General features: G+C 53.5%; 58 protein-coding genes. 47 read left to right on the top strand and 11 right to left on the bottom strand.

The features are described from left to right. The first annotated feature begins 550 nt into the window (after nt 1-550). The 8 genes from DK872_RS25655 (at nt 551) to DK872_RS25690 (ending at nt 4,723) form a co-directional block, all read left to right on the top strand. The gene (locus DK872_RS25655) at nt 551-868 is read left to right on the top strand and encodes a hypothetical protein (protein ID WP_161519039.1); all 318 of its coding nucleotides are present in this window, start codon (nt 551-553) and stop codon (nt 866-868) included. Nucleotides 869-948: 80 nt separating this feature from the next. Then, complete coding sequence (locus tag DK872_RS25660; RefSeq protein ID WP_161518991.1) at nt 949-1,434, top strand: hypothetical protein; 486 nt, start codon at nt 949-951, stop codon at nt 1,432-1,434. 78 nt (nt 1,435-1,512) lie between these two features. Continuing rightward, the gene (locus DK872_RS25665) at nt 1,513-1,980 is read left to right on the top strand and encodes a hypothetical protein (protein ID WP_161518992.1); all 468 of its coding nucleotides are present in this window, start codon (nt 1,513-1,515) and stop codon (nt 1,978-1,980) included. A gap of 82 nt (nt 1,981-2,062) precedes the next feature. After that, nucleotides 2,063-2,257 (top strand): hypothetical protein, encoded by a 195-nt coding sequence (locus DK872_RS25670; protein ID WP_161518993.1) that lies wholly within the window; start codon nt 2,063-2,065, stop codon nt 2,255-2,257. 45 nt (nt 2,258-2,302) lie between these two features. After that, a complete protein-coding gene (locus DK872_RS25675; protein ID WP_161518994.1) occupies nt 2,303-2,545 on the top strand; it encodes a hypothetical protein in 243 nt (80 codons plus the stop codon). Continuing rightward, nucleotides 2,542-2,868: a hypothetical protein gene (locus tag DK872_RS25680; RefSeq protein ID WP_161518995.1), complete on the top strand. Its 327-nt coding sequence runs from the start codon at nt 2,542-2,544 to the stop codon at nt 2,866-2,868. The genes DK872_RS25675 and DK872_RS25680 overlap by 4 nt, the downstream gene beginning before the upstream one ends. 717 nt (nt 2,869-3,585) lie before the next feature. Continuing rightward, complete coding sequence (locus tag DK872_RS25685) at nt 3,586-3,882, top strand: hypothetical protein (protein ID WP_161518996.1); 297 nt, start codon at nt 3,586-3,588, stop codon at nt 3,880-3,882. A gap of 22 nt (nt 3,883-3,904) precedes the next feature. Further along, nucleotides 3,905-4,723, top strand: a complete 819-nt coding sequence (locus DK872_RS25690; RefSeq protein ID WP_370520925.1) for a DUF932 domain-containing protein — start codon at nt 3,905-3,907, stop codon at nt 4,721-4,723. 32 nt (nt 4,724-4,755) lie between these two features. On the opposite strand, the gene DK872_RS25695 is transcribed toward DK872_RS25690, so the two are convergent. Continuing rightward, a complete protein-coding gene (locus DK872_RS25695; protein ID WP_237656258.1) occupies nt 4,756-5,283 on the bottom strand; it encodes a lytic transglycosylase domain-containing protein in 528 nt (175 codons plus the stop codon). A 609-nt stretch (nt 5,284-5,892) separates the two neighbouring features. On the opposite strand from DK872_RS25695, the gene DK872_RS25700 reads away from it, so the two are divergent. Continuing rightward, entirely contained in the window at nt 5,893-6,288 is a 396-nt protein-coding gene (locus DK872_RS25700) for a relaxosome protein TraM (protein ID WP_161518998.1), read from the top strand. 39 nt (nt 6,289-6,327) lie between these two features. Here the strand turns inward: DK872_RS25700 and DK872_RS25705 are convergent, their stop codons facing one another. Beyond that, complete coding sequence (locus DK872_RS25705) at nt 6,328-6,963, bottom strand: Arc family DNA-binding protein (protein WP_161518999.1); 636 nt, start codon at nt 6,961-6,963, stop codon at nt 6,328-6,330. A gap of 197 nt (nt 6,964-7,160) precedes the next feature. Here DK872_RS25705 and DK872_RS25710 point away from each other — a divergent pair, with 197 nt between their 5' ends. The 30 genes from DK872_RS25710 (at nt 7,161) to DK872_RS25855 (ending at nt 32,165) form a co-directional block, all read left to right on the top strand. Beyond that, on the top strand, nt 7,161-7,514 hold the full coding sequence (locus DK872_RS25710) for a type IV conjugative transfer system pilin TraA (RefSeq protein WP_161519000.1): 354 nt from the start codon (nt 7,161-7,163) through the stop codon (nt 7,512-7,514). Nucleotides 7,515-7,516: 2 nt separating this feature from the next. Beyond that, entirely contained in the window at nt 7,517-7,819 is a 303-nt protein-coding gene (traL, locus tag DK872_RS25715) for a type IV conjugative transfer system protein TraL (protein WP_161519041.1), read from the top strand. 4 nt (nt 7,820-7,823) lie between these two features. Further along, nucleotides 7,824-8,402 carry a TraE/TraK family type IV conjugative transfer system protein gene (locus DK872_RS25720; RefSeq protein WP_161519001.1) on the top strand — a complete coding sequence of 193 codons (579 nt, stop codon included), beginning with the start codon at nt 7,824-7,826 and terminating at the stop codon, nt 8,400-8,402. A gap of 13 nt (nt 8,403-8,415) precedes the next feature. After that, nucleotides 8,416-9,156, top strand: coding sequence for a type-F conjugative transfer system secretin TraK (gene traK, locus DK872_RS25725; protein ID WP_161519002.1), 741 nt, complete (start codon nt 8,416-8,418; stop codon nt 9,154-9,156). After that, entirely contained in the window at nt 9,153-10,571 is a 1,419-nt protein-coding gene (gene traB, locus DK872_RS25730; protein ID WP_161519003.1) for an F-type conjugal transfer pilus assembly protein TraB, read from the top strand. The genes traK and traB overlap by 4 nt, the downstream gene beginning before the upstream one ends. A gap of 11 nt (nt 10,572-10,582) precedes the next feature. Beyond that, nucleotides 10,583-11,053: a hypothetical protein gene (locus tag DK872_RS25735; protein ID WP_161519004.1), complete on the top strand. Its 471-nt coding sequence runs from the start codon at nt 10,583-10,585 to the stop codon at nt 11,051-11,053. After that, nucleotides 11,043-11,507, top strand: a complete 465-nt coding sequence (locus DK872_RS25740) for a hypothetical protein (RefSeq protein ID WP_161519005.1) — start codon at nt 11,043-11,045, stop codon at nt 11,505-11,507. Before DK872_RS25735 ends, DK872_RS25740 begins: the two co-directional genes overlap by 11 nt. Beyond that, entirely contained in the window at nt 11,504-12,241 is a 738-nt protein-coding gene (locus DK872_RS25745; protein ID WP_161519006.1) for a hypothetical protein, read from the top strand. The genes DK872_RS25740 and DK872_RS25745 overlap by 4 nt, the downstream gene beginning before the upstream one ends. Then, nucleotides 12,238-12,987 carry a hypothetical protein gene (locus DK872_RS25750; RefSeq protein ID WP_161519007.1) on the top strand — a complete coding sequence of 250 codons (750 nt, stop codon included), beginning with the start codon at nt 12,238-12,240 and terminating at the stop codon, nt 12,985-12,987. The genes DK872_RS25745 and DK872_RS25750 overlap by 4 nt, the downstream gene beginning before the upstream one ends. Before the next feature lie 129 nt (nt 12,988-13,116). After that, entirely contained in the window at nt 13,117-13,704 is a 588-nt protein-coding gene (traV, locus tag DK872_RS25755) for a type IV conjugative transfer system lipoprotein TraV (protein WP_161519008.1), read from the top strand. Further along, nucleotides 13,701-13,940, top strand: coding sequence for a hypothetical protein (locus tag DK872_RS25760; protein ID WP_237656259.1), 240 nt, complete (start codon nt 13,701-13,703; stop codon nt 13,938-13,940). Before traV ends, DK872_RS25760 begins: the two co-directional genes overlap by 4 nt. Beyond that, nucleotides 13,940-16,579 (top strand): type IV secretion system protein TraC, encoded by a 2,640-nt coding sequence (gene traC / locus DK872_RS25765; protein WP_161519009.1) that lies wholly within the window; start codon nt 13,940-13,942, stop codon nt 16,577-16,579. The genes DK872_RS25760 and traC overlap by 1 nt, the downstream gene beginning before the upstream one ends. Then, on the top strand, nt 16,561-16,992 hold the full coding sequence (trbI, locus tag DK872_RS25770; protein ID WP_161519010.1) for a type-F conjugative transfer system protein TrbI: 432 nt from the start codon (nt 16,561-16,563) through the stop codon (nt 16,990-16,992). Before traC ends, trbI begins: the two co-directional genes overlap by 19 nt. Then, nucleotides 16,989-17,624: a type-F conjugative transfer system protein TraW gene (gene traW / locus DK872_RS25775; RefSeq protein WP_161519011.1), complete on the top strand. Its 636-nt coding sequence runs from the start codon at nt 16,989-16,991 to the stop codon at nt 17,622-17,624. The genes trbI and traW overlap by 4 nt, the downstream gene beginning before the upstream one ends. After that, the gene (locus DK872_RS25780; RefSeq protein ID WP_161519012.1) at nt 17,621-17,992 is read left to right on the top strand and encodes a hypothetical protein; all 372 of its coding nucleotides are present in this window, start codon (nt 17,621-17,623) and stop codon (nt 17,990-17,992) included. The genes traW and DK872_RS25780 overlap by 4 nt, the downstream gene beginning before the upstream one ends. A 666-nt stretch (nt 17,993-18,658) precedes the next feature. Beyond that, the gene (locus DK872_RS25785) at nt 18,659-18,916 is read left to right on the top strand and encodes a hypothetical protein (RefSeq protein WP_237656260.1); all 258 of its coding nucleotides are present in this window, start codon (nt 18,659-18,661) and stop codon (nt 18,914-18,916) included. Continuing rightward, a complete protein-coding gene (locus DK872_RS25790) occupies nt 18,913-19,968 on the top strand; it encodes a hypothetical protein (protein ID WP_161519013.1) in 1,056 nt (351 codons plus the stop codon). Before DK872_RS25785 ends, DK872_RS25790 begins: the two co-directional genes overlap by 4 nt. A gap of 26 nt (nt 19,969-19,994) precedes the next feature. After that, entirely contained in the window at nt 19,995-20,198 is a 204-nt protein-coding gene (locus DK872_RS25795; protein WP_149289443.1) for a hypothetical protein, read from the top strand. A 65-nt stretch (nt 20,199-20,263) separates the two neighbouring features. Then, nucleotides 20,264-20,611, top strand: a complete 348-nt coding sequence (locus DK872_RS25800) for a hypothetical protein (RefSeq protein WP_161519014.1) — start codon at nt 20,264-20,266, stop codon at nt 20,609-20,611. Then, a complete protein-coding gene (gene traU / locus DK872_RS25805; RefSeq protein WP_161519015.1) occupies nt 20,596-21,597 on the top strand; it encodes a conjugal transfer pilus assembly protein TraU in 1,002 nt (333 codons plus the stop codon). The genes DK872_RS25800 and traU overlap by 16 nt, the downstream gene beginning before the upstream one ends. 9 nt (nt 21,598-21,606) lie before the next feature. Beyond that, nucleotides 21,607-22,215, top strand: coding sequence for a type-F conjugative transfer system pilin assembly protein TrbC (gene trbC, locus DK872_RS25810; RefSeq protein ID WP_161519016.1), 609 nt, complete (start codon nt 21,607-21,609; stop codon nt 22,213-22,215). Further along, nucleotides 22,212-24,056 (top strand): type-F conjugative transfer system mating-pair stabilization protein TraN, encoded by a 1,845-nt coding sequence (gene traN, locus DK872_RS25815; protein ID WP_161519017.1) that lies wholly within the window; start codon nt 22,212-22,214, stop codon nt 24,054-24,056. The genes trbC and traN overlap by 4 nt, the downstream gene beginning before the upstream one ends. After that, nucleotides 24,053-24,841 carry a type-F conjugative transfer system pilin assembly protein TraF gene (traF, locus tag DK872_RS25820; protein ID WP_161519018.1) on the top strand — a complete coding sequence of 263 codons (789 nt, stop codon included), beginning with the start codon at nt 24,053-24,055 and terminating at the stop codon, nt 24,839-24,841. The genes traN and traF overlap by 4 nt, the downstream gene beginning before the upstream one ends. 94 nt (nt 24,842-24,935) lie before the next feature. Beyond that, complete coding sequence (locus DK872_RS25825) at nt 24,936-25,163, top strand: hypothetical protein (protein ID WP_149289450.1); 228 nt, start codon at nt 24,936-24,938, stop codon at nt 25,161-25,163. Next, nucleotides 25,153-25,755: an F-type conjugal transfer protein TrbB gene (gene trbB, locus DK872_RS25830; RefSeq protein ID WP_161519019.1), complete on the top strand. Its 603-nt coding sequence runs from the start codon at nt 25,153-25,155 to the stop codon at nt 25,753-25,755. Before DK872_RS25825 ends, trbB begins: the two co-directional genes overlap by 11 nt. A 126-nt stretch (nt 25,756-25,881) precedes the next feature. Next, entirely contained in the window at nt 25,882-27,246 is a 1,365-nt protein-coding gene (gene traH / locus DK872_RS25835; protein ID WP_161519020.1) for a conjugal transfer pilus assembly protein TraH, read from the top strand. Further along, the gene (traG, locus tag DK872_RS25840) at nt 27,246-30,254 is read left to right on the top strand and encodes a conjugal transfer mating-pair stabilization protein TraG (RefSeq protein ID WP_161519021.1); all 3,009 of its coding nucleotides are present in this window, start codon (nt 27,246-27,248) and stop codon (nt 30,252-30,254) included. The genes traH and traG overlap by 1 nt, the downstream gene beginning before the upstream one ends. 12 nt (nt 30,255-30,266) lie before the next feature. Then, nucleotides 30,267-30,839 carry a hypothetical protein gene (locus tag DK872_RS25845; protein ID WP_161519022.1) on the top strand — a complete coding sequence of 191 codons (573 nt, stop codon included), beginning with the start codon at nt 30,267-30,269 and terminating at the stop codon, nt 30,837-30,839. Nucleotides 30,840-30,956: 117 nt separating this feature from the next. Then, a complete protein-coding gene (gene traT, locus DK872_RS25850; RefSeq protein WP_161519023.1) occupies nt 30,957-31,691 on the top strand; it encodes a complement resistance protein TraT in 735 nt (244 codons plus the stop codon). Nucleotides 31,692-31,829: 138 nt separating this feature from the next. Continuing rightward, the gene (locus DK872_RS25855; protein ID WP_161519024.1) at nt 31,830-32,165 is read left to right on the top strand and encodes a hypothetical protein; all 336 of its coding nucleotides are present in this window, start codon (nt 31,830-31,832) and stop codon (nt 32,163-32,165) included. An 11-nt stretch (nt 32,166-32,176) separates the two neighbouring features. Here the strand turns inward: DK872_RS25855 and DK872_RS25860 are convergent, their stop codons facing one another. Continuing rightward, a complete protein-coding gene (locus tag DK872_RS25860) occupies nt 32,177-32,488 on the bottom strand; it encodes a CcdB family protein (protein ID WP_035889984.1) in 312 nt (103 codons plus the stop codon). Continuing rightward, nucleotides 32,485-32,736: a type II toxin-antitoxin system CcdA family antitoxin gene (locus DK872_RS25865; RefSeq protein WP_035889982.1), complete on the bottom strand. Its 252-nt coding sequence runs from the start codon at nt 32,734-32,736 to the stop codon at nt 32,485-32,487. The genes DK872_RS25860 and DK872_RS25865 overlap by 4 nt, the downstream gene beginning before the upstream one ends. A gap of 214 nt (nt 32,737-32,950) precedes the next feature. Between DK872_RS25865 and DK872_RS25870 the strand changes: the two genes are divergently transcribed. From DK872_RS25870 to DK872_RS25895, 6 genes are all read left to right on the top strand, one after another. After that, complete coding sequence (locus tag DK872_RS25870; protein WP_035889979.1) at nt 32,951-33,286, top strand: hypothetical protein; 336 nt, start codon at nt 32,951-32,953, stop codon at nt 33,284-33,286. Between the two features lie 131 nt (nt 33,287-33,417). After that, nucleotides 33,418-35,991 carry a type IV conjugative transfer system coupling protein TraD gene (traD, locus tag DK872_RS25875; protein WP_161519025.1) on the top strand — a complete coding sequence of 858 codons (2,574 nt, stop codon included), beginning with the start codon at nt 33,418-33,420 and terminating at the stop codon, nt 35,989-35,991. Then, the gene (gene mobF, locus DK872_RS25880; protein ID WP_161519026.1) at nt 35,988-41,783 is read left to right on the top strand and encodes a MobF family relaxase; all 5,796 of its coding nucleotides are present in this window, start codon (nt 35,988-35,990) and stop codon (nt 41,781-41,783) included. Before traD ends, mobF begins: the two co-directional genes overlap by 4 nt. 15 nt (nt 41,784-41,798) lie before the next feature. Beyond that, the gene (locus tag DK872_RS25885) at nt 41,799-42,581 is read left to right on the top strand and encodes a DsbA family protein (RefSeq protein WP_161519027.1); all 783 of its coding nucleotides are present in this window, start codon (nt 41,799-41,801) and stop codon (nt 42,579-42,581) included. 265 nt (nt 42,582-42,846) lie between these two features. After that, on the top strand, nt 42,847-43,257 hold the full coding sequence (locus DK872_RS25890; protein WP_161519028.1) for a hypothetical protein: 411 nt from the start codon (nt 42,847-42,849) through the stop codon (nt 43,255-43,257). Between the two features lie 195 nt (nt 43,258-43,452). Then, entirely contained in the window at nt 43,453-44,493 is a 1,041-nt protein-coding gene (locus DK872_RS25895) for an AraC family transcriptional regulator (RefSeq protein WP_161519029.1), read from the top strand. Here the strand turns inward: DK872_RS25895 and DK872_RS25900 are convergent. Continuing rightward, a complete protein-coding gene (locus tag DK872_RS25900) occupies nt 44,435-45,487 on the bottom strand; it encodes an alpha/beta fold hydrolase (RefSeq protein WP_161519030.1) in 1,053 nt (350 codons plus the stop codon). The two genes, DK872_RS25895 and DK872_RS25900, sit on opposite strands and share 59 nt — an antisense overlap. Before the next feature lie 497 nt (nt 45,488-45,984). On the opposite strand from DK872_RS25900, the gene DK872_RS25905 reads away from it, so the two are divergent. Beyond that, entirely contained in the window at nt 45,985-47,163 is a 1,179-nt protein-coding gene (locus DK872_RS25905; RefSeq protein ID WP_161519031.1) for a dienelactone hydrolase family protein, read from the top strand. 193 nt (nt 47,164-47,356) lie between these two features. On the opposite strand, the gene DK872_RS25910 is transcribed toward DK872_RS25905, so the two are convergent. The 6 genes from DK872_RS25910 to DK872_RS25935 all read right to left on the bottom strand — a co-directional run bounded on the left by DK872_RS25910 (nt 47,357) and on the right by DK872_RS25935 (nt 55,029). Beyond that, nucleotides 47,357-48,313 (bottom strand): aminoimidazole riboside kinase, encoded by a 957-nt coding sequence (locus DK872_RS25910; protein WP_161519032.1) that lies wholly within the window; start codon nt 48,311-48,313, stop codon nt 47,357-47,359. A gap of 120 nt (nt 48,314-48,433) precedes the next feature. Continuing rightward, entirely contained in the window at nt 48,434-49,447 is a 1,014-nt protein-coding gene (locus DK872_RS25915) for an OmpG porin family protein (RefSeq protein WP_161519033.1), read from the bottom strand. Between the two features lie 12 nt (nt 49,448-49,459). Beyond that, a complete protein-coding gene (locus DK872_RS25920; protein ID WP_161519034.1) occupies nt 49,460-50,953 on the bottom strand; it encodes a glycoside hydrolase family 32 protein in 1,494 nt (497 codons plus the stop codon). A 15-nt stretch (nt 50,954-50,968) separates the two neighbouring features. Further along, a complete protein-coding gene (locus tag DK872_RS25925) occupies nt 50,969-52,156 on the bottom strand; it encodes an OmpG porin family protein (RefSeq protein ID WP_370520926.1) in 1,188 nt (395 codons plus the stop codon). Nucleotides 52,157-52,334: 178 nt separating this feature from the next. Continuing rightward, nucleotides 52,335-53,771: a glycoside hydrolase family 32 protein gene (locus DK872_RS25930; RefSeq protein WP_161519044.1), complete on the bottom strand. Its 1,437-nt coding sequence runs from the start codon at nt 53,769-53,771 to the stop codon at nt 52,335-52,337. Nucleotides 53,772-53,790: 19 nt separating this feature from the next. Further along, nucleotides 53,791-55,029 (bottom strand): MFS transporter, encoded by a 1,239-nt coding sequence (locus DK872_RS25935; protein WP_017460048.1) that lies wholly within the window; start codon nt 55,027-55,029, stop codon nt 53,791-53,793. A 265-nt stretch (nt 55,030-55,294) separates the two neighbouring features. Here DK872_RS25935 and DK872_RS25940 point away from each other — a divergent pair, with 265 nt between their 5' ends. Then, on the top strand, nt 55,295-56,290 hold the full coding sequence (locus DK872_RS25940; RefSeq protein ID WP_161519036.1) for a LacI family DNA-binding transcriptional regulator: 996 nt from the start codon (nt 55,295-55,297) through the stop codon (nt 56,288-56,290). Nucleotides 56,291-56,668: the final 378 nt, after the last annotated feature.

Raw genomic sequence — 56,668 nt, forward strand, 5'->3', positions numbered from 1 at the left:
GTGATATTTCACATATTCTGGTTGCCGGTTGTTTTCACGGATAACTGCCGGGGCATGGACCCCTACGGCTCCCCGTCCGTTCCGGCCGGGTCGTCGAGCCTCACTCCGCTAGGCGGCCGCGCAGCGCCCGCCAAGCTCCGCCGAACCCGCAGGCGGTTTCGGGCCTGACGGCTAGAGTCTGATGTCTGAAGGTCAACGGCACGCTTGCTGCGACCGTGCCGGTCGCGCCGCTGTCACCGCCCCGGCGCGACCGGGGCTTTAAGGGCGCAACGCCGTTCCGCCGTTGCGGGTGTGTGCATTCTGTCACTTCGCCGGTGGCCATCACCCTGACGTTCTCACGCGGAGGGCTGGTCGTAGCACCGTCATCCGCCTTCCGGAAGGGTACGCTTCGCCGTTCCTCGCCCGTTCGCACTCGCCGAAAACCCGGCTCGTTTGCGCTGCGGCCTCCGGTGACGCCCGTCCTTCAGTCGTCTGCCGTCGCCACTTTGCCCTTCGCCGCGAGAGAACTCACCAGGGAGATGGATTAACCATCGACGAGGAGAAAAGCAGAATGCACACACGAAACGTCAACGTCAAAACCGCCGCTCAAGAATCTTCCAGGAAGATGGGGGTTAAATACCCGTCACCTTTACTCATCCTGCTCGCTGAAGGTGAGAAACACTCACAGGAGGAAATGGACGTCATGGAGTTCGGCTCCCTGGCTGCGCTTAAAGACTATCGCCGGAGCTTCCCGGAAAAAATGAAGGGGCTTTATCACTACATCGTCAGTGCGGGTGTGGATAAAGACTTTCACCATGTGGAAGTGGTTGCGGCTGACCATTTTAAACAGTTCGTGCGCCAGACAGAGCGCATGGGGATCAGCATTTAACACAGTGCCGCCCGGAAGGGCGGCAGATTTAACACCCCTGTGGCGGTTATCTGCCGCCTCAGTCCAGAGGAAAAATGACCATGACTACATACACCGCAGCCGACGCTGAACAGGCGTTCATCGATAACGATCCACTGGTGTTTGTGAACGCCACCACCTGCAAACAGTTCAGTTACGCCATCGCCATTGGTGGCGTTAATGAGCCTGTTTCTTTCAGCAGTTTTGAAACACTCAGCCAGTTGCAAAAGCGTATCCCGGAACTGGTGCTGATGCCGGAATCCGCCGCTCAGGCACTGCGTCCAACACCGCACCACCTGCCGTGGACGGAAATCACGGCTCAACGGTTCAGCGAACTGGCCGCCAGCGCCTGCCCGTTGCAGATCGGGCACGGTGTCGGCGGGTGTGAAGCGTTTATGACTCCGGCAGCGATCGCCGGGAACGTGGCTCAATATTGCGCGAAGTATGAGGGGCGCTTTTTTGAGTGCCGGGATGATGCCTCGCTGAACACCCGCATGATCCTGGCGGGTATCCGCAGCGCCTTCTTTACCGGCAATAAGGTCGCTTAAGACGGTACAGCGCAGGGCTGAAAAGCCCTGAAAACTTAACCCGGCGGCATTACGCCGCCTTTTGCAGGAGAAATACCGATGTCACTACTTGAAGAAGCACTCCGGCCGACCGAAATGGCTTTCTTTCGGGTATCTCTGTCGCGTATCCAGGATTACGCCGTGTTATCCGGCGGGGAATGGCGCTCAAAATTCGGCGGCAAAACGCTGGCGCAGATGCGCGAGGACATGCCCGATATGGAGCTTATCCCCACCGCCGAGGCGGTGAAGCGACGGAACGAGGGGCACCGGCTGCCCTGGGAGGAAATCACCGGAGAGCGTTACAGCGATCAGCTGGAGATGTTGCCGCCAATGCACTGGCGCACGTGGGGAAGTTGTGAATCCTTCAAGTCACCGGAACGGTATTCCGCAGACGTAACACGCATTTTTGCGCGGTTCCGGGGGCGCTTCTTTGAGTGCCGCGATCTCGTCACCCTGACGCCGCAGGAGATTTATGAAAGCATCCTGAGCGCCTTTTTTGCCGGAGATTCGGTGAATTCCGGGCAGTAAAAAAGCAGGGCTAAGCCCTGCTTAATCACGGATGGCACGGACCAGGTGCCGTCCTTATCAAAACTGATGGAGGATGAATTCCATGATATTTGACCCGCAAACTGTCGCACAGGCGACGGCGTTTGTAAATGCCATCCGGGCAGGAAAGCCCGCCCGTATTCCGGCGATGCCGTTCAGCCGCTGGCAGGAATTTATGACCACGGTTTACAGCGGGATGGGGGCGTCTCAGGACGCAGGTAACAGCCAGAGCGTCTACCCGGCGCTGGGGCTGGCATAACGGAGGCGGGCCGCCCGTCCGGGCGGCCATTTAAATGAGGTCAGTATGAATACAGAACCGATGCGCCGTGGTCCCGATCCCCGCCGGTGGTGCCGCGAGGCAATAGCTTCCTTCCGTCAGCATCTTGCCGCCGGGGTGAATGAAGCACAGTACAACGTTGCCTGTGATGAGCACGCCTGTCATCACTATGGTGAAACGGCCAGCAGCATTTTCCGCCTTCGCCTGGTATGCGGCGGGTTTGTTGCGGGCTTTATGCGGTCAATGCGGCGCAGTGAGGGGCAGGCATGAAAGCACACAAAACCCCGGACACGATACCCGTTATGGCGTTGCAGGAGATCGCCGCGCTGCTGCCTGTGCACGAATTCCCGGTCAGGCTGTCCAGCCGGTCGCAGTGCGCGGCGCTGGCTGCGGAAGCGCTGTGGCTGTTTGCGCAGCGTACCGGGCTTTCGCAGGAGGGTGAAACATTGAATACGCTGCTGGTCGATTTTCTGGCAGATGTGCTGCACCTCTGCTCCCATGTCGGGATCACAGCAAACATGGCAGACGACATGACGCAGCTGATGGCCATCGCAGAGATGCACCATGAATCGGATGCGTATCCGGACGACTGATGCCCGAGCCCTGAACGGCAAATGCCGGAAAGGGCGCTCCCCTCCGGGGAGCCGGGGAGGGCGGGGGCGCCTGCGGCGCGCCCGCTTTTCCCCTCCGCCTTCCCTTCCCCTGCTCCCCGGTTTTGTGACAGTCCCTCATCCTGCCGGGATAACGGCTGTTTCTGCTGTTCAGGGTGTTCCGAAGATTCTGGTTTCCGGTGGTTTTCATGGATAAAAGCCGGAACATGGCCCCCTCCGGCTCCCCGTCCGTTCCGGCCGGGTCGTCGGCCCTGCTCCGCCAGGCGGCCGCATGGCGCCCGCCAGTCTCCGCCGAACCCCTGCGGGTTTCGGGCCTCACGGCCAGGGTCCGATGGCTGAAGGTCAACGGCGCGCTTGCTGCGACCTGCCGGTCGCGCCGCTGTCACCGCCCCGGCGGTGCCGGTGCTTTAAGGGCGCAACGCCGTTCCGCCGTTGCGGGTGTGTGCATTCTGTCACTTCGCCGGTGGCCATCACCCTGACGTTCTCACGCGGAGGGCTGGTCGTAGCACCGTCATCCGCCTTCCGGAAGGGTACGCTTCGCCGTTCCTCGCCCGTTCGCACTCGCCGAAAACCCGGCTCGCTTGCGCTGCGGCCTCCGGTGACGCCCGTCCTTCAGTCGTCTGCCGTCGCCACTTTGCCCTTTGCCGCGAGAGAACTCACCAGGGAGATGGATTAACCATCGACGAGGAGAAAAGCAGAATGCACACACGAAACGTCAACGTCAAAACCGCCGCTCAAGAATCTTCCAGGAAGATAGGGGGAAAAGACATACCCCTGACTGATGCGCAGATCATCGAAACTTTTAACTGGGTTTTCGCAGTAACGGCTGACATGCCTGCCGCGCAATGCCACGACTTCACACCGCCAGCAGACGCGGAAGAGTTCAACGTATTTGAAAAATGCATCCCGGATTACAGCACTGTCTGGATCCGAAATGGCTGGCCAGTAGCTGCTGCACTGCCACTCGATTCTTTATTTCGTGTATTACCTGAATAATTATTTTGAGGAGATGACTATGATTCGTTTATCCACCCGTTATGCCGCACCGACTTTTATGCGTAATACCCGCCCGCTGACCAATGATGAGCTTTTGCGCGTTGTTCCCAGCGCGTTTTCTGTTGAAAAACACGAGTCACGCTCAGAGCGTTACACCTATATTCCGACCATTACACTATTGGATAAATTACGGAATGAGGGGTTCCAGCCATTTTATGCGAGCCAGTCCCGCGTGCGTGACCCTGAACGCCGTGAATATACCAAACACATGATCCGCCTGCGTCGCGGTAATAACATGAGCGGGACAGAAGTTCCGGAAATTGTTTTGCTGAACAGCCACGATGGCAGCAGCAGCTATAAAATGATCCCCGGTATTTTCCGTCAGGTCTGTACTAATGGACTGGTGTGCTGGAAATCCTTCGGGGAAATAAATGTCCCGCACAAAGGGGATATTGTTTCGCAGGTTATCGAAGGCGCTTATGAAGTGCTTGGCGTGTTCGATAAAGTTACAGACAACATGGAACAGATGAAAAGTATCCAGCTGAACAGCCCGGAACGGCAGCTGCTCGGACAGATGGCACTCGATTATAAATATGGTGAAGGTAAAGCGCCGGTGACGGCTGAGAAAATTATCCAGCCGCGCGCATGGTATGACAAGGAAACAGATTTGTGGACATCATTTAATATCGTGCAGGAGAATCTGGTCAAAGGTGGGATCTCCGGGCGAACCGCAAAAGGAAAAAGAACCACCACGCGACCGGTGACCGGCATCGATGGCGACATCAAACTTAATCAGGCACTCTGGAAAATGGCGGAAGAGTTTGCAAAACTTAAAAGCTGAATAAAAAACCCGGTTCGCCGGGTTTTTTATTTTTAATCCTTCACTGGCAAAGGGGAAGTGTCTCTCTTTGCCAGCTCATCTTTTTTCTGTAAAGCAGAACGCTGCTCAAGAATATCCCTCCTTGCCAGCAAAACACGGTAAATGTTCTTTACCGATTGTGCGTAGAAACGCCTCTGGGCGATCAGCTTTTTCGCCGGGCCTGTATTATACATTCCGACGCTGTCCCAGTTTTTCCCGTATGACCTGAAGTTATGTGCTAATACCCATGCGCCCGTATAAACACAAATACACGGATCATTGAGCAAATCCGATCGCGTAATATTAAATTCACGCAGTTTCCCATAATGCGAACTGTTGACCTGCATTCCGCAGACATCTTCAGAGCCGTTTCTGTTGGCTTTATTTATCGCCCCTGGCTGTAAGCGGCTTTCCTTAATCGATATTGACATGAGCAACAGTGGATCAATGCCATAATCATGGCCAGCCTTATCAAAACACATTTGGGGTGCTGCACTGCATGACATTGTCATGCTGAGCAGAAGATACAGCAGTTTATTCATTTTCTGTGCCTTTGCAGTATACGCAACGGTAGTGACCATAGAGCGCTCATTTAAAAAATACCCCCGGCGATCATTTAAATCAAGAACACCTCTTACAAATGCGCAGAGGGCGCTTCTGTGATGCGTTTCATCTCGATCCTGAATAACAATTAGATCCTCTTACGCTTTATTTTTTGCCGCTCTTTACTACACATATAAAACATGACACCCCACGCAAGACTTCGTCTTGCAGTTTTTGCTTTTTAAATCAGTTGGTTATCCTGTAAAAATTGTGCAAAATTTGGAATAAAATCAAAAACATCACACAATCCGACACCATCATGTAGGAGGTTTGTAATACATATATCGGAGGATTAGGATAACTGGTGACACTATTAAGTAGTAGGTTTATCGCAGGAATGTGGATATGCTTAAAAACCATTGCGATATATATCGCACAGTGTCACACTGGTGTTAAACAGAGTGTCGTCAACGACTACCTGTATAAACTTAAAAATGACACAGTATCCAGCCATACATTCGGACTCACACTTTTCTGTGTGCGGCTCAGGCTTAAAAAATCAACACGAGTAGTGTCGCTCACGACACCAACTAACTGTGAGAATAAATATGGGAAGATTAGGTATATACCTGAAAGATAAAATTGAACGGGAAGTACGTGACATTGTTCAGCAGGAAATTCAGAAAGGCGCCACGTCATCAGAGGTTAGCCTGTCTTCAACATGTAATGAGCTAATCCGCCTTGGGCTTCTCGTCTACAAAAATAATGAAAATGATGGCCATAAATTTGACCTCGAAGGTTTCCGTCGGGACCTCATCAAGAAAGTATCTGGCTCAAGAGAAGGTATTATGATTCTGACCGCACTCATTTCTGAGATGTACGTTCAGATGCAAGGTCCGGATGCGAAAATAAGCCTTGAGAATTTGATTAATAACAACATTTCAGCGATTAACACAGCCGAAAACATGGCGGAAACACAACACTTTCTGGTCGAAGAAGAATAACCACTATGGCCGGCAGAAGCACCGGCCATGTCATACCTGTTACTCCGGTTTATTCCACGGAAGCGGGACTTCTTCTGCTTCCGAAATTTTTCCCCTGAGATACCACTCAAAAGCCATACAGAGCACTTTCAGCGCCTGCGCGTCTTCATTCTGCTCAAGAACACGCCCCGTAAAATAACCCAGAGAATTCATCAACCTTGTCAGCATTTCATCGTTAAGACTCCGTTTGTGCACCCGTGCCATAATTCTGATTTCGCTCGCGAGATTCTCCGGGATTCGCATACTGTAGCCCGATGTTTTGCCCGGAATTAACACCCGCTCACCATCACGCCACATCCATGAAAGCTTTGGCTGTTCGGAAACCGCTACCGCCGGAACGCTTTCACCTTCACTCACTCCCAATAAAAAACCCAGCCATTCTTCGAACTTCACAGCCAGAGAAATAATTCTTTCCCCTTCCGCTGTTTTTATTACCGGTACATGTGGCTGATAATTCAGGGACATTAACAGGCGCGCGATAATTTCATCATTAACACTTCGCTCACCTATTCTGGCGCAAACCCGCAACTCCATTAACAGATTGTCCGGCGCGCGCAGTCGCCACTCCACTGTCTCACCCGCAATGAACTTACGCGGTCGCCCACGATGGTCCCACATTTTCTCTTTTACTTTCATTTGGATAGATCCCTGACAACACAGGCGTCATACCTGCATGACCTAGGGTATGTTCTGCCCATGCTCAGATAATTCCTAATATTGTTGAAAAGTGTGATGCGGCTCACAGTTTTTTTTTTTTAGGGTCATGAGACACTAATGCCCGCGTAAACAACCACTTACGCAATCACCTTTTGTTTACATCCGGAGAAACAAGCATGTTCAAGCAGGACAATGCCCTTAATGTCAGACAGGGATGGGCGGTAGCGTCTTTATTTCGCAAAGCCCGCGAATATATTCAGTTTCGGCAGTTTTTAAAAAACGGAGGATTAATTTTAATTTCACTTATGGTCAGTCATTATGCGCTGGCAAGCGGGAGCGATTTACTGGCCCCCCAGGATGCAACCGTAACCGGCACATTCGGTCACGGCTCCTCACTCGAAAAATATTTATATTACGCTGAAATATTTATCGCTGTGTTTTTGTATGTGAAAGCCCGCTCCCCGCTGGTTTTTGTTGGCCTTGTTATGGTTATTATCTTTACCCGCCTGGGTTTCTCTCTGGCAGGTTAATGATGAGCGGGGAAGATGATAAATATTACTTCCCGGAAACGTTAAATCACCAGTCCCGATACTTCGGCCTTCCCCTCGACGAACTTATTGTTATTGCTCCCCTTACGTTATTAGGTGTCGCATTTAATATGTCGACCGCCCTGGGGATAGTTTCGGGTGTGCTCTGGTGGATAGTCAGATATCTGAAAAAAGGGCAGGGGTCGTACTGGTTACTGAATTTCTGTTACTGGCACCTCCCCACCTTAATTTTCAGGGTGACTTTCAGGTTAATTCCTGAATCCAGTTTCCGTCACTGGAGGGCGTGAACGCGTGAAATTAGATATCAAACGTAACCGGGATAAATATCTCCGTTACGCATTCCTCGGGATGGCTGCGTACTGCATTGCAGGCACTCTCGGCAACATACTGAGCGGCTCTCTGGCGTGGCACTTTGCCACCCACCAGAAAACCATCACCACGCCCATGATTTTCAACCAGCCATTCAGTTCTGACGCGTCGTCGGCTGATTCTCCAGCCATGACAATGTTCGCACTCTCTTTTCTGTATATGCGGCTTAACGTCAGTCCGGAAAACATCGATGGCCAGCAAAAATTGCTTCTCGGGTATGTTCCGGCAGAAAGCCGGAATGCACTCAAAAAAGCCCTCGATGTGGAAGCTGACCGGATTAAAAAAGGAGGCATCACCTGGCGATACGACACGCGCGCCCTGCGCATGATTAAACCCGGCGTGATTGACGCCGATGTCGTTCTCCACCCCTCAACCACCAACGGCAACATCACCACTGACCTCAAGGAGCAGGCCAGAACCTACCAGCTCCGGATGAGTTATGAGAACGGCATTATCAGACTGCTTGATATGACCGAACTCGTGCCGGCCACCACTAACTGAATCAGGACTGCCAATGAAATTACGTTTTTCACCGGCAGCTGCTGCTGTGTTACTGGCAACGGGATTTTTCACGGGCGGCCTTCGGGCCGCCATCATTCCCGGCGCCACACCGTTTGAGAATGACGCGTCCTTTACCGTCACCCTCAGTAACACCAACCCCAACAAAATCGTCATTGACGGGGAAATGGTGACCAGCATCAGCGGGCCGCAAGGGGCTTATGACAAGAAACCAACCGATGACGGGGCACTGATTCTGTCTCCCCTGGTTGGACAGAACTTCACTGTGTTTATCGAAACCGCCAGAGGCGCGGCGCTGAGCCTGAACGTTCAGCCGAAACCGGGTCCCGGTCGCACACTGCGCTACACCCCGGTAAGCACCCTCAGAGTCAGTAATGACGACGCAAAGGCCTGGGAAGAAGGCCAGAGCTACGAGAAAACACTCGTCAGCCTGTCGCGAAGCATTGCGCAGGGCGACGTCCCGGAGGGATATCAGGATATCCCGGTCAGCCGCCTGCCGGCTTACGCTCCGCCGGTCAGCGTGCAACTGACCCCGGAGCGCCAGCTGGTCGGCACCCACCTGCGCATCGTCCGTTACCGCATGAGAAACGCCGGCGTGGTCACCACACAGCTGCGTGAGCGCGATTTCTGGCGCAAAGGAGTACGCGCCGTGATGCTGTCGCCGAATCAGCTGTATGCGAACGGGGAAGGGTATGTGTGGGTGGTGTTCTCAACAGACGGGGAACCTCATCCATGAACATCAACGTGAAGACCCGACGCACACAGATTGCCATCCTTGTCGGCGTGCTGATAGCGGCCGGCGTGACAGCTGCTGCCGTCATCACCTTCGGTGGCGAAGGTCCTGGTGGCCAGCATAAACCCAGGCCGAACGCACCCGCACCCAACATGACCGGCGTTATCGGTCCTGCCTTTGACGAGCAGGTCCAGCAGTCCGCCATGACACAGCAGCAGGCAAAAACTTCTGCGCTGGAAGCCAGAGTGGACGGGCTGGCGCAGACGATTAAGCAAAACCAGATTGATTTCTCCACTCAGTTGCAAAAAAAGGACGCTGAGATTCAGCGTCTGACTGACCAACTGACGAAGCAGCCGGGTGCCACCGGCAGCAACGGACAACCCACCGGGCAGCAGACACCACCTGCTTCTCAGGACGGCACACCACTGCCGGGTCCGGTTGCTGCCGGTCAGGCCAGACCCCCTCAGTACACTGTCACTCCGGTGAACGGCGCGCCAGCCGCCATTGGCGCGGCCCGAAATCAGGGGGCCGGGTTTTATCCCGGCGGCAGTGGTAATCGCATGACTGCGGGTATCGATAAAACCACCTTTAACTACGAGAGCCTGAAAAAGAAACCCACTAAGCTGCCCTGGATATCCTCCGGCTCCTTCTCTGACGCCATCATGATTGAAGGTGCCGACGCCAACGCCAGCGTCACCGGTCAGCAGAACAGCCGGCCGGTGATATTCCGCCTGCAGGGCAAGACCACCATGCCGAATAACCGCCAGTACGACACGGATGGTTGCTTTGTAGTCGGGGAAATCTGGGGCGACATCTCCAGTGAGCGCGGCGAAGTAAGGACGCGCAGCATCAGCTGCAACCTGAAAAACGGCAAAGACGTCGACATGGAGTTTGAGGGCCATGTCAGCTACCAGGGTAAGGGCGGCATCAAAGGTACGCCGGTGATGCGTAACGGCAAAATCATCGGCTATGCCGGTGCGGCCGGCCTGTTATCCGGATTTGGCGAGGGCATCAAATCTGCTGCCACGCCTTCAGTAGGGCTTGGAGCCACGGCAAACGTCAGCGCCGGTGATGTCTTCGGGCAGGGTATCGGCGGGGGAGCCAGCAAAGCCGCTGACACGCTGAGCCAGTACTGGATTAAACGGGCTGAGCAGTACCACCCCATCATCGATATCGGTGCCGGTAATAAGGTCACCGTGGTGTTCCAGAAGGGCTTCCAGCTCGAAACCCGGCAGGACAGCGAAGAGGAGAAAGCCAGAGCCGCCGCGCAGAGTGCGAGTGAAACGGCGAAGAATGCCGTGGCCGGGAATAACACGCCGGTCGCCAGCACCTCCTCAACGTCCTCTGTTGGCAACATCGATCCGGATGAAGTGCTGCGTCAGGCAAAAGGACTGCAGCTTGGCGACACCATCAACTGAGGGGGATAGCGGTGAAAAAAGACCGTAACGCTGAAGTTCTGCGGCAAATACGCAGTGATATTAGCCAGTGGCGCGCAGGCGGCTTTCCGCCCGGTAAGCGGTTATTTCTGTTCGTCTGGGGGCTTCCCACTTTTGGCGGATTCTGGCTGGTAATGAATATATCAGCGAAACCGACAGTGTCAGCGCTTATCTTCGCGCTTATCTCCGTCGTTGCCCTGATTTTTGCCAGAGTGGTCACTGCGGCCGCCCCAAAAACATGGGGTGAAACTCTGGACAAACGGCTCTCCACATACCAGCCACAGAACCTGGTGGCCTGGGAGTATCTACAGAAAACCGCCAGGAAAAAAATGACGCTTGAAGTGCATGACCTGGAGCGCTGGTATGAAAGCGAGGCCATTACCGTCTGCCCTCGGGTGAAAAAGCCGCTTCGCTTTCTGGGTAACACCCCGGAGAAAAAAGAGGAGGAAAGTCGTGGACAATGAACAACGCTATAGCCGCTTTACAATTATTTGTTATTGCCATCAGCAGTGGCTGCAGGGGCGGAAACCACCACGACCGGCAACAGATTTACATATGCGGGTATTGGTTATTGCCGGTGCGATAGTGACAGGTTGCGGACTTCGGGAGATTTACCACGGGCATCAGGACGGAATGATACTGGCCGGGGTTTTGCTCGGGCCTGCTGTTCTCATCTTTGCGCTGTCGGAGATGTTTTCCTGTGAAACATGGTCTTCTTTCTGTGAAGGCCAGCTTGAGAGTTACGAACCGGCTGATGCCGGTGCCTTTCATGCACTGCAGGCGGTCGTTATATCTTCCGGCAAGCTGGAGAAAGAAGCACTGGGTCAATGGATTGAACTGGAGCGGGAGGCCCTTGCTGCCACATACCCTGCTTCAATGGTAAGCGAGTCAAAGGATACCTGCGAGGGGCAATCATGAAACCATTGTGCATAACTGTGCTGATGGTGTTGTTTTTCCAGATTCCGGCTCATGCGGAAATAATGACCTCACTGATGGCACTGGAAGCCGGGGTATCCAGCGGAAGTGATGAATCGCGGGCAAAATTCCAGGCGTTGAAGCAAAAAATGGAAAACGATCCGGATGCGTGGCAGGCCTATTTAACCGTCACCCGTTCAGTTCCGGCGGATATCAGTAATAGCCTTCGCGATGAGTACCGGCAGCTGGCAACTGCTCTGGTTCTGAAAGCAGCCAGAGCTAATAATCCGGATGCGTTGACACTGGTTTTTACCCGTTACGATGTGCTGGACTTCTGGTCTGCCAGACCGCAGCTGGTAAATGCATTATTAACGGCTGCGGAAAAAGCGTCCGGAACTGCCGGGGATACCGGGATACTGACCGCAGCAGGGGATGTTCTGCAGAACGGAATACTGGTTGTTCAGAACAGCTTAAGGGCTGCCGCATTCTATGCAAGGGCCTGGCATGCTGGTTCGGATGAGGCCGCCTCCCGGTTGAATGCACTGTTTATGTCAATAAAAGACCCTGCAAGTGCCTATTTGTGGGCGTTGCGGTGCACCGGGAAGTGCCATCTGGATGAAGATCATAAAGCCCGGGAGATGTTAACACCCAGGCAGATTACTTCCATTCAGGTACTGGCGCGCGACTCGCGGATTTTGACAGTAAATGGGCTGGGCGCTCAGGAGGTTATCCGGTGAAAAGCTATTCATGTCATAACGCCATACTGGCGCTGTTGGCCATTCTGGTTTCAGCCATCCTTATGGCGTTTTCCACACCCGCAACGGCGGGAAAATCCTCCGGTTCTTCCGGCTCGTTCTCTTCCTCATCAAAGGGAACAGGGATCCGCAGCGCCCCCTCCCGACTTTCCGGAGGGGCATCTTCCGGTTCAGGCAATGTCCAGTACAAGAGTTTTAAGCCTGTTTCCGGTAGTGCTTCAGCCAGCGCCTCCCCATCAGGCCGGGGAATGTATCAGGGCCGGGGTTCTGTCCTTGATCGCAGCAGTATTAAACCTTCTGACAGACTTCAGACGGTTATACGGGAAAAGGAGAGCAGTGGACCGGGATGGGTTGGCACAGGGCTTCTTGTCTGGCTGTTGAGCCAGCACGACCTGTCAACTTCAGACAGGGAATGGGTACAAAGCCGGATAGATGAAGCCCGCAAGGATGGTGAAGATATTGCACCACCACCCCCTGAATTGTCCGACGTCATCTTCAACTGGGTACTGCCTGAAAAAATCGCTGCAGGTCAGGATGTCATTATCAAAGCCGCAGCGGTTGAAGATAAAAAGCCGTTAATCCCTGACTGCGAAATTAACGGCCAGCACGGGCATACGGAAGACCAGAATACAGTGCTTGAGTGGAAAACTGCTTCAGCTGTCAGCGCGGTCGTACTTTGCACCGCTGATGGCTGGACAGATATGCGGCTTTTAACTGTCGGTGATTAATACCCGGAACTGACTCTTCAGTCATTCCGGGCCAGCTAAGTCGTTACCGCTGTGTATGCCATGCGCAGCATCCTCCTGAGAAAATGTAAATCCAGTCACTTTTAATAATCCCTTAAACCGGAGACATCCATGCATAAATTACTGGGTGCTGCACTGCTGTGCGGCGCGTTAACCGGCTGCGCCGGTATGAACTCAGATTTTGACTGTAACGCCACGGCCACTGATAAATGCCTGACCACTGCTGAAGCCAATAAACTGGCCGCGCAGGGTAAAAGCATTGACGATATCGGTGCCGAAAAAGACGTAAAAAAGCCTGCGGGTGAAACCCTGCCGGCACTGCGTAACACGGCACCGGTTGTAAGTCCTTCCCGCCCCGTTTCTGTCGCAGCAACCGGAATCACCCCAAAAGCCATTGCGCCGCGTCCGATCGTGGCCTCGCCCACGCCGGTTACTCCCATTTCAACCACACGCAGCGCGCTGACCGGTCAGCCCCTGACAACGCCGATTCAGCCACTGCCGTATGTCTCTCCGTCCCGTTCCGTCAGTGATGCCGGGCGCGTGACCGCGCAGCGCATCCCGGATGCCACACAGCGCCTGTGGATTGCGCCGTGGGTGGACACCGATGACAACTTCCATCAGCCGGCAGTAGTGGAGTTTGTGAAAAACAAATCTCACTGGGACGAGGGATTTCGCGTGATCGGGGAGGGCGGCGAATGATGAAAACACAACGTCGCACCGGAGCGAAGCGCGAACCCCTCAACTGGCAGGGCGGCTGCCGCTTCGCCGATGAGGCTCCGGAGGCGGATTTCTCAGGCCTGCTGGAAGACACGCTGGGCCATCTGCGAAGCAACCTGCTGGAAAGACATATCGCCCAGGAAAACATGCACGCACTGCGCCTTGAACTCATCGGTGATATTGCAGCCCGGCTGCAACCCCACGGGAGAATGAAATAATGTCTGAATTTCTCGACAGTCTTGTGAGTCTCCTTCAGAAAGGGGGCGAGAAAGACGGTGCTGCCACAGCCAGAGCTAACCTGCAGCAGGCCTGGGATTATCCTTCCCTGACGGCGGCGCTTCCCTGGCGTTATTACGATGACACCAACGACCTCTTTATCAACAACAGTACGGCCGGTTTTATTCTGGAGGCCGCGCCGCTGCCCGGAGCCAATGAGCAGGTGGTGGCGGCACTGGATGACATGCTGCGCAAAAAACTGCCCCGCAGGACGCCGGTCACCGTGATTATGGTGGCCAGCAAATGTGTCGGCGAACGCATTGCAAGAGGGGTCAGTACCGATATGTGGAAAGGCCCGCTGGCCTCCCACCTTAACAGCATCACCCGCGCATTCTGGGAAAAATCATCCCTTGAGGGAATGGCCAACCGCCGTGAGTACCCGCTCTTTCTTCGCAATTACCGGGTATTCATTGTTTTTGGAAAAAAAGGCCGGTTTACCACCCGGTTAATGGACGAACTCAAGCAGATACGCAACACCATCCGCGTGTCGCTGGAAGCCGCCCGGATTGATTCCATCAACACCTCCGCCAGTGATTTCCTTTCGCTGATGCGTGAGCTGGTTAATTACCGTTCCGCTCAGGTTATGCCCGCCAGTGCCGAGTGGAACAGCGTGGAAGAGCTGAACCGGCAGGTCGTCGATCAGGGGATAGATATTAAGGTCCGGCCTTCACATCTCCGGCTGGAACTGCCGGAAAATGTCACGCAAGTGCCGGTCAGCTTTTCGCAGGAGCAGGTCTCAGACACAAAACAGGTCCGCCTTCCCGCGTCCTCCTGCCGTCTGGTGAACATGCAGCTCACCAAAAGCCCCACCCGTTTTGCGCTCTGGCAGGGAGCCGATAACCTCCAGAATTTACGTTTCCCCGATCTGGGTATCCCCTGCCCCTTTATGCTCACCTGGACGGTGGAGCTGGAAGAGCAAACCAGAAGCCAGGGTGAAGCGATGCGCAAGAACATGGATCTCTCTAAAAAAGCGAATTCCGCTTACGCCCTGCTGTTTCCCGGCGTCAAAAAACAGGCCGAAGAGTGGCGAAAAATGCAGATGGAACTGGGTACCAACGAAGTGGCGTTGTGCCGGTTTTATTTCAATCTGACGCTGTTCACACCGGATAACGATCAGGATTCCCTTGCCTGTGAACTGGCCGCCATCAACGTGTTCCGTAAAAACGAACTGGAGCTCACCACCATCCAGTATCAGCAGATGCGTAACTGGCTGGCCGCAATGCCCTTCATGATGCAGGAAGGTCTCTGGGCCGATCTGAATACGACCGGCGCCACACTGCGCGCGAAAAGCTGGAACGCCACTAACCTGATGCCGGTGGTCGGGGAACGTCACCTTTCCCGACGCGGGATGCCGCTGCCCACCTACCGTAACCAGGTCGCCTTTTTTGACATGTTTGGTGAAGAGAACGGCAGCACGAACTTCAATATTGCCGTAACCGGCACATCCGGGGCAGGGAAATCGTTTTTTACCCAGGGGGTTCTGCGCGATGTGCTGAACGCGGAGGGATTTGCCTGGGTCATCGACATGGGCGACAGCTACAAAAACTACTGCAAACAGGCCGGCGGCGTGTATCTCGACGGTGCAGATCTGCGGTTTAACCCGTTTGCCAACGTGGTGGACAGCAAGGTGTCGGGCGAAAACATTATGCGGCTGCTGACCGTGCTGGCCAGCCCCCAGGAACCGCTCGATGCCGTGTGTGAAGCCATTCTCCTGAAAGCGGTGGTCTGGGCGTTTGATCAGAAAGCCCGGAAAGCCCGCATTGACGATGTCCACACCTATCTTACCAGTGCGGAAGTGAACAGCGCCTTCGAGGACAAACCCACCATCATTTCCCGACTGGCCGAGCTGGCACTGTTGCTGGAGCCTTACTGTACGTGGGGACCTTACGGGGAATACTTCAACGCCGACGAGCCAACGCTGAATGGTGAAACCCGCTTTGCGGTGCTGGAGCTGCTCAGCCTCGAGAACAAACCGAAGCTGCTCAGCGCCATCCTGTTTTCGCTCATTCTGGCGATTCAGGAAAAGATGTACCACAGCCCGCGTAACCTCAAGAAAGTGGCCATCATCGATGAGGCGTGGCGTCTGCTCAGCGGCTCCAACCCGCATGCCGCGAAGTTCATCGAAACCGGGTATCGCACCGTGCGTCGTCACCGTGGCGGCTTTATCACCATCACACAGGGGATTAAGGACTTTACCGCCAGTAAGGAAGCGGAAGCCGCATGGAACAACAGTTCCACAAAAATTACGCTTCTGCAGGACGCTAAAGCCTTCAAACAGTACCTGACGGAATATCCCGATCAGTTCTCTGAGATTGAAAAAGAAGTCATCAAATACTTCCAGCCCGCGCTTGATACCGGCTTCAGTTCGCTGCTGATCACGGCAGGGGAGCGCAGTTCATTCCACCGGCTGTTTGTCGACCCGGTGACGCGGGCCATGTTCAGTTCACGCGGTGAGGACTTTGCTTTCATGCAGGAGGAGCAGAAGAAGGGAGCCAGTTCAGAAGAGGCGGCTTACCGGCTTGCCAGGGTGAAATACGGGCCGGAGCTTGCGGCGCTTGAAGAATGGGTGAAAGCAGCATGAATGAACACAACGAAAAACCCGACAGCGGGGATGTTGTACGGGAGGGGGTGTTCCGGCCCGGCTGGCTGGCCCCGGTCCGCTGGCGGTTAGGGGTCTGTATGCTCGTCTCGCAGATGATCATGACCGGTATCAGCTGGATTGTTATTAAAGCCGACACACCGGAAGTGGTGACCTTCGATATGAAGGGAACGTGGGACATTTTTATGCAGCAGTCTGCACAGCAGAAGCTGGATGAGGCAAAGGCGAAAGCACTCGTTACACGGTTCAACCTGGCCATGAGCGACAGCCTGACGGACTGGCAGAAGAAGCATAACGTCATCATTCTGGTGCAGCCTGCAGTCGTCAGCGCGCAGCAGGACATTACCACAGATATCCGCAACGATATTGCCGTGCGGATGCAGGAGGGCAAATGACGCTTTCCCGCAGACTGCTGGCCGTGATCATCATGACACTGGCCACTGGTGCCGGGGCGAAAGACCTCGGCACCTGGGGGAATGTTTTTGAGCCGGCAGAGCAGGACATGCTGGTCTTTATCCGGAACCGCCTGAAAGCGATGGAGCAGAGTGGTGAACTGGATACGCTCAAAAACGAGGCCATTGAGCGCGTTAAACGCAACGCGGTCCGGCCTCCCCCGGTGGCGGGGCTGACCCCCGCCAGTCAGTACCGCACCTTCAGCTTTGACCCCACCTTCACCGTCAACGAAACCATCACCGATATGAAGGGCAACATCATTGCCCGCAAGGGTGACAAGGTGAATCCGCTCGACCGTGTACCCTACAGCCAGACGCTGTACTTCATCGACGGCGACAACCGCGATGAAGTGGCATGGATGAAAAAACAGCTACCCGGCGCGGGCGATTTTAAGGTCATTCTGGTGAAGGGAAACATCAAGGAAACCAGCGATGCGCTTGATGAGCGCATTTATTTCGATCAGGCCGGTGTGCTGACAACGAAGTTTGGTTTTGAACACACGCCGGTGCGGATCACCCGCGATAACCGGGTACTGAAGGTTGAGGAAATACCAGTTAAGAAGGACGGAAAATGAACTCAAATATTATTTTGGTAACAGGAGTATCGCTGTTGATGATACTGGCGACATGGATTGCAATTTGTGTGTGTAAAAAGCACGACAGGCTATTGGCTGTATACGCGTCACTGGTAACATCAAGTCTTCAATTGATCGTCTTTTTTATATTTCGGAAGACCTTCGTTGCAGAGCCGTTTTTATTTTCCATACCATTAATGTATGCCCAGTCTTTTATTATTTTTCAGGTGAGAACAATCAGGGGGCTGCAAGCGCATTATCCTTTTTTACGCGATAACCACCCGTTGTTCTCTGTTGCCCTTAGTGCGCTTTTATACACTGTTCCCTGGTGGTTTGCTGCTGGGTGGGCTCTGAAGAAACTGGCTTAGTAACCAGCACGCTACTGATACTGAAAGCCAGCAGGATTGTGATAACACAGCCAAATATTCCGGTGATGTAACCCCCTACCCCTTTATACTTTGAGCCGTCAAACATGCTTTCCAGCGTCAATATGCTTCTGTTTATTATGTAGACATTCCAACAGCAAATTAATAATGCAATTAATGATAATAATATGAGGAATATTATATCGAACATGTCAGGGTGAGATGATAATCGCTTTATGGAAACTACAATAATAGTCATTATGGATATTGTGGTTAGTGTGTCACGTAGTATATCCCTGAGTGCATCAAGAAATAGGTTATCACTAAATCGAAATGGGAAGTGCATTTTATCAACGCCTTGTATTAATAGCCTGAAAGATTCCTGCCAGCCATATGTGTATCGTGTTGATATTCAATCTACTACAAAACATTGTTGGAGAGAAAATGACAGCAATAGTTATGGCCTCATTGAGTCAGTGCAAACCTCACTGGGTAAGCGGAGCCGGGCTGAAGGTTGAGGAGACACGCTTCTTATGTGGTCAGGTGTGGTGTCAATTGTTAACAAAGCGCCTGTGTAGACAAGTTATCGCCTCTTTCAGCCAGTAACAGCGTTGCTGTCGCTGTGGGCATTCAATCAATTTATTCGTCAGAAAAATTTTCGGAGAAAATATGGCTACAGAAAAAGCCCGTGTTCCCCTGTCCGCTGGTACCTGCAGAAAGCCTCAGCCCCTCCGGCTCAGCGGTAACCGTCTCAAGGAAATCTATCCTGAGCTGGACAGCTGGGCCAGCCCACTGGTCACCAAAGCTTTTATCGGCTGGCAGCGCGCCACCGGGGTGACCGTTGACAAACCTGACAAGCGCGATGAGCGGTTTCCTGCCTTTCTGCTTAATGTGATGCTCGATAAGCACAAGGAGAGTTGCCAGTGAATGCATTATTGATAGTGCCAGCCTTGTGGCTTCTGATGTTTGGGGTGTTCTCGCAGATTATTATGGAGGCGCCTCTGGTCAGTCGAACCGCACTGGTCATCTATGCCGTGACGATTCTGACCACCATTGTGATTCAGCGGGTTCTGGAACGCAGGAGCCAGCAAAAGGAGGAAGGCAAACACGGCATGTCGGTTGATGAACGACCAGATGCAAACCTGACAGATATCGCTACCGCGACGTATCTGTGGCAGCAGCACGGCATCCGGTGCACACAAGTGTTGCTTGAGACGCTGGAAACGGCGCTTGGCGAGGCCGGATACCGGCTGACACAGGACGTATCCGGTGAGCGGAATATCATAAACCCGAAAAAAATGTATCCGCACCGCAGAGAGATGGTCGCCTCGGCGTTACTTCGCGCCCGTGAACAGTTCTGGGCACCGCATCAGTCTGACGCGGATGTGGAGAATACGGTCAGGCAGGCCCTGAAATCAGGGCTTGGACAAAAGATGCTGGACGATATTCTCATAACCCTGATAAGCCGGAAGTGGAGACTGGAAACAACCAGACCGGACCGGGAGCTGGAGGCTTACCCGCTGCAGCAGGTGGTGGTGAAAATTACCGGCGCCTATGACGCCAGAAAGGATGATCTGATCAAGTGCCTTAAGCATCTGGCCACGACCATCAGTGTGGATATCCCTTCTGCTGACGTCAGCATCCCCGATGAGGATGGGCGATTCTGCACACCGGAGATACGTACCGCAGTTCGCTATTCGGTTACCCGAACGCTGTGCGATTCGCCTCCTGGATTTTTTCCGGAGAGTCTCCAGATTTCGCCACCACTGGCGCTTACCGGGATGATGAAAGCGTTCAATGCAAGTCTGGAAAACCACCTTGTGATGATCCTTCAGTGTCACCGAGGAACCGAACCGGAAATGTTCGCATTTTTGCTGGAAAAGGCCATTCGCAAACTGGAGGAAAGAAAGACATCCGCCGTGGATGAGGATGACGACACCGGTTATGCCTTCGCCTGCCAGGGCAGGTGTTTCGACTGACCGATCACATGATTAAAGGTAGCCCTATGCAAAAAGTACACGGCGGGGCAGAAACAAAAATGATCTCGTCTGTCAGGCACAATGCGGATTCAGACTCCTGGCTGAACGACATTCTGAGAGATAACCCGCTCTACACCACTTCTGTTGTTATCCGTGGCGCACTTCTGGCGCTGCACCGTATGGATAAAGAAACGCGCGCGCAGTTCATCATTGAAGCTGCCGATCGCTGAGTCCTGACCTGTTAACGCCCTCCCGCCAGCCAGCGGCCGTGGCAATCTTCTTTCCGAGGCTAACTATGAAACATCCTGAATCTGTCGGGCCGCTGCCGGTCGTCCGCACGATTGATGGTTACTGGTGCCATCCCGCGCTTGACCATTTTTACGCAGGCCGGGAATACGTCCGGCCTTCTGAATACCATGACTGGCTGGCCAGGCACGGTCTTGAAGAGTCCCTGGTGTACCTTGACGACGACGAGGACTCACCGGCCGCAAGGGAATATGCAGAAAAAGCCTCGTTTACCCGCTGGCAACCCCCTGTTCCTGACGGGAATGGCTGGTTCATCGGGGCCATCTTCGATGGCGAAGACTACGGTCCCACCTGTATCTGGTTCCGGTTGCAGGAGGCACCATGCGTCGAAAGTTGAGGATCCTGTTCTTTCTTATCGGTGTCGCGTTTGCTGGCCTGGCACTGCCGGTCAGTGCGGCATCCAGCAATGCCGGTGACGGCCGCTGGGTCAACCCGATATCCGATGTGTGCTGGAAATGCCTGTTTCCCATGACGCTTGGCAGCATCCAGCTTGCCTCCGGGCCTCAACCGGACACATCAAACCCGTCCATTCCCCTCCAGATATGCTCTTATGGCGTGCTTTACCGGATTGGACTGGCCATCGGGTACTGGGAGCCTACCGCCATGACGGATGTGACGCGGGAGCCGGGCGTGATGGTCAACATGGGCGGGTTCAAAATCGATCTCGGGCGCACCGGTACAGGCACCGCCGGGCAAAGTGACAGACCGGCAGCGGGCGCGTTTTATCATGTGCACTGGTACAAGTACCCCCTGATCTCCTGGCTCAACATCATGACCAGTATCGGCTGCTTTCAGGGGGGCGACATGGATATCGCCTATCTGTCCGAAGTTGACCCCCTCTGGAACGACAGCACGCTCTCGATGCTGATTAACCCGGAGGCCGCACTGTTCGGCAACCTTGTCGCCCAGGCGGCCTGCGCGGCTGATGCCGTATCCAGTTCCGTGGGCTATCCGCTTGCTCCGCTTTTCTGGTGTGCCGGCAGCCAGGGCTCCATGTATCCCTTTACGGGGTATACCAGCGGCGAATTCTCACCCCTGGAGTCCTCCCTGCTGGTCAGTGAGCGTATGGCATTCAAGCTACACCGGGAAGGACTGGTGATGAACACCGTGGGGGCGGATTATGCCGTCTGTTACGAATACCCGTCCCCGATCGTTCCCAAAGAACGGTGGCGCTACCAGATGGTGAACATGTATCCCGAAACATCCAATTGCCACGCTTTCGGTGCCAGCACCCAGACGTGGGGGACACCGCATAACTCCCCTGAATCGAAGAAAAACTTCGGATGGCTGCTGTGGCGAAAGCGTAACTGCGTTTACCTGTGAGGTTCCCCGATGAAAAAACTACTCTTCCGGGCGCTGCTGGCCAGCAGCCTGGTGATTTGCCTGTCCGCCGCCGCGAGTGAACAGGCCGGTGTGTCCGCGAATGATCGGGCCTGGATGAAACAACAGCAGGATGCTTTGCAGGCCTTTAAAGAGAGTCTGAAAGACCCGTCGCTCCCGTTGCCACCCGCGCAGCAGGATCGGGTAACCCGCCTGCAGCAGGGGATTGCAAAAGACCAGCCTGATACAGAGAAGAAAACGTTTCCTGCCATCTACTTTGTCAGCCTGGGACTGCCCCGCGAAGGCCTTCTGCCGATATTGCAGGATGCGCATCGCTACGGCATACCCGCGACGATTCGCGGGCTTCTTAACAACGATTTGCGGCAGACGGCAAACGCCATGTTTCAGCTGACCAAAGAGGATAAAAACATCGGGGTGCAGGTCGACCCGACGTTGTTCAGCGATTACCACATCACCGCAATTCCGGCGCTGGTTGTGAACTGTCCGGGCCATTCCGATGTGATTCGCGGCAGCCTGCCGCTTAAACAGGCGCTGGAAAAAGTGGCGGAGCACGGCGACTGTGCAGCCACTGCGCGCCAGTTGCTGGAGGCATCCCGATGAAGCGATTCATTATTCTTGCGGCGCTGCTGTTTGCCGGCGGCGTGCTCGCCGATGCAAACAGTGATGCGTTTAATGCCGGCGCAGGTTTTGGTAAGGGCAATTCGTCACAGGGCACGTCATCGCTCAGCAATCCCGGCGCAGTGACAGGAAGCATTCCCGGCTATACCAGCAGTCCGCCTGAAAGTGGCTATTACGGCGGTGTCACCGGGGGAGATGGCGGTCTGAGTGACAAAGGACAGCAGGCACTACAGAACAACGATGCCGGACAGACTGTTATTGATTCCGGGACGAAAAACCCGTCACCGGTTATTGATCCGAATGCGCCTTATATCACCATCGGAAAGGGTGCCGAAAGCACGGCTGGCAGCGTACTGGACGGAACCGGTTCGCAGTGCACCTCAACAACGGTATCCAAATCGACGTTTGAAAACTACACCTGCGACCGGGATGTGGCGGTGATCCAGACCTGTGGCCGCACGGCATCCATTACCGGCTCCTATCAGGATAATTACACCTATAAAACCGTCACTATTGATTCCGATAACCTGGATGTCAGTAGCTATCAGGTCAACTGGCCCATGCCTGCGGGCACCGTTTACTCCGCGAGCATGACCTACACCTTCAGAAAAGACCAGGTGCACAGTAATGGCTTACTGTATCTGAATATCACTGCGCTCGGTCAGTTTATGACCATGTATGACAACTCGGGATCTTACAACATTCCCGGAGGTCAGACGTTCACGCAGGGTCAAAATCTGACCATTACCTTTGGCAATCATGATAATAACAAAGACGTCATCCCGGCGGCATGGACGCAGGGAAGGCCTTATCAGATATATCATTTTGTCATCACCCTTGTTTTTCGCACTGGCACCCGAGTGTGGGTTCCGCAGACAACCTGGTCAGAAAGCTGTGGTTTTGACAAAACGAAAGCGCTTTCCAGCGCGGGGAGTGTCTGTAGTGACCCTGGCGGGACGCGGACGGTCACTGTGGATGGTAAGCAGTACAGCCAGACCAACAGCTGCTGGGCGTATACCGATTCGTATGTGACGGCCACCGATTCAAAAGGCAACTGCGCGTCGCTGATGAGTGACCCGGCCTGCACGCTTTCCGGCCATACCTGCACCACAACAGAATCGGGCGTCTGCACTCACGAGTCAGAAACGTACCAGTGCCAGAAAACATATTCCTCCAGTGGTCTGGTCTGCGGGGGGCAGTATTTCTGTAAGACCGGGGACTGCAGTGATACGAACGGTACCGGCGACAGCGGTTTTGATACGGCGGTCGCCAAACTGGCGGGCCTTGCCTCTGCGGGGGACGACATCGTCAAAGACCAGGTCAACGTTAAGGCATTTACGGGCCAGGCCATGAGCTGCCGCAAGGCGTTTGCCGGGTTTTCCAACTGCTGCAAGGATTCCGGGTGGGGTTCCGATGCCGGGCTGGCCTCCTGTAACAGTGACGAGATGGCGCTGGGCAAGGCGAAGGCCAAAAAGGTCACCGTCAGTGTGGGTGACCGCTGTGATCACCAGGTCCTCGGTGTGTGCGTCCAGAAAAGCCAGGTGTACTGCGTCTTCGGCGGCAAACTGGCGCGCATCATTCAGGAGCAGGGGCGTCGCGACCAGCTGGGTGTCAGTTTCGGCAGCGGAGACAGCCCCAACTGCAGCGGTATCACAGTGCCACAGCTGCAGAGTATCAATTTTGACCTGATCAACTTCTCCGACTTCTACTCTGACCTGATAAACAACCAGAAAATACCGGACTCCGGTGTGATGGTTCAGCAAATCAAGGACAAAATCGCCGCCCAGGTACAGCAGCAACAGAGCAGCGGAGGGACAAAATGATCAAACGTCTCCTTCCTCTGCTGATGGTGATTCTGGCACTGCCGGCAACCGGCGAGGAAATTATTTCGCCTGCGACACCGTTCACCGGCTGGTCCTGGTACAACGAACCGAAAACGCCTCCGAAACCGGAACCTGCCCCTTCGCGTGAACAGCCTGAAAAACCGGATATTCCGGACTTCAGCAAAATGTCAGCGGTCGAGCAGGCAAAGGTGCTGCAGGCTTACACAAGGGAGGCGCTTAACCGCGCCATCCTGTACCCGACGCGGCAAAACACGGCGACGTACCTGAAGTGGCAGAAGTTCTGGACTGACCGCAGCTCGATGTTCAGTCAGTCCTTTGCCGCTGCGCAGCTGACGCACCCGGAACTGGATTACAACCTGGAATACCCGCACTACAACAGCATGGCTCCGCTGGTTCAGACCCGCGACCAGCAACAGCGCCAGCAGGCCATTGCAGATCTGGGGCAGCAGTACGGCATGTTTTACTTTTACCGGGGAAGTGATCCGATTGACACGCAGATGGCCGGGGTGGTGGCAGATTTTGCGAAAGCAAACCATCTGTCGCTGATCCCGGTATCGGTTGACGGGCAGGTGGCGCCTTCTCTGCCGGATTCCCGTCCGGACACCGGACAGGTACAGGCGATGCGGATCACGCATTTCCCGGCGCTGTTCCTCGTTGACCCGCGTAACCGTGATTACCAGCCGCTGGTTTACGGGTTCATGACGCAGGATGACCTGGCCAGACGCTTCCTGAACGTATCAACAGGTTTCAAACCTAATTTCTGAGGTTCTCCATGAATAACATCAGTACCGGGCGCACCCTGCGCTCGCTTCGTCGTGCCGTCTGGTTCAGTTTTGTCACCGCGCAGGCAGGGGGGAAATGATGAAACCTCTTTCCCTGTCAGAAATTGTCGTCATCTTCTTTGCCGGCATCCTGTTCAAATGCCTCGGCGATATCACCGGTGTGTACCCCCATCTGTCACAGCTGATGTGCCTGTGGGGGAGCTATCTTCTCATGGCATTCGCGGGTCTGCTTCTCGCCTGTAACCGTTGGTGGTACTGGCGACACCGCCACGACGTTCCCCCGGAGGCGTCAGATGAAAAGTAGCGCCCTTTCCGTTCTTCTGCTCCTTTTCCCCCTGCTGGCCAGTGCCGGCGCGCGGGAAGAAATCGCCGCCATCGATGCTGCCAAGGCTACGCAGTCACAGCCCGCTGCCGGCACAGTGAAACAGTCCGCCACGGCAACACCGGTACTGATGCAGCTGCCGGACGGGCGGCGGGCCGATATGGCGGATTATGCGGTGGTGGTCTTCATGCAGTCCCACTGTCAGTACAGTGCGAAGTTTGACCCCGACCTGAAGCGCTGGGCGGATGAGCATCGTATCCGCGTGTACCCCTACACCCTGGACGGCGGCGGGGATGCATCGTTCCCGGTGCCGCTGATACCGCGTAAAACCGACCCGGCATCGCCGCTGGCGGATGAAATCATGACGTTCTTTGGTAACGGTCTGCCAATAGCCACGCCGACGGCCTTTATGGTGAATGTCCACACCCTGAAAGCGTACCCGCTTACGCAGGGGGTGATGGATATCACCACACTGGAAAACCGCTACGCCAGCCTGATTCAGGCAGATATGGATCAGGTCGACCCCCGTTCACTTCCTCCCATGCCGGCGAACGCACAGGTTACGCCGCAGTAATACAGACGGACTACAGAATGAATACATCCATGTATGCGTTAACGCGTTCCGGGCGCGCGTGCCTTCGTTTGCCGTGGCGTTCCTCGCCTCTGCAATCGGGTACAGACACAACACCGGAGGTGCCCGATGCTTAAACCGTTTCTGACTGCTGCCCTGGTCTTTATGGCCGGGATGGCCTCTCTTCCCGCCCGTGCGGATGTGAACGGGGATCTGAACGGATTCTTTGGCAGCCTCGGTTACAGCGGCAATGTGACTCAGGCTCAGGCCTGGCAGGGACAGGCCGCCGGATACTTCACCGGCGGCTCGGTCTACCTGCGCAATCCGGTCAAGAACGTCCAGCTTATCTCGATGCAGGTGCCGTCACTGAATGCCGGCTGCGGCGGTATTGATGCGTATCTCGGGGCATTTTCCATGATAAACGGCGAGGAAATTCAGCGCTTCGTTAAACAAATCATGAGTAACGCTACCGGATACGCCTTCGATCTTGCCCTGCAGACGATGGTGCCGGAACTGAAGCAGGCGAAAGACTTCCTGCAGAAACTGGCCAGTGATGTGAACTCAGCAAACATGAGTTCCTGTCAGGCCGCGCAGGGCATCATCGGCGGCCTGTGGCCGGTAACGCAGGTGTCCCAGCAGAAAATCTGTCAGGACATTGCCGGCGAAAGCAATCTCTTCTCGGACTGGGCAGCGTCCCGGCAGGGCTGCACCGTGGGTGGCCAGAGCGACAGCGTGACCAGCCGGGCAGGGGACAGCCAGAAAGACCAGGTGCTGAAAAATAAAAACCTGATCTGGGATGCACTCAGTCGTAACCATCTCTTCGACAGTAACCGGGAACTGAAGGAGCTGGTCATGAGTACCGTCGGCTCCATCATCTTCAACAATGCCGGGCAGGTGACCATTCTGACGCCGCTGGTTGATAACCGTGACCTGATAAAGGTGCTGATGCGGGGCGGTTCAGCCAAAGTGTACGGCTGCGATGAGGCAACGCTGTGCCTTGCTCCGGTGGTGAAGGACGTCACCATCGACGAAGGTAACGGACTGGTCACGCTGGTCAAAAACCTGATGCTGTCCATGCAGTCGAAACTGGTGGATGACACCGCGCTGACCGACCAGGAAAAGGGATTCGTAAACACCACCTCCGTGCCAGTGCTCAAGTACCTCACTAACGCCCAGAGCATGGGGCAGAGCGCCACCTACCTGATTCAGGTCAGTGACTTCATTGCTCAGGACCTGATGATTCAGTACCTGCAGGAACTGGTCAAACAGGCTTCGTTGTCGATGGCCGGTAAAAACTGGCCGGAAGAGGCCGCCTCAAAACTGCGCGATAACGTCATCCATGCCCAGGGGCTTCTGGCCGACATGAAGCTTCAGTCTGCCGCAGACCAGAACGCGCTGGACGGCATCGACCGCAATATGCAGTACCTGCAGCAGCAGGTATCCACGATTGTTTCCGGCTCATACCAGAGCAACTATCACTGGGGGAATCCCTGATGCTTGAAGTCTATACCATTTACGGCGGCGGGATGTGGAAATCGGCCTTTGACGCCGTTGTCGGCATCCTCGGTACCAGCACATGGGGGACGCTGCTGCGCATTGTCGGCACCTTCTCCGTGCTGGGCATTGTGGCCTCGTTTGTCAAAAGCAGGAACCCGATGGTGTTTGTGCAGTGGCTGGCGGTGTTTACGCTGATAACCTCAGCCCTCATTGTTCCCAAAAGGTCAGTGCAGATTATCGACATCACGGATCCGGCGACGGTCTGGGTGACCGATAACGTCCCGGTGGGGCTGGCCGGGATTGCCTCCCTGTCGACCAGTATCGGTTTTCATGTGGCACAGCTGTATGACTACATGATGGCGCGCCCGGACTCGGTGACCTACACCAAAACCGGGATGCTGTTTGGCTCCGGGATTGTGGCGGAAAGCAGTGACATGCAGACGCAGAACCCGGAGCTGGCGCAGATGCTGCCGGATTATGTCGAAAACTGCGTGATTGGCGACATTCTGCTGAACCACAAGTACACGGTGAACCAGCTGCTCAACACCACCGACCCACTGGGGCTGATCACCAGTAACCCCAGCCCGTTGCGCGGCATTTTCAAAACGACCAGTGACACGCGTGAATTTCTGACCTGCCAGCAGGCGGCCGCGCAAATCCAGACGCTGGCCGGGCAGGATGCGCAGGTCAGCAGCCCGACGTTTGCCTGGCTGACGCAGAAAATCTTCGGCAACCGCCTGAACGGCGCCACGCTGCTGGCCAACTCAATGGGCGAAAGCTATGGCTTTTTCTATGCCGGTGGAATGAGTGCCGCGCAGATCATGAAAAACAACGTGACCAACAGCGCGATACAGCAGGGCATCCGGGGCTTTGCTGCCCGGTCTTCTGACACGGCCAACCTGTTGAACCTCGCGACCGAGAACGCGGCCACCAAGCAACGTATCAGCTGGGCGGCAGGCAGCACGCTGGCCACCCGGCAACTGCCTTTCCTGCAGTCCCTGATGATGCTGATTCTGGTCTGTTTATTTCCGCTGGTTATCGCGCTTGCGGCGGCCAACCACTCCATCTTTGGCCTGAACACGCTGAAGATTTATATCTGCGGGTTCCTTTACTTCCAGATGTGGCCGGTGATGTTCGCCATCCTGAACTATGCCGCCACGTTCTGGCTGCAGACTAAAACAGGGGGGACACCCCTTGTGCTGTCCAACAAGGATGCGGTGGCGCTGCAGCATTCGGATGTGGCTAATCTGGCCGGTTACTGCGCCATGTCGATTCCTGTGCTGTCCTTTTTCCTGACCAAAGGTGCGGCGGCAATCGGCTCTCAGGTGGCCGGCAGTGTGATGAGTTCGATGGCGTTCGGCTCAGCCGGCGTGGCCTCGACCACAGCCGACGGCAACTGGTCGTTTAACAACATGTCGATGGATAACGTCAACCAGAACAAGATGGACACCAACCTGATGCAGCGGCAGGGCCAGCAGACCTGGCAGGCGGATAATGGCTCGAGTCATACGGTCACGGCGAGCGGCCAGAATGTCATAGATGGCTCCGGCGCGATGTCGAATCTGCCGGTGAATATGCGCCTCAGTCAGCTGGCCAGCAGCGGATTCCAGGAGCAGGCCCGGTTGTCGCAGGTGCAGGCGCAATCCTCTCTGGATGGCTATAACCACAGCGTCACCAGTGGCTGGTCACAGCTGCAACAGCTTTCCAGCCAGACCGGCAGCACAGACAGCCTGAGCAAAGGCACGGACAACAGCCAGACGCTGAATGCCTCACGCGGTGCCAGCATGATGATGTCCGCCGCTGAAAGCTATGCGAAGGCGAATAATATATCAACTCAACAGGCTTACAACGACTTAATGTCAAAATCTCAGGAAGGTAGTTTCAACGCTGGAGGCAAGCTTTATGGCAAGCTTGATACAGGCGATGCTGCCTGGGGTAAAATTGGCAAATGGGCTGTCGGAGCCAGTGGCGGTGTTGAAGCCCATATGGGGGTTGATTATAAAGGAACTGATGGAAGTTCTCACGGAACTCAAAATTCAAGTGCCAATTCGCTGGATACACGGCACGATAAAAATACGCAGGCGGTCCATGACTTTAAACAAGGTATGGATATGGTTACAAGCAGCCGCGTCAGCGATTCCGCCAGCCATTCGGACAGTGCCGGAACCAGCAAAGTTCAGCAATTTGCCGCCACGCTTAACGATGCTCAAAGTCAGTACCATCAGTTTACTACCAGTTCGACCAACAGTGATGAATTCAGCCGTATGGCTACACTGGCACAGAACGAGAGCGCCAGTCTCGATACCAATTACACCCAGGAGTTTGTGGACTGGGCCTCGAACAAATATGGCGATAAGGCGCAGGCCATGCTGACCTCAGCCCCTACTGCGCGTGAAGCTGCGATGGAATTTGTTAACGAACGCCTCAAACCAGAAATTATGGGGGACTATCAGCAGGGGCGCACCGATTTGACCAGTGGCAACGAACATGCTGCATTCAGCGGAAACCATATAGTCCAGTCATCCGATATGACCAGCGAGGCGGTAAGTCAAACCACTTCAGTGTCTTCAGGTAATTCTGCTAATGGAAGGCATACAGTAAACAATGAAACTGCTGCGCCTGCTTCCCATTCACTTGGCGAAACTGCAGGTAATCATCTCAGGGGGAATCGCGTACCCGGGGACGATATGCAGAATGACTTCAGGGAAAACCAGAATCGCCTGAAAGGGCAGAGCTTCAGTGAACAGAGCGATGTGCCAAGGAAGGTTGCAGAAGAAAGATCTGCTAACGAGCAAAATATCAACAAATCTGCTGGGGAAATTGAGCAAAATAGATCCACTGTTCAGACATCCAGTGATATATTAAAAGGAGAACATTCAAACGCTCAGAGCACATTTGCAGCAGGCTATGAAACAGAAAAAGCCAAGCAAAATCTTCTTCCCCAAAGCGCTGAAGAAAAAGATATACAAACCAGACTAGAAGAAATGCGTAAGCGGGCCGGTTAATGGAGAGTTTATATGGTTATTACTCAAAAAGATGTGAATGACGATCTTCATATGTTAGTGCAGAGTATGGAGCGTGAAAACAGGCCATTAGCTAGTGCAAAGAAAGCACTCAAACTAAGTATGTTTTGGCCAATGAGTTGTGTGGTTGGATATGCATTAGCCACGATTTGGACTGTATATCAATTCAAACCGCAGAAAGATAACTTCGATAACTTCACTACATTAACAGGCGAATATGGATTTGCATTCGCAGCTGTTGCAGTTAGTGTTTTTTTCGCTATGGTTATCAGTGCCATATTCTATGGCCCCATGTTAGCGTATCTTTCTCTCGATGAGAACGTCAGGAAAAACTCTTTGATAATTTCTAGAGTGAAAGAATCTGTTTTAAAAATGGGTTTTTTCTTTATTGTCATAAATTTCTTTTTGGCAATTTTTTCTATTTTTAGACCAGAGTTTTTAGCAGCTTCGCCATTTGTATTGATGATATCCTTTATTATTATGCAGTGTGTCCTCAGTGCTGAGCTTACTCGTTATGGAATAGCTTCGGTAATGGGCAAGTTAAGTAAGCTGGTAAAGAAAATTTAATTTAAGACATTCTTTATTCATGCATTTAAGCCATCGCGTAATCGATGGCTTTTTTGTTTGTGCCTTGAATAGTAAAAAATATAGCCCTCCAACTTTTAATCAAATCGGAAAAAGAAAATGAAATGCACTCGTAAAGCAGTCGCAGTCTGCATTGTCACGTCGGTATTTATGTTAACCGGCTGCGGTGCAATGAGCACGGCCGTCAAAAAACGTAATCTCGACGTAAAAACACAGATGAGCGAAACCATCTGGCTGGAGCCGACATCAGACAAAACGGTTTTCGTTCAGGTACGAAATACCTCTGATAAAGATATGTCCGGACTGCAGTCGCAAATTGCTTCGGAATTAACCGCGAAAGGTTACCACGTGACGTCTTCGCCTGATGCCGCGTATTTCTGGGTGCAGGCGAATGTCCTTAAGGCGGACAAGATGGATTTGCGTCAGACTCAGGGCTTCCTCAGCTCCGGCTATGAGGGTGCTGCCACCGCTGCTGCGTTGGGAGCCGGTATCACTGCCTATAATTCCAGTTCTGCAGGAGCGACGCTGGGCGTGGGGCTGGCATCCGGTCTGGTGGGGCTGGCCGCCGACGCAATGGTGGAGGACGTGAACTACACGATGGTGACCGATCTGCAGATTTCCGAGCGCAGTAAAACCACCGTCACGACCGATAATGTCGCCGCACTGAAACAGGGGACTTCCGGCATGAAAGTCCAGACCAGCACAGAGCAGGGCAACCGCGCGAAATACCAGACCCGCGTGGTATCAAACGCGAACAAAGTGAACCTCAAATTCGACGAGGCAAAGCCTGTCCTCGAGGCCCAGCTGGCCAAATCCATCGCCGGCATTATGTAACACCCGATCCCTTTCCGGGCATCCCGCCCTGACTCTCAGACATTACGCCTTTCCGGTTCAGATTTTCCCGGTCGCGCAGCTTCGCTGTCCGGTGCATTGCTGTATCCGGAAGGGCAAGGCAAATCGTGAGGTGAAAGGTTGGCTTTGTATATCCCTTACCGACGTAAAGGTGGCTCAGAAGACCTGTGGTCACTGATTTCTCTGGAAAATGACCTTGCTTATGCGCTGGCTTGTTTCCGTACCTTCGGTATAACCGGAGAAAACGAAACGCTGCCCTTTTTCGCGTTCAGTGCCGGATACATATGTGCCCTTTATGGACTGGATGCTGAGTTGTGGGTGTCGACGGCTTGCGCTGATGTGGCCATGTCTGTGCGGCGTATGGCCACTGAAATTGATGAAAATGAGTGGCTCGCCGGAATCAGTCAGGCGAAATACGAAAGGGCACTGGCAGAGGAGGACAACAGGCAGGATTAACCCTGCGTGATTCAGCTGCCAGTTATCAGAAAATCCACAGCCTTTACCAGAACATCACGCAACTCCGGGCGATAGCTGTGAATGTCCCGCTCATCCAGTTCATGCGCGTAAACAGTCTGGATCAGGTGCGTCATCATGATGTGGTCTGTTCCCTCAATGGATATGACCGGGTTCACCACTGTCATCCCCGGAACGGACGGCCGCGCGCGTATAAAAGGGATGATCACCCGTGTGTTGAGGTCATCAAGTTGCCCGGACTGGGCAATGATGAAATACGGATAGTCCTCGTTGCCGGGGCGGCGGTAAATCGTACCCTGGATCATCTGAAGACCCGCAGGCCATCGCTGCTCTGTGGGATGCCATGCTCATCGGCAATTTTGTTCATTGCAGCAATGGCAGTTTTATTCTCTTCACGCCATCTGGCCTGCCTCTGCAGTCTGACTTCCTCTTCCAGCGCGGCGTTAAGCGTGGCTGACAGATTGATATTCAGCTTCCGGGCTTCTTCAACCAGTGCCGCGTTGAGAGAAATATTTGTGCTTCGTTTTTTTTGCGCGGGCTGTGATACGGGCATAGCACCTCCGGTATGAGCATTAAATATGCGCATAACTTTAGCCTGATATAACGTGCCTGTAAAACATCCATACTGCCGGTTTCTACCCGGCGCGTAAGTGCCATCCTCCCCCGCAGTGGATATTTCGCTTCCTCACCGGACATCGCCTGCGTCGATATCCGGATTGCGGCGAGCGCTGCGGGTTTTAAAACCGAAAATCCTGAAGGACTCTTCAATGAACAGATCTGCAATCAGTACCTGTCTTTCTGCCTGCCTGTTTCTTCTCATCCTGTCAGCCTGGACTACCTGGCTGATGCTGCATTTTGGTTCGGATGTACTGAAATGGCTCATTTCCACTTCGTTTCTTCATACCTTCACGCTGGGACTCAGCACGGTAAACGGCATGGTCTGGGTAAATCAGCTTAACGTGATTTGCTGGCTGCTGGTTTTTGTCACCGGTGGGCTGCTGGCCACACTGTTGACGGGCATGGTCATCCGTTCAGGCATGGATATGCTACAGGCATGCCTGAACGTAAAACGACGCCAGCCCTGGAAGGGCATGAGCCGTTAATCATCCTTGCCCCGTTAACCGTTCCGTTTATTCCGCCACGCCGTTACCGGCGTTTGTCCTCCTGTCCTAAAACACATCAACAGCACACTACCGGGTAGCCCCGGTGGTGTGATAACGGCCGGACACCATCTATGAGCTTTAAAGGAAAAAATCTTACACAGGGCGGTCAGATGACTGCCTATCGCTGGCGCATGTTTATTCAGGTCAACAACTGGATTGGGTTCTGGATACTTGTCCTGTTTGTCATTATCGCGGGCGCTTTATTCCTGTCCTTCACGTCGCAGGAGATGATTGATAACGGCAGCTGGTACTGGTTTGCCCGTCTCAATGAAAGCTTTATCGACCTGATGCCCGCCGGCAAAGGAAAGTTTTACGACATTCATTACTTCTACGCGGCGACTGATACCACCCTGACACTGAAAATGACGCTGCAGCAGATGCTGACTGACCCGTACATGCAGTTTATGGGGGAGCAACTCGCTGGCCATTTACAGTCTTCCGCACTGGTTGCTGGCGGGATAAGTGTCGTCGCGTTTCTTGCGGTGGGATGGTATGTCGCCCGGATTGGTAAGCGGGAAAGTGAGGATGAGTTTATCTCCGGCATGCAGCTGACGGACAAACCCGCCGAAGTGAATAAGCTGCTGCGTAAAAACGGCGAAATGTCTGACCTGCGCGTGGGTGACCTGCATATGGTCAAAAACGCCGAGGTGATGAATTTCCTGATCCACGGCACCATCGGTGTGGGTAAATCCACTCTCATCCGCTGGTTGCTGGATTACATCCGTAAGCGTGGCGATCGCGCCATCATCTACGACTCCGGCTGTACGTTCACGGAAACCCACTACGATCCGAAAACCGATTTCATCCTGAACCCGCATGACGAGCGCTGTGCCAACTGGCAGCTGTGGGATGAGTGCGTGGATGTGGTTGACTATGAGAACTTTGCCGCAAGCCTTATCCCGGTCGAGGGCGAGTCAGATCCCTTCTGGGTGTCCAGTTCCCGGACCATCGCCGCTGACCTGGCCATCCGCATGTCAGCTGACCCTGATCGTAGCATCGAGAAGTTCCTGAAAACGCTGCTGTCGCTCAGTATGCAGAACCTGCGCGAGTATCTGGCCAATACACCCTCAGCAAACCTCGTTGAAGAGAAAATCGAGAAGACGGCCATCTCCATCCGTTCCGTGGTCACCAACTACGCCAAATCCCTGCGCTTTCTGCAGGGGCTCGACGATGGCAGCCGGCCAAAATTCACCATCCGTAACTGGATGACCAGCGAGCAGTACAGCAACAGCTGGCTGTTTATTTCAGCCCAGGCACGTCACCGTAAAAGCGTCCGGTCGCTGATTTCCATGTGGCTCTCGATGGCCACACTCTTTCTGCAGAGTATGGGGGAAAACCCCGATCGCCGTGTGTGGTTCATCATCGATGAAAAACCCGGTCTGCAGCGGATACCTGAGTTTACAGAGACGCTGGCAGAAGGGCGTAAATTCGGTGGCTGTTTTGTCATCGGTATCCAGAACATGCCGCAGCTGATTAACGTCTACGGTCGCGAGCTGGCCAAATCCATTTTTGACCTGCTGAACACCCGCATGTACGGGCGCTCACCGAGTGCGGAAGTCGCGAAGATAGTGGAAGAGGAACTGGGCAAACAGCGGCGCAAAGAGGCGAAAGAACAGAACAGTTACGGGATGGACGCCGTGCGTGACGGCGTGTCGCTGGGCAAGGATAAGGTCCATGAGGCGGTGGTTGACTACGAAGATGTCATGAAGCTGCCGAACCTGAAATTTTACGTCCGGTTGCCCGGTGAATACCCGGTGGTGGTCCTGCCGCTGAAGTACCGTCGATTAAGGAAACTGAATCAGGGGCTGATAGAGCGGAATATCCGGGATGCGCTCAGTCCGGAACTGGAAAAAGTGATCCAGGAGAACGAGCGTGCTGCTGCGATGGCCGGGATGCATTTTCCGACCGGTGATGACGAGCCGGTAAAAGGAAACACTGCAACGTCAGAAGAGAAACCGGCAGAACCGGCAGCAAAAGCCACGTCTGAAGCAGGCGCGCATGTCGCGAAACAGCAATCTGCTGCCAGCAGGACAGCCACTGAACGTACCGCTTCGTCGGGTGAATCCACCCCGGCGCCGGAGGCCGTCACCCCGGTTCCGCAGCCGGTCCGTCAGCCAGAGAAACCCCGACCCGAAGCGGAACGCAGCAATGTCGTGCCGTTACGTACTGCCGGCGCAAACCTGCCGCAAATGCCTCCCGTGGAGCCGGCAGTCTCAGCCGTCAGACAACCCCCTGAGCCACCGGCTACGACCGCACGTAACCCGGAAGATGCAATGAGCCTTCTCAGTAAAGTCACCGGTAAATCACGGCCACAGGACACCCCCGCACCGGCTGGCGCGCTGGATTTGCTTAACCGCGCACGTCTGAAACCGGCCACTGCCGGGGCGGAGGATGCGCAAAACGCTGAGTCCGGGGGTGAGGCACAGGAACTGGTGATGAATGTCACTCAGCTGGCCGATGGCGGCCTGGAGCTGACCACGGCAGGTCATGCAGCTTCCCCGGAGCAGAAGGCGAAAGACGATAACGCTGCCAACCGGCGTATGGCGCAGGAAGAAGGGAACATTATCCGCCACCGCCATCACGATGATCCGGGCTATGACCAGGCCGATTTTGAGCGCTATGACGACGGAGAACACGAACTATGATGTCACCCGCACCGATTGTGTCCGCCGGCGAGGCGGCAGGCTATTACAGCAACAAGGATAACTACTATTTTCTCGGCCAGCTGGAAAGTGAATGGCTGGGCGAGGGCGCGGGCCAGCTGGGTCTGGAAGGTAAAGTCCGCAGCGACCAGCTGACGGCAGTGCTTGAGGGCCGTCTGCCGGACGGCTCCCGGCTGGGAAAGGAAATCAACGGCAACCACACCCACCGGCCGGGGCATGACCTGACCTTCTCGGCACCGAAAAGTGTCTCCATCCTTGCCCTGATTGGCGGCGATAAAGCCCTGCTGGAAGCCCATCAGCATGCTGTCCGGGTGGCAGCCGGTTACGTGGAGAAACTCATTTCTGCCCGTGAGACGGTCGACGGCAGAACCTCCATTGTCCACACCGGCAAAATGGTCGCCGCGCTCTACACGCACGACACGTCCCGCAATCTCGATCCGCAACTGCACACCCATATGCTGGTTGCCAACATGACGGAGCTGAACGGGAAATGGAAAGCACTGGCCACCGACACCATCCACAATGCCGGCTTCATCGAGACGGTGATGAAGATGCAGGTGACGCTGGGGAAACTGTACCGCAAGGCGCTGCGCGAGCGTGTGGAAGAACTGGGGCATAAGGTGGAGGAAGTGGGACCTCACGGGATGTGGGAAATCAGCGGCGTACCGTCAGAGGTCCGCGAGGAGTATTCCTCTCGCGGTCGCGAAGTCCGGGGCGCGGTCGGAGCCGAAGCCACCCTGAAAAGCCTGGATATTGCGGCCAAAAATACCCGTAAAGCGAAAGTCGATCCTTCCCGGCTGCGCCTGATGGAGCGCTGGCAGACCCAGATGAAAGAGAAGGGATGGGACATAAAAGCCTATCAGGAGAGTGTGGTGCCCCGGACAACCCCCGGTGACCGTCCTGCCCGTCGCGCTCCTGAACCGGCCGCCGCGCAAAAAACACCGGTCGGGAGCGACGTGCCGGCAGCGCCAGAACAGGCGAAAGGGAAAGCACGGGACGAGCCTGGCCCGCAGACCCGCTCCGGGCCGGAAGAAAAAACAGCCTCCCCTGTGACACCCCCACCCCGGACGGAGGTGATTCAGCTCCGGGATGCACCGGAAGCCGGCGAAGGGGAACTGCGCAATGAGCCGGAAAAACGGCCCGGAAAAGCCACCGAGGAGAAAACGGCAGACCGGGACGGGAAACAACCGGCTGAGAGGGAGCAGCCCTCAGCGCAGCCTGAGCGCGCTGATATCCTGGGGGAGCCTGTTCCGGGTGAATCACCGGTAATAACGGCGGTTGCCGGACGTGACGGGCAGGTTCAGCCCGGAACAGCAGCGCAAATCCCCCCGCCGGGCAAGCCCGGAGTGGAGAAGGATACCGGACCGGAAAAGCCGGCTGACAGCATGCCGGTGGCAGGACAGCCCGTTACGCCTCCTCTGGCTGTGCAAACCACTCAGGATGTGCCGGCTGAAGTGACGGACGCGGTCCGTATGGCTGTCTCGCAGCTGAGTGACAGCAAAACCCGCTTCACCTGGGGGGAACTGCTTCTGAGTACGGCGGAATTCAGCGACAAAATCCCCCCGGTTTCTGAAATGAAAGCCGCGCTGGACGAGGCGCTGCGTGAGGGCGTTATTGTGCCGCTGGATGCGGAAAAAGGGGTCTTCACATCGCGTATCCATCTGCTGGATGAACTGTCCATTCAGGCGCTGAGCCGGGAGCATCTCAGTGAAACCCGCGTCGTCAGTTTTGAGCGTCCCGCACAGTATGCGCCGGCGGCGCTGGAGGTGGTGGAAAAGGATGCGCTTGTCCTGATGAATGCCCCGAAGGGTGTGGCAGGAATACGGGAACTGACGGAACAGCTTGCCGGCATTTCGGCGTCACATGGCCGGGAGGTGCAGGTGCTGGCCAGCTCAGCCGAACGCGCCGTGTCCCTCGCAAAATCGGACACCCTGCGGAAACACATCACAGGTCGCCAGCATGTCCTCAGCGGGGATTTTCAGCTGCGGCCGCAGAGCACCCTGATTGTCGAGGGGGCTGAGCGGCTGAGCCTCAAGGAAACGCTGGTCCTGCTCGGTGAGGCACGGGACAAAAGCGCGCAGCTGGTTTTTCTCGACAGTGCGGGCCGCCAGGCGAACGGGAACGCCATGTCGGTGCTGGAGTCGGCAGGCGTGGTGCGCAGCCGGCGGGCTGAACCGTCACCGGGACTGGAAGCGGAAGTGGTCAGCATCCGGGACAAGCGCGACCGGTACAGCGCCCTGGCTGACCGCTTTGCAGAGCTGAGTGCCGGGACAGAGCCGGTGACCGCCATTGTGGTCGGACAGCGTGAACAGAAACACCTGACCGGACTTATCCGGGATGCGCTGCAGAATGCCGGTCAGCTTGAACGTGACGGTGTCACGGTGGAAGCACGCACGCCGGTCTGGCTGGACAGCAAAACCCGCCGGATGAGCGGTTCCTACCGCGCCGGACAGGTACTGGAAGACCGCACGGAGCGCGAAACGCGGCATTTCGTGATTGACCGCGTGCATGAGGACACGCGGGTTCTCTCCCTGATTGACAGTGATGGCGTTCTGGTCCGCATGAAAATTGCCGATCTGACCGCAGACTGGCGGCTTTACCAGAGCGAGCAGCTGCACGTCGCCGCCGGTGACAGACTGATTGCGCTGGCAGCGGATCGCGATGCGGGTCTGAAATCAAAAGACCGGCTTACCGTCACGCAAGCTGGTCAGGAAGGGATAACGGTGGAGCGGGACGGCAAAGAGCTGACCCTGCCGGCAGACAGGCCACTCTATCTCACACACGGGTATGTTGCGGGACCCGGCAATCGCGACAATGACAGCGGTGTGGTGCTGGCTGCGCTGAACTCCCGCGATATCACCGCGCAGACCATGAATTCCCTGGCGCAGTCAGGACACCGCGCCGAAATCTTCACGGCAGAGCCGGAAGACAAGGCGGAAGCACGCCTGCAGCGTATGCGGACTGAAAACTCCCCCGTCCAGCTGGTCCGCAAACTCAGTGGCCGGGACCAGCTGGACAGTGCCCTGACGACCCTGCACGGCAATGTGAAAACGGACGTCACGGTGGCCGTTGAGCGTGCCATTGCTGACCAGCAGTCGGTGACGTTCAACGCGTTACATCTGGCTGAGCGGGCCGCTGAGTTTTATCCCGATATCGCCGGTATTGACCGGGAAATCAGCCATATGGTCAAAAATGGCGATCTCATTCGTGTGCCTGGTCAGGCGGCGCCCTTACTGGTTGCCCGTGCGACCTGGGAAATGGAAAAGGCCATCATCAGTGTCATCACGGAAGGGAAAAATACCCAGGAGCCACTGATGGACAAAGTTGATCCGGCCCTGCTTGCCGGCCTGACGTCCGGGCAGAAAGGATCCGCTCTGCTGGTACTGGGTTCCCGTGACCAGTTCACGGGGATTCAGGGCTATGCGGGGGTGGGGAAAACCACCCAGGTCAGCGCGGTAAAAGCGGCCATCGATACCCTGCCTGCGTCTGACAGGCCGCTTCTTTACGGACTGGCACCCACCCACCAGGCCGTCAGGGAGCTGAGGGATGTCGGACTGGAGGCGCAGACCCTGAAATCCTGGCTGGTTGAGCACGAGCAACTGGTCGCCGCCGGCGAGAAACCTGACTACCGCAACAGGGTGTTTCTCATCGATGAATCCTCTATGCTGGGTAACCAGGATACGGCGGCCGCGTATCTGGCCATCCAGGCCGGGGGCGGGCGGGGCGTTTCAATGGGCGACATCGACCAGTTTGAGGCGATTGAATCCGGTGCGCCGTTCCGGCTGGCCCAGGAACGCAGCCCGATGGATGTGGCCATCATGAAACAGATTGTCCGCCAGAAGGAGGTCAATCTGCGGGACGCGGTACACGACATCATTGATAACCGCATTGATGCCGCGCTGCAGCGTCTGGAGAAACAGCCGGCGGACAATGTTGAACGGCAGGATCCTTCATGGGCCGTTCCCGCATCAGGCCTGGTGGAGTCTGCCGACCCGGTTGCCGCCATCGTTGATGACTGGATAAGCCGCACGCCGGCGGCGCGCGAAAGGACGCTGGTCATCGCGCAGCTGAACGAGGACAGGGCAAGCATCAATAACGGCATTTATGCCGCGCTTGAGGCACGCGGTGAGCTGGGAAGCGAGAAAATCAGGGTGCCGGTGCTGGAGAAAATCCAGCACACCCGCCATGAGTTCAACAAACTCCAGGCGTGGCAGCCCGGCATGGTGGTGAAGCGGGGCGATGTCTATCAGGATGTGGTGGCCGTGGATAAAAACGGCTCGCTGATCTCCGTCAGAAACGAGAGCGGCAGGCTCGCCTGGTACTCCCCGCGAGAACTGCTGACCGGGGATGTGGAGCTCTTTAACCGCAGCGGGAGGGTGCTGAGCGCTGGCACCGTGGTGCGCTTTACCGCCACCGACCGCAACAGAGGGCAGAATGCCAACCAGAAATTTACGGTTGAGCAGGTCCGGCCGGACGGGGAAGTGGTCCTGAAAGGCCGGGACGGACAGAAAACCATTAACCCGTCAGATATCCGCGCCGAGCAACATATTGATTATGCCTGGGCGATCACCGGCTACGGTTCACAGGGGGCCGGTGAGGACGCCGTTATTTCCCTGGAGGGGACGCAGGGTGGGCGGGCGTACATGGCCACCCTGCGCGCGTTCTACATCTCTGTATCCCGTGCCAAAAAACACGTTCAGGTCTATACCGACGGTCTGGAGAAATGGGTGAAGGCTGTCAAAACGCGGGAATTTGATTTCAAAACCGCACATGATGCCCTGACGCCGGAGACAGAACGCCGGCAGGCGAAGGTCATCTGGGCAATGGGGCAGCCGGTCGGGAAAACCGCGATTGGGCGGGCATGGGCAAAACATGAAGCGCTGGGCAATCACAGCCTGACAGCCCGCGTGATCCCGTCCACGAAACGCTTTCCGGAGCCGGCGCTCGCGCTGCCGTTGTACGATAACAACGGAAAAAGTGCCGGTCTGGCGCTGGTTTCGCTGGTAAATGGCGACAACGGACGGCTGGCGCGGGGAGAGATGCGCATGGTGGCCACACAGGGTGCCAGCGGCGCGGTGGTGCAGCGAAGCCACAGCGGCAACACCCATGTGGTCAGTACGGTTGACGCAGCGCTGAAGGCGGTCCGGGAGCATCCGGAGGACGGGGTTGTCTGGCAGACCGGTACGGAGAAACCCTCCGCCTGGATGATTAAGGTGAGCCGGGGTACAGAGCAGGCCGCTGAGGAAATGCGGGCACAGGCAGTGAAAACCGGAGAAAATGACATCCGTCTCCCGCCGGTTGTGGCGGAGGGTACGGAGAAAGCCGTACCGGCACGGGCGGTTGAACAGGCCGTTGAATTCCTGACAGGTCGTCAGGAAAGTGAAAGCGCGCAGGCGCAACAGCAGCGCGCGCTGTTGCGTCAGGAGGAAGAACGGCGGAACGCCATTATTCTGCCCGTTGCTGAGGTGCCTGATATCCGCATCCGGGCGGAAGAGGACACCGCCAGACCCGACGGTGTTAAACCGGACGACAGCATTATTGGCCGGGTTGCCGGGCAGGAGCGGGAGAGCCGCGCCGGGCAGGAACAACCGCCCAGAATTCCCGTCATGCCGGAGGATAAACAGGCCGGGGAACGCGCCGGTGCAGAACGGGTGGCAGCAGACCTGGCTGAACGCCAGCGGGAAGTGCAGCTGCCGCGTGAACCCGCAGAGCGTGGCCGGGATATCGGGCATCAGGAACCCGCACATACACGTACCATTCAGAAAGAACGTTAATCAGGGAACACTCGCATGAAACTGAACAAAGTAGTGTCTTTATTAGTTACAACATACACCTTTGCTTTTTTAACCCCCCTCCATGCAGCCCCTGCGCCGGTATTCACACCGGAACAGGAAGCGCAAATCGGCAAAATAGCCGCCGATTATCTGGTACAGCATCCGGAAATTCTGGTGGAGGTCAGCCAGAAACTGCAGCAGCAACAGCAGGAGCGCCAGCAGATGGCGCTGACTGCCAGGGTCATGGATAACCAGGCAGCGCTGCTGCAGGATGCGGACACACCGTCGGTCGGACCGGAGAAGGCAAAGGTCGCGGTTATCGAGTTCTTTGACTATCAGTGCATTTACTGCAGCCGGCTGGCGCCGGGCCTGGAGCAGGTAATGAAATCCCGCCCGGATGTCCGTTTCATCTTCAAAGAGTGGCCGATTTTTACGTCTAAATGGGAAGCCTCTTCCACGGCCGCCCGGCGCGGAATCGATGTCTGGAAACAGAAAGGCGCTGAGGGCTACCTGAAATACCACAACGCTATCTACCACACTGGCCATAACGAAGGGGAACTGACCACGGCGGATATTGAATCGGCGGCCAGAGCGGCCGGCGTGACGGAACTGAAGCCCGTCGATTACACGGCAGTGCTGGAAAAAAATGATGCGCTGGCACAGGCGCTGGGGCTGACCGGGACACCAGGTCTGATTGTGATGCCGGCACAGAACGCGACACCGAAAAACATCACGGTATTCGCCGGGCTGGCATCACCACAGCAGATCCTTTCCGCGATACAAAAAGCACAGAACTGAACGCGCCCGGTCCCGCCGGGCTTGTCCAACCCGGCGAAGGCGGGATAATTCCCCACCTTCGCCGGGTTTCCGTATTGGGTGATGATATAGCCAACGATCCTGTGCAGCAGACCGGCATCGTGCCGGTCTGTGTCAGTCCTGGCGCTATTGGGGGTAGCCTGGACATCGGAAATTATTGTACGGTTAGCGCATTTCCTGCCTGCCCCTATTACCACAGCGACGAGACGCAGAGCCGAAAAGGCCGCAACCACCGGAGAGTAAACAAATGGTAGTTTTAGCAATCATCGCAGTTATCGCCGTGAGCGGGTATGCATACGGATTTATTAAAGCCCGCGAACTGATCGCATTACGCAAGGAAATGAAGTTATACATGGAGCGCATGGAAGCGGTGGAGCTGGACTTACACGCAATCCGCAGCGTAGCAGAGCACCGATTACACGGCGCGGGTAAACAGTTTGCCGATCTTTATAGGCGACTCAATGGTGCAACCGTGACGCTGACCACCGAAGATCAACAGTTACTGGCAATGATGCCGTTTCATATCCAGGACGTAGAGGACATCGTAAATGAGCGCGGCCCTAAGACCATTAACGGGCGTCCATTCTGGGAGGTTGAGCCACGCCCGCACGACTACGAATACGGCCCGCAATATCCGTTTTTCCCAGGCCAGAGCTAACCACCGAAAACATCACGGTATTCGCCGGATTCCGGTACAGGGTGATGATATAGGGGTCAGTTTGGATATCGAAAAATATTGTACGTTAAGGTTTAGAACCGGACGGCCATATCCCAGCGTACTTACGCCAGAGAAGACATGCACAGTCATATGTGTAATTATTCACGATAATTTTCTGATTCTTGGTTTGTGGTCATGTTCTCTGTTCCCTTTCCTGTAATTACTTTACTGGTCATGCTTTTCTTACTTTCAATGCCGATGTTGTCTGGAAGAAAGTGTCACCGTGGTACCCTGTATTTTCTCGTCTCCTGCATAGTCCTCCTTTCTATAAGCACACTCCGCTGGGAATATGATTCCACCCTGCTGAGGAATATTCAGTCAGGGCTGGCCATGTTCCTGCCGCCAGTAGCCTGGCACAGCTTCGTCTCAATGACCGAAATTGACAGACAACGCCATCGGTTGCTGTTATTTTGGCCCGCAGCAGTTTCATTATGTATCCGGATAATCTGGCCATCTTCGACTGATCTTATTCTCACTGTTTTATTTGCAGGCTACGGATGCAGCCTGCTTCGTATTGCCTGCCAGGGAGAACAACTGCTGACACTGAGCAGACTGGGAGAATTATCACAAACTACAAAGATGGCATTTTTCGCAGGCTGTTTTCTGTGCATGTCTGCACTGACAGATCTTATGATTGCATTTGACTTCAGTATTAACGGGGGAAAGCTGGCTCCCGCTATTATTGTTATAGGTCAGATCATACTTTTGCCAGTTATAGGTGCTGCTGTCATTGGTGCAGGAAGAACGGTAGCAATGGCCGTACCTGATGTGACAGAGAAGTCGTCACCGGTATGTTTGGTAGATTCTGCAGAAGATATCTCTGGTTTGTATATACGGATTGAGGCGCAGGTTCGTGAAACCCAAATCTACCTTAACCCCGACCTGACACTCAGTACCCTCGCCAGGAAAACTGGTATACCTGCACGCCAGTTGTCAGGGGCGGTAAACACTGTGATGCGGTGCAATGTTTCGCAGTGGATCAACGGGTTCAGGATTGAACGGGCGAAGGAATTGCTGCGGAGCACTTCTTTGCCCGTTACGGATATAATGCTGGAGTCCGGATTTATGACCAAATCAAATTTTAACCGGGAGTTCCAGCGGGTTGCTGGCCTGTCCCCTACTTTGTTTCGTCGGCAGGCAGGTGATAATTCAGTGCTGAGTTCAGAAATAAACTGATTTCACGAACCAGCTTCTTATGAATATCTGCCCGGTTTGCTCCAATGCCGTCACGGCACACTATACCATCACCGGGAGATTCTTCATTGATGAGTTCTTCTGCCCCTGTTTTACATAACTGCATAAAGCTGAAATGTGTCGCACCATCAATGACTTCAAACTGGCTCCGCAGTGGAGCCATGTGGGCAGCGATATACCCTGATTCCTGCCTGAAGGGCAGTTCAGCCAGTCTGTCATTTTGGGCTGCGAGGATCAGTACAGGTATGTCGATATCTCGCAGGCTCTGGGGAGTGAAGCCAGGAGCCAGCCCGGTATCAAGGGAAACGACTGCTTTGATCCTTGCATCCCTGTTGTCTGCAGACAGCTTCGCCCGTGCAACTTCGTTATCGATGCCAAGCTTATCTTTTAACTTACAGTCGCCACGATGTGGCTGTTGCCGGCAGTCATGCAGAAATCGCAGTGGTTCAAACCGGGCACCTGCCAGAGACATGACCGTCCACCCCCCCAGAGAATGCCCCAAAGCTGCAATCCGGCCTTTGTCTGTTTTCCCGAATAATCCGGGAGAGTGAATTACGGAATCAATTACCCGGGTTATATCTAGGGGACGTCTCCACAACTTTTTAGCATCAGCAGGATCCTGGTTAAAAGTAGTTGTCCCCGGATGGTCCGGGGCGGCAACGATGTATCCCTGCATTGCCATGGCTTCAGCAATCCACGACAGATTCCGCCAGTTCCCGTTGTAACCATGTGAGATCACAATAAGAGGATGTTCCCCTGGTATAGGGAGTGCATTCCGGATGATGGAAACCCCGGTAAATGCGGCATTGTCTCCTACATTTTCTGTTACTCCACCTGAAAGAGCCGGATACCATACAGCCACATTTAGCGGTTCTTCCTTCTGGTCGGACAATGTTATCTGTCGGAAGCCCGGATATGCCTGAACCTGTATACAAAAAAGTAAAGATGATATTAAAAGAAACCATTTTCTTAACATTACTGATACCTCTGCTGGGATAAATCAGCAACATTTATAATATGCGGTGTATCTTCATTGCGTCCTGTAACAGGATCTAGGTCGTTATTCTTAATGTTTTCGGCATTTGCCACTGACCTGCTCCCCGTTGATTCACACGGAATGCTGTTAGCAATGTCCGATCTTCGCTCATAGCAGACCTCGCGGCGCTTTAGGCGGTCCGCTTCGTGCCAGGAGCGGACCTTATGGATATACAGACGAGGGGCAATAAGACCAGGTGGCTGACGCTACTCCTGTCAGATAGCTGTTGTACGATTGCGTGCAGAAATCTCATTTACACCTGTTTTACGTGCTGATATCTACCGAAAATATTTACTTACGTTAATGTACTTCATCTCACTTGGTGGATTAAGAATCTTAAGTCATTAATACAGTGGCATTGTCAGCATTAGCGTTTTTACCTGCCAGTACACAATTGCAAAGCGGTATATCTCCATCCCAATTAAGGATATCTTCTGATGTTCAGCCGTTTTATAACTCACTCAGCATCTTTCTTTTTGTCATTAACAGGCTTCATCATAAGTTTACCAGGATACGCAGGATCTTTAACGGACATAGCTGAATATCAACAGATAAGCGGCTTGATCAGGGAACCACTGACGCTGTCCGTCACTTTAAATAACGGCCAGCCTGCAATACTTGATGCTTTTGTCACACGGCCGGTTAGCAACAAGCCTTTGCCAGTTGTGCTAATCACCAATGGAACGACCGGTACAGCCGAATTTGACCGCTGGTCGCTTAACCCAAACCGTTATTCCTCAACAGCAATTGCGTTTGCACGTCACGGATATGCTGCAGTTGTTGTCCTGCGGCAGGGATATGGTCAGTCCAGTGGTGCAGCAGAATATACAGGGCACTCATGCCTCCAGCCCTTTCATCTTCAGGCTGGAGAGCAGGACGTCCAAAATATGGTTGCAGCGCTTGACGCCGTACGCCGTAACTCATGGGCATCCGCTGATAATGCGATGCTGGTTGGTATGTCCGCCGGTGGATTTGCTGTTATCGCAACGGGTGCAACAAATCCGCGAGGCGTAAAGGTGGTTATAAATTTTGATGGTGGTAGAGGGGCTATCGACGGGAAATCCCTTTGTGATAAGACAGGGCTAATGAAATCTTATGCACAATACGGAAAAACAGCGAAGCTCCCTTCGCTGTGGCTTTACGCAGAAAATGATAAGTCGTTTCCCCCGGATATAGGCAGAGAGATGTTTAATGCCTATCAACAAAGTAAAAGCCCGGCCCATTTTATCGTCATGCCTCCTTATGGGAAGGACGGCCATGTCTTTATGGATTCTGCGCCAGAGAGTTTCTGGTGGAATACCATTGCCACTTTTCTTGAGCAATACCATCAGCCTTTTCAGGAGATAATCAAGCTTCCAGTCGTAAATCTCATTGAACCGCCAGGCCTGAATGCTGCCGGGAAAAAATCCTTTTCCGAGTATGAAGCAACGCAGCGATATGAAAAAGCATTTGCTACCGATCCGGACGGGGACTGGGGCGCTGTATACTGGGCCAGGAACAATCAGGAAGCTGCCGCAACGGCACTTAGTATCTGTACAAAGCAACAACGGAAAGGGGCGCCTAAATGCACTCTCTACGCTATCAACAATAATTACGCCTCAGAGATAACTCATTGAAATAAGCTGATATAACCGCGGCCGTGGTGTTTGTACGACATTAAGCTTCGAGCATCCTTTCTTCTGGTACTATCCGTTAAATGCCAGGAACGGACATAACAATCACTATGTCATTTCAAAGTATGAGGACAGGACAAAAAATCAGTCCCGGTGGCTGACACCGGAACGTTACATGCAGGGACGTGGCTGGCGCTCAATTAGACAACTCTTTTATCTCATACTCCGGCAAAGGAAATTGTCTAATAAATGTTTTCAGCGTTTGGCTATCCGGGAGCGCGGTCAAGGCACCTTTCTGGGTTGTCGCCAGTGCGCCACAGGCGCTGGCCTGCGTCATTGCGTCTTTGATTTGGTCAAGGTTCTGCGGCATACCAGTGCGTGCCACATATGCAAGCAAGCCCGTCAGAAACGCATCTCCCGCTCCCGTTGTATCGACGCTATCGACGAGGTAGCCATTGAAATGAATGACCATGTCGTCACGGAGGATCATGGCACCCTGCGCACCATAGGTTACAACTTTCAGACGTGCTGGCAGCGTCTGAAGAAAATCCAGTGCGAGGCTAAAATCATGCGTGTCTGCCAGCCAATACCACTCTTCTTCAGATAATTTCAGGATATCAACCTGTCGCGCGAAATGGTGTACAACATCGCGCATTTTCTGCTTATCACTCCACATTTGCTCACGTAAATTCACATCAAAACTCAGCAAGCCGCCACTCTGCTTTATTTTCCTGATCGCCGTAACTAACGTATTGCGACAGGCTTCAGCGACCAGCGCCAGAGAGCAGAAATGCAATATTCCTGCACTTAAATCGGGGAGTGCTTCAGGCGTTAAAAACTGATCTGCAGAAGGATTTGTAAGAAATGTAAATCCACGTTCACCATGATTATTCAGGGAAACTAGTACAGTACTGGTTCTGTGGTGGGGGTCCATCTGCATACTCTGGACAGACACTCCCGCTGAGCACAGGGTTTTCTTCAGAAAATGACCGAAATCGTCGTCACCGACCCGGCCGATAAATCCACTCTGACAGTTCAGACGAGCAGTTCCAATCGCTACATTGAAGGGGGCTCCTCCGGCACAGGCCTGATACTGCATATCTGAAAGCGGTAAAAGATCAACAACCGCATCACCAAGAGTCCAAATGTTCATGATATTACCTCAAAAGTATTTAGTTATTCTTACCCTGGAATGAACAGCGATGGGGAAACGTATATCCCGGCAAGGCTATATACGATTCCTTTACTGCACTGGAATTAAATAAAAATGATTTTAAAAATTGTAATCCAGCATGAGTTTATAGTCGGTGGTGATGGCATCACCGTTAGTTACCCAGCTTCCACTCTGATTAATTAATGAGCCAGTTATTTCTCCAGAAACAGTAAACCGGGAAGTCAGAGGGTAATTTGCCGAAACTTTAAGAAAACGGGCTCTCGTATTTTGGAAGACTTCGCCATCTTCACGCCGGGCATTGTTTTTCTTATAATGTCCATATCCCCCGCTGAATGTCGTTGATAATTTCCCCCAGTTGTGCCAAATACCCATTGAGGTCGTCCAGGTTTTATCATCGATATCACCCCACTGCGCTCTGTCTAATACAGAGGAGGCAAATTTCTGACGTAACCAGATACCGGTAGTGTTGTTGATAATATATTGAATCCCGGGCTCAGCCTGAAATGAACGGACGTCACGGTCATTTTGTGAACCTCCGCTACGACGATGATCAATCTGTTGGTAAAGATAATTGAAGACCGAAAAATTGTCTGTTACACGCAGATCGGTAAAGAATTTGACGCGTGCCTGCCAGCGATCCTCAATTGAGGCACTTCCTCCCATAACGTCCCAGCCATAGCGCAGACGTTTGTAGAAATATTCATGGCCGACAATGAGTTGTGTCCACTGGTTCTGGCTGAGATAGGTCTGGTTTTCCCATGTTCCATTATAATTTGTGGTTCTGCCTTCTGAAAATGCCAGATACCAGCCGGGTAAAGCGTCATTACGCATAACTCCCTGAACGAAAGTGAGAGAATCATTTCCGCTGTGGAAATGATTGTTTCGCCAGTTATTATCTTCGATTGCATATTTCATTTTAAGCTGACCATGAACGCGTCCGCCTGCAGGATTAGAGGAGCGTGTTGATGTCCACATGACGTCTTCATCCAGATAGGACCACGGATCAACGGCAATGACCTTGCCCGATAAATCCTTCATGATGCTCATGCTTGCATTTGCCAGCGTCGGGAGCATAAGTGAAAAAATAACAGCCAGGGCATGATGATTTTTCATAATAATATCCCTTTAGATCATTTCTTTAAATTGCAATTTTGCGTGGAGACTATCTTGTTGAGGCAGACTGATGCTCCAGGGTTTGTCCGGCATGGAATACATCCGGGTGCTAAATGCCGCTTTGTCGTTAATATAAAAAACGGCAATTGAGTTCTGTATAAGCACGCGGAAATTAATTTTTTCACCGAGCGGAATATCAACCCAGGATTCAGCGTTACTTTGGTTAATCGATGCCAAAGGAGAATTAAAGAAATAGACTTTACCTTTACTCCTGTTGAACATAACATTCAGCGTCGCGTCACTCACCTGGTCATCTGTCAGCCCAAAGCTCATGACCATTCCCGAAGAGGGAATATCCACCGTTGCGGACAACTCTCCACGCCTCGGTAAAGAGGGATAAATAGATGAATGTAATGGGCCAAATTGCGTTGACGTTTTGAGCGTTTTAACAGGCAGTATCGTCTGAACCTGCCCACGGTTATCTTTTATCGCTTTCTGAAGCTCTCGTGGCATAATGCTGTTGAGCTGACCTTTTGTGTCAGCAGTCAATTCATGTACGACCAGGTTTCCTGCCCAGTCGATATTCCCCCTGTCATTGTTTCCCGCTTTAGTTGGGATCCAGCCAAAAACAAATAAACGACCATCCTTAATAGCCAGTTTACCGGCATAAAAACCGGAGCCATCGACAACATAATTATCCAGCTTATGCCACGGTCCTTCCGGATTATCTGCAACGCGATACTGCGTCAGACGCAGTGGCCACTGATCGCTGAAGCTCAGATACCAGCGCCCGTTAAAGAAGACAAGTGTCGGGCATTCAAGATTTGAATTACTGGTAATGGTGTCATTGTCAAAAAATACACCACGGTCTTGCCAGTTTTTTAAATCCGTTGAGCTATAACGCGCGATAATGCCGCGACCGTTGCTGCGGGTCGTGATCAGCATCCAGTACTCTTTCTTCTCTTCAACCCAGACAACGTGAGGATCGCGAAAGTCATTACCGCGATAGTTATCGCCCGGGAGGATAGTGTCCTGTGGATGTTTCACCCAGTGAAGACGATCTTTACTGGTGGCATGCATGACGGACTCAACCGGAAAGACGTTTTCATTATGGGCGGTATACCAGGCGTGCCAGGTATCGCCCACTTTGATAATGGAGCCGGTACCCAGGAGCAGCTCTGGATTATTGACGTTATTAACGTAAGGAATGACTTCAGAATGGTTCTGATAATTATATAAGTTGGCGCTGGTGAGCAGGTGAATCGCATGGACCCCTAAATCGCTGCCGCCGCGCACGTCATTCAGGTAAAAAATATTAAATACACCTTCGTTATAAACAGGCATTGGATCGCCAACAAATGACCCCTCGACACGAGGGAAAAAGCCATTAACCTGGGTGATACTTTTGTTCTGTAATGTTTCTTTAGACATCTGTGAATATACGGGTGTATTTCCACCAGAAAGTACCAGCAAAGCAACGACAGTCGCTGAAATAAAGGTTCTCATGCTATCCCCTGAGTATCAGAAGTTATAAGTAACACCAACTACGGTGAACGGATTCCAGGAGTGCCCTGTATACGTCCAGAGCCCTGCTTCTTTAGTAAATGACGCTTTGAATTCGCCATAAAGGCGAACCTCACCAAAGACGGGATAGCTGATGGTGCCGCCAATAAATTTGTAGCGGCCATCGTAAAAGAGCTCCTGGGCATTACTGGCGTTCTCAATTTTGTCCTGTCCGAAGCCGATATACATTGACGTTAACAATGGATACCAGTTTCGCCAGAACCCGGCAGTCACTTTCCACTCCTGCTCAACAATATCGCCCCAGCTTTCACGCACCTGCCGGTTATAGTAATAGTAAGGACGTAAATACAAACCGAGATCCGGATTCACTCGGTACTGGATTGCAGGTTCAGTCTCAAAAATATACTGCTCAAGGTCGCCATTACCCGGTTGATTACCCTGCGGCTGATATTCGCCATAAGCATATCCGGCAATGCTCCATTTATTGGACAAGCGTAAGTCCTGCCAGATCTTAAAACGGTTTTTCCAGCGTTTGGTTGCCGTTTCGGATCCGACCATGACTTCTGTACCAATATTCCCTCGCCATGTTTCAAAAATATGCCCGACAAAGAACTCATTAATGGTATTGGTGCCGCTATAATCCTGATTGCTGAACTGCCCTTTATAGTCATCTTCCCTGGCATTCCAGAAACCGAAATACCAGTTTGGTAATTCATCATGCCTTAAAAAGGCCTGAATGGTGGCAAGTTTAAATTTCCCGCTATTTTTCTTTGAATTACTCCAGCGCACATCATCAATTTCAATCTGGCTGCCGACGTTTCCGTGCAGACCGCCGGCCTCCATATTCCGTCCGATACTGTTCCAGTGAACCGGCGGGGCTTCCTGCCTTAAGCGTAACAGGCTTACATCTTCAGAATCATCCACCGCATTGTTCTGGTGAGTGTTTTTGCTCTCTGAAGGCTGCGCCACAGTGGGGGTAGTTAGGCTCTGTACGGCTGCTGTGTCTCCAGCTACAGCAGAGGAAGGTTCGCGCACAGTTACATCCTGAGATCCGTTTTTAGCGGCGGAATTACTGTGCTGCTGGTTTTCAGTCTCATCCTGAAAATAGCTTTGATAGTTCCCCGTATAATCATCCGGTATCTCAGCTTTTTTTTCAGCAATGGCGGGAAAAGAGGCAAAAGACAAAAGGAGTGCCAGGGTTGTTTCCCTGTAAGACGAGTTTGTCCTGCTGTTAATTATGTCTTGAGGTTGTTCTGCTCTTTCATCCATTTTTCTATCTCGTTATTCAGACAATATAATGCCAGCCAGAGACTGGCAGAAATAAAGACAGACAATATAAAAAGTGAGATGATATCTGGCGGAATTATTTTTCCAGAGACCAGTATCCGGCTTCTTTTAATGCAGCGGTTCCACTATTTGCAAACAGCATTATATCACGCACTCCCGGCTGCGGATAAATTCGGCTGCTTAAACAGGCTTCGCCTTCATTAACAAATACTTCCACGGATGAGCGGTCAATGAAAATTCGCAGTGAAAGAATATTGCCCTCGGGCAGGGGAATGCTGCGCGTTCCTACAAGCGAAAAATCAGGGTAGTTACGCTCCAACACTAAGCGCTGAGCCTGATTATCAACGTAAATACGCAGCCCATCTCCCAACACCATGCCATATTGTTCCGCCAGAGACGTGCTACGTTCCCATTCGAGTAATAACTCCACGGCTTCGGCCTCTGCAGCGACAAATACCTGCTGATTGTTCAGGCAATGGGCAGGGACAGGAAAATAGCTGCCTCGCAAGGCGGCCACTTCGGCGATGGGTTTCATCATCAGGCGATTATTCTCACCTAAGCTCACTTCGCGCGGCAGGGAGAGCATTCCGGCCCAACCATCCTGTTGCTCCGGCATCGGCGATTCCCACATATCAAGCCACCCAATAACAATTCTGCGTCCGTCGGGGCTCAGGAAACTTTGCGGGGCATAAAAATCGTGACCGCTGTCCATCTCAATGAATTGCCCGTCATGGCCGAACGGCTGGTCTGGCTGCCATTCTCCGAGTAAATATCCGCTCTGGAAAAGGTTACGATTTTGATAACCTTCAGCCACCAGTCCCTGTGGTGAGAACATCAGCACACGACTGCCGTTAAGGCTAAAGAAATCAGGGCATTCCCACATATAACCCATACCTTCTTCAGCCTCGGCAAGAATACCTTCGTCATGCCATTGGCGAAGGTCGGCTGAACGGTAAAGGCGTACCTGGCCGGTTTCGCCTACGCGTGAACCCACAACCATGTACCAGAATTCCCCCTCGCGCCATACTTTTGGATCGCGGAAATGATGCAGTCCTGGAGGGGTATCAAGCACCATACCATGACGCTCAAAATGAATGCCGTCACGACTGGTTGCCAGACATTGCACCTGATAGAGATTGTCATCAGTGTCCGCCGAACCGCGGAATTTATGTCCGGTATAAATCAGTGCCAGCGTATCACCATCCACCACTGCGGAACCGGAAAAGCAGCCGTCTTTGTCTGCCGGACCTTCCGGTGCCAGTGCCACAGGCAGATGCTCCCAGTGAACCAGGTCTTTACTCCGGGCATGCCCCCAGTGCATTGGTCCCCATTTCGTTGAATACGGATGATGTTGATAAAACGCATGATACCAGCCGTCAAACCATACCAGTCCGTTAGGATCGTTCATCCAGCCTGCTCGTGCGGCAAGGTGATAGCGCGGATACCAGCGAAGGTTAATCCTGGCATGTGCTTTTTCAAGCGTCTCTTCGGCCTGTTTTAATAAGGATGTCATTGTGTTTTCTCCCGATAATTTACACAGCACCTGGCTGTAAAAAGGATTGCTCAGTTGAGGGCTTATTGGGGCGCAAAAGGAAGATGGAAATAAACGTGGTGCAGAACACCATAATGCCCATAATTAGATAGGACTGGGCGAAGCCAAATTTTTCGTAGCTGAAACCCGCCAATGGCGATAACACAGTGCCAATAACCGAACTCGTGCAGGCAAATCCCACCAGATAAATCGTGGAAGATAAACGCTTGTCGAAATTCAGGCTGTTGTATTTAAAAATAGCCACCAACAATACCGGCAGCTCTAAGGCGTGCAGCAGTTTTGTGATCGAAATAAGCAGAGGCCCTTCAACCAGGCCGGAGGCGATCATACGCAACGCCATTACCATGCCTGCGAATATCAGGCCATTTTTGGCACCAATTTTGTTAACCAGCCACGGTGCGCAGAACATGCCTGCCGCTTCCAGAAATACCTGAAAGGAATTTAAATAACCAAACATGGCATTTCCTTCCCGTAAGGTCGGAAACTGTGAGGAAAAATAAACCGGGAATTGCTGATCGTAGACGCCGTAAATACAGGTTCCCACCACGAAGAAAATAAGTGCCCAGAAACGCGGTAACGTTAGCAGACGGAGGGCATCTTCCAGAGAAACCTTTTTCGCGCCAATCTCCAGCTTCTCCATGCTCGCCGGTGCGGCAACTTTTAATCGGGCCAGCAGGCAGAAGAAGACCAGTCCAGAGCATGATGCCACCAGAAAGTTGAGATCGGGATTAATATTAAACAGCAGCCCCGCAAAAAACGTGGCTACGGCCCACCCCAGAGAGCCCCACATGCGGACTCGTCCAAATTCAAAGGTACTCTGACGCGCAACGCGCTCGGTATAAGACTCCAGCACGCCAATACCGCCATTAAACGTCATCCCAATAAACAGGCCGCCAAAAACACTCCCCAGCAGGATATTCAGGCTGAGCAGATAGCTAAAAAATAGATAAGCAGGGCCGGAGAGGATCAGCAATGCTGTAATAAACCACAGCAGATTTTTGCGCAGACCAAGACGATCCTGAATAAAACCGTAGAAGACCTGAGCAAAAAGGGCAGATACCGATAAAACAGAAAAGATAATGCCTGTTTCCGATGCTTTTAATCCCACTTCCTGGTGGAGCCAGATAGAAAGAAGTGAGCTGGACGAAGACCAGGTGACAAAGAAAAAGAACAGCAAAGCACTGAGCAGCAAATAGCTGCGGGAAGGCCTTTTTTTCATCTGAGCAATCTCATAGCGGATTATATGTGCTTATGGTAACGTTAACATCTATTACTCACATCGCTTTTTGACGCGATATTCGATGTTAATCACAAAAGTTAACGTTAACATTTCTCATGTGAGATCTGCGTCAAATTTCTGTTCCAAATTCCCAAAATGACGGGCTCAATGCTTAGAATAATGGGTTCATTTTACGGATAATCTTTACTGCAGCGGTTCGCTTGCGCAACGAGGATGTAGCCGTGTTTTCGCAAAATGGAAGGTTATGGCGTCTTTAAAAGATGTGGCCAGAATGGCCAATGTTTCGTTAATGACAGTTTCGCGGGCACTGAATAGCCCTGAACGCGTGAAGCCTGAGACGCTTGCACGGGTGCAGGAGGCTATTCTGCATCTGAATTACGTACCCGATTTGTCAGCAAAACAGATCCGGAGTGTCGGTACTAAAAATAAAACGATTGGCGTACTGGCACTGGATACGGTAACGACACCTTTTTCGGTAGAAATCACGCTGTCAATTGAGGAGACTGCACGCGCGCACGGCTGGAATAGTTTCGTGGTTAACATGTTCTCTGATGATAACCCTGACGACATTGTCGATCTCCTTCTCGCTCACCGGCCGGGGGGCATTATTTTCACCACCATGGGATTACGTGAAGTGCACGTTCCGCCTAAGTTGCTGATGTATCCTTGTGTTCTGGCAAACTGTGAAAATAAAGGGGAGCCGGTTGCCTGTTACATCCCTGACGATGAACAGGGACAGTACACTGCGGTTCAGGCATTGCTGGCGGCAGGATATCGTCGCCCCATCTGTTTGCATTTACCGATCAACCATCTGGCAACTTCCCGTCGTCGAAAAGGGCTGGAACGCGCCTGCCGCGAGGCAAGCATTGATCCAGATAAGCTGGAGCATTGCTATATGCAATTTGGCGATGAACATTACCGTGATATTCCTGACATCCTGCTAGCGCATATTCATCAGGGGATACCTCAGTTTGATTCGGTTATTTGCGGGAATGACCGTATTGCATTCATGGTGTATCAGACCCTTTTGGCTAAAGGAATATCTATCCCGCGGGATATCGGGGTTATTGGGTACGACAACCTTGTAGGCATCGGCAACCTGTTTTTACCCCCGTTATCCACGGTTCAGTTACCACATTACGAAATTGGCCGGCTGAGTACGTTGCATATTATTAAAGACGATGACAGGAAGGAGAGAGTACTGGTCGATAGCCCCTGGCTGTCCCGCGAGTCATTTTGAAAGCAATAACCGCCATGTTGCTGTAGCCAGAAGCTTTGCTTTTAGCCAAAAGGTTAGTTTTCCATGTTTTGAAAAAACTGATGTCAGCTTTGTGCCATAACTTTCTCGATATCCGCTGTGGGAACCATCCAGATGAAAAGCATCTGATGAGTTATTGTCGCTGCTGATTGCAGAGGCTGACAGAGTTCAACAGGCTGGGAGGTGGAAACATGTACAGCTTCTTGATTTGCGCCCTGGGTGACCTGCTTCCGATTGATTATCAGATGCCAATGTTAGTCCTACACTTGTCTGCTATGGGAAATGCGAACTTCCGCTTCACGCCCTGAGACATTCGACAAGCTTTTTATGGCTTCAGTAAGGGCGAGTTTCGCGCTTTGA

It is taken from the genome of Kosakonia sp. MH5 (assembly GCF_009935945.1).
Classification (GTDB): Bacteria; Pseudomonadota; Gammaproteobacteria; order Enterobacterales; family Enterobacteriaceae; genus Kosakonia; species Kosakonia radicincitans.

Bases quoted from the DNA above. Each gene is read 5' to 3' on its own strand.
- DK872_RS25680 (WP_161518995.1), top strand. From the start codon at position 2,542: ATGAAAGCACACAAAACCCCGGACACGATACCCGTTATGGCGTTGCAG.
- trbI (WP_161519010.1), top strand. From the start codon at position 16,561: ATGGGTGAAAGCAGCATGAATGAACACAACGAAAAACCCGACAGCGGG.
- DK872_RS25890 (WP_161519028.1), top strand. From the start codon at position 42,847: ATGGTAGTTTTAGCAATCATCGCAGTTATCGCCGTGAGCGGGTATGCA.
- DK872_RS25745 (WP_161519006.1), top strand. From the start codon at position 11,504: ATGAAACCATTGTGCATAACTGTGCTGATGGTGTTGTTTTTCCAGATT.
- DK872_RS25780 (WP_161519012.1), top strand. From the start codon at position 17,621: ATGAACTCAAATATTATTTTGGTAACAGGAGTATCGCTGTTGATGATA.
- DK872_RS25795 (WP_149289443.1), top strand. From the start codon at position 19,995: ATGCAAAAAGTACACGGCGGGGCAGAAACAAAAATGATCTCGTCTGTC.
- trbB (WP_161519019.1), top strand. From the start codon at position 25,153: ATGAAAAGTAGCGCCCTTTCCGTTCTTCTGCTCCTTTTCCCCCTGCTG.
- DK872_RS25900 (WP_161519030.1), bottom strand. From the start codon at position 45,487: ATGTTAAGAAAATGGTTTCTTTTAATATCATCTTTACTTTTTTGTATA.
- DK872_RS25710 (WP_161519000.1), top strand. From the start codon at position 7,161: ATGTTCAAGCAGGACAATGCCCTTAATGTCAGACAGGGATGGGCGGTA.
- traB (WP_161519003.1), top strand. From the start codon at position 9,153: ATGAACATCAACGTGAAGACCCGACGCACACAGATTGCCATCCTTGTC.
- traD (WP_161519025.1), top strand. From the start codon at position 33,418: ATGAGCTTTAAAGGAAAAAATCTTACACAGGGCGGTCAGATGACTGCC.
- DK872_RS25930 (WP_161519044.1), bottom strand. From the start codon at position 53,771: ATGACATCCTTATTAAAACAGGCCGAAGAGACGCTTGAAAAAGCACAT.
- traU (WP_161519015.1), top strand. From the start codon at position 20,596: ATGCGTCGAAAGTTGAGGATCCTGTTCTTTCTTATCGGTGTCGCGTTT.
- DK872_RS25910 (WP_161519032.1), bottom strand. From the start codon at position 48,313: ATGAACATTTGGACTCTTGGTGATGCGGTTGTTGATCTTTTACCGCTT.
- trbC (WP_161519016.1), top strand. From the start codon at position 21,607: ATGAAAAAACTACTCTTCCGGGCGCTGCTGGCCAGCAGCCTGGTGATT.
- DK872_RS25895 (WP_161519029.1), top strand. From the start codon at position 43,453: ATGTTCTCTGTTCCCTTTCCTGTAATTACTTTACTGGTCATGCTTTTC.
- traH (WP_161519020.1), top strand. From the start codon at position 25,882: ATGCTTAAACCGTTTCTGACTGCTGCCCTGGTCTTTATGGCCGGGATG.
- traC (WP_161519009.1), top strand. From the start codon at position 13,940: ATGTCTGAATTTCTCGACAGTCTTGTGAGTCTCCTTCAGAAAGGGGGC.
- DK872_RS25785 (WP_237656260.1), top strand. From the start codon at position 18,659: ATGGCTACAGAAAAAGCCCGTGTTCCCCTGTCCGCTGGTACCTGCAGA.
- traV (WP_161519008.1), top strand. From the start codon at position 13,117: ATGCATAAATTACTGGGTGCTGCACTGCTGTGCGGCGCGTTAACCGGC.
- DK872_RS25705 (WP_161518999.1), bottom strand. From the start codon at position 6,963: ATGAAAGTAAAAGAGAAAATGTGGGACCATCGTGGGCGACCGCGTAAG.
- traW (WP_161519011.1), top strand. From the start codon at position 16,989: ATGACGCTTTCCCGCAGACTGCTGGCCGTGATCATCATGACACTGGCC.
- traT (WP_161519023.1), top strand. From the start codon at position 30,957: ATGAAATGCACTCGTAAAGCAGTCGCAGTCTGCATTGTCACGTCGGTA.
- DK872_RS25825 (WP_149289450.1), top strand. From the start codon at position 24,936: ATGATGAAACCTCTTTCCCTGTCAGAAATTGTCGTCATCTTCTTTGCC.
- DK872_RS25660 (WP_161518991.1), top strand. From the start codon at position 949: ATGACTACATACACCGCAGCCGACGCTGAACAGGCGTTCATCGATAAC.
- DK872_RS25905 (WP_161519031.1), top strand. From the start codon at position 45,985: ATGTTCAGCCGTTTTATAACTCACTCAGCATCTTTCTTTTTGTCATTA.
- traF (WP_161519018.1), top strand. From the start codon at position 24,053: ATGATCAAACGTCTCCTTCCTCTGCTGATGGTGATTCTGGCACTGCCG.
- traK (WP_161519002.1), top strand. From the start codon at position 8,416: ATGAAATTACGTTTTTCACCGGCAGCTGCTGCTGTGTTACTGGCAACG.
- DK872_RS25665 (WP_161518992.1), top strand. From the start codon at position 1,513: ATGTCACTACTTGAAGAAGCACTCCGGCCGACCGAAATGGCTTTCTTT.
- DK872_RS25760 (WP_237656259.1), top strand. From the start codon at position 13,701: ATGATGAAAACACAACGTCGCACCGGAGCGAAGCGCGAACCCCTCAAC.
- DK872_RS25695 (WP_237656258.1), bottom strand. From the start codon at position 5,283: ATGAATAAACTGCTGTATCTTCTGCTCAGCATGACAATGTCATGCAGT.
- DK872_RS25685 (WP_161518996.1), top strand. From the start codon at position 3,586: ATGCACACACGAAACGTCAACGTCAAAACCGCCGCTCAAGAATCTTCC.
- DK872_RS25920 (WP_161519034.1), bottom strand. From the start codon at position 50,953: ATGAGAACCTTTATTTCAGCGACTGTCGTTGCTTTGCTGGTACTTTCT.
- DK872_RS25655 (WP_161519039.1), top strand. From the start codon at position 551: ATGCACACACGAAACGTCAACGTCAAAACCGCCGCTCAAGAATCTTCC.
- DK872_RS25915 (WP_161519033.1), bottom strand. From the start codon at position 49,447: ATGAAAAATCATCATGCCCTGGCTGTTATTTTTTCACTTATGCTCCCG.
- DK872_RS25700 (WP_161518998.1), top strand. From the start codon at position 5,893: ATGGGAAGATTAGGTATATACCTGAAAGATAAAATTGAACGGGAAGTA.
- DK872_RS25935 (WP_017460048.1), bottom strand. From the start codon at position 55,029: ATGAAAAAAAGGCCTTCCCGCAGCTATTTGCTGCTCAGTGCTTTGCTG.
- DK872_RS25885 (WP_161519027.1), top strand. From the start codon at position 41,799: ATGAAACTGAACAAAGTAGTGTCTTTATTAGTTACAACATACACCTTT.
- DK872_RS25865 (WP_035889982.1), bottom strand. From the start codon at position 32,736: ATGCCCGTATCACAGCCCGCGCAAAAAAAACGAAGCACAAATATTTCT.
- DK872_RS25670 (WP_161518993.1), top strand. From the start codon at position 2,063: ATGATATTTGACCCGCAAACTGTCGCACAGGCGACGGCGTTTGTAAAT.
- traG (WP_161519021.1), top strand. From the start codon at position 27,246: ATGCTTGAAGTCTATACCATTTACGGCGGCGGGATGTGGAAATCGGCC.
- DK872_RS25800 (WP_161519014.1), top strand. From the start codon at position 20,264: ATGAAACATCCTGAATCTGTCGGGCCGCTGCCGGTCGTCCGCACGATT.
- DK872_RS25940 (WP_161519036.1), top strand. From the start codon at position 55,295: ATGGCGTCTTTAAAAGATGTGGCCAGAATGGCCAATGTTTCGTTAATG.
- mobF (WP_161519026.1), top strand. From the start codon at position 35,988: ATGATGTCACCCGCACCGATTGTGTCCGCCGGCGAGGCGGCAGGCTAT.
- DK872_RS25675 (WP_161518994.1), top strand. From the start codon at position 2,303: ATGAATACAGAACCGATGCGCCGTGGTCCCGATCCCCGCCGGTGGTGC.
- DK872_RS25870 (WP_035889979.1), top strand. From the start codon at position 32,951: ATGAACAGATCTGCAATCAGTACCTGTCTTTCTGCCTGCCTGTTTCTT.
- DK872_RS25845 (WP_161519022.1), top strand. From the start codon at position 30,267: ATGGTTATTACTCAAAAAGATGTGAATGACGATCTTCATATGTTAGTG.
- DK872_RS25860 (WP_035889984.1), bottom strand. From the start codon at position 32,488: ATGATCCAGGGTACGATTTACCGCCGCCCCGGCAACGAGGACTATCCG.
- traN (WP_161519017.1), top strand. From the start codon at position 22,212: ATGAAGCGATTCATTATTCTTGCGGCGCTGCTGTTTGCCGGCGGCGTG.
- traL (WP_161519041.1), top strand. From the start codon at position 7,517: ATGAGCGGGGAAGATGATAAATATTACTTCCCGGAAACGTTAAATCAC.